The sequence below is a fragment of the Anaerosalibacter massiliensis genome, assembly GCF_024623155.1.
Classification (GTDB): domain Bacteria; phylum Bacillota; class Clostridia; order Tissierellales; family Sporanaerobacteraceae; genus Anaerosalibacter; species Anaerosalibacter massiliensis.
The window spans coordinates 57,672-115,342 of the sequence record NZ_JANJZL010000005.1 but is presented as its reverse complement, the minus strand read 5'-3'; the positions used below and the strand labels follow the sequence as shown (position 1 = coordinate 115,342).

Sequence of the window (57,671 nt, the reverse complement as noted above, 5' to 3'; positions counted from 1 at the left end):
CAAGACCAGTTAAGGAACGACTTCCAATAGATAGGCTTCTCATTACAGGACAGAGGGTATTAGATATATTTTTTCCTATTGCTAAAGGTGGAACAGCTGCTATTCCTGGAGGTTTTGGGACAGGGAAGACTATGACTCAACATCAATTAGCAAAATGGTCTGATGCAGATATTATAGTATATATAGGTTGTGGAGAAAGAGGAAATGAGATGACAGAAGTATTAGAGGATTTTCCCAAGTTAATAGATCCAAAAACTAATAAGCCTATTATGGAAAGAACAGTTCTAATAGCCAATACATCAAATATGCCTGTAGCCGCTAGGGAAGCTAGTATTTATACTGGAATAACTATAGCTGAGTATTTTAGGGATATGGGATATCATGTAGCTATAATGGCAGATTCTACTTCTAGATGGGCTGAAGCTTTAAGGGAGATTTCTGGAAGGTTGGAAGAGATGCCAGCAGAGGAAGGTTATCCTGCTTATTTGCCTACTAGACTTGCAGAATTTTATGAAAGGGCAGGATATGTGAAAAATTTTAATGATACAGAAGGATCGGTAACTATTATAGGGGCTGTATCTCCTGCAGGTGGAGACTTTTCAGAACCTGTTACAGAAAATACTAAGAGATTTGTAAATGTATTTTTAGCCCTTGACAGGGAGTTAGCATATTCTAGACATTATCCATCTGTTAACTGGCTTACAAGTTATAGTGGATATATAGAAGCACTCAAAGGTTTCTATAACAGGGAATTAAATGAGGATGTTAAAGAACTCCGTGCTAAAATGTTAAGGCTCTTATATGAAGAGGCTAGACTTAAGGATTTAGTTTTATTAGTAGGGGAGGATGTACTTCCAGATGAAGAAAGATTAGTACTTGAGATTTCAAGAATAATAAAGATAGGATTCTTACAACAAAATGCTTTTCACAGTGAAGATACATTTGTACCGTTAAGAAAACAAATAGAAATGTTAAAAGCAATAGATCATCTTTATGAAAGAGCATTGAGTTCAGTAAAAATGGGAATACCTATTTCTCAGATTAAAGATAGTAAATTATTTGAAGATATTACTAAAATGAAATATACTATTCCAAATAATAATCTAGAGGGAATAGATGAACTAAATAGACAAATAGATGATTTCTATAATAGTTTAGATGAAAAATACTCTAAATAGAGAGGTAGATAATATGAAAAGGGAGTATTTACAATTAGACAGAATTGAAGGAGCATTAATTGAACTTTCAGATACTCATGATGTAGGCTATGGAGAAGTGGTAGAAATAGAAAACAGTGAAGGAAACAAAAAGCTCGGTAGAGTTATAAAGGTCGAGGAAAATAGTGTGGTAGTTCAGGTATTTGGTTCCACAACAGATATATCTACTAAAAACACCAAAGTAAATTTTAAGGGTAAGCCTTTTGAAATATCCTTATCAAAGGATATTTTAGGAAGAACTTTTAATGGAATAGGAGGTCCTATTGATGGAATGGGTGAAATATATTCTAAAGAAAGTTACAATGTAAATGGAAGGCCTATAAATCCAGTGGCAAGAGAATACCCAAGAGATTATATTCAAACAGGTATTTCATCTATAGATGGACTTATGACATTGATAAGGGGACAAAAATTACCTATATTTTCTGGTAATGGTCTTCCACATAATGAATTAGCAGCTCAAATTGTAAGACAGGCAAAGATAAAGTCTAAAGATGGAGAAAAGGTGAAATTCGGAATAATATTTGCGGCTATGGGAGTTAGACATGATGAGGCCCATTTTTTTAGGGAAACTTTTAGGAAATCTCATGTATTAGATAGAGTAGTTATGTATATAAATTATGCAGATGATCCTATTATGGAAAGGATTATAGCTCCAAGGTCTGCTCTTACAGCAGCAGAATATTTAGCTTTTGAGGAAAATATGCATGTATTAGTTATAATGACTGATATTACAAGTTATGGAGAGGCGTTAAGGGAAATCTCTTCTTTAAGAGAAGAAGTACCAAGTAGAAGAGGATACCCAGGATATCTTTATTCAGATTTGGCAAGCTTATATGAAAGGGCTGGAATGCTTAAAGATAAAGTTGGTTCTATTACATTAATCCCTATACTTACTATGCCTAATGATGATATTACTCATCCTATTCCAGATTTAACAGGTTATATAACAGAAGGACAAATAGTTCTTTCTAGAGAATTGTATCAAAAGAATATTTACCCACCTATAAATGTTTTACCATCACTTTCAAGGCTAATGAAAGATGGTATAGGAGAAGGATTTACTAGAGAAGATCATCCAGATGTAGCAAACCAGCTATTTTCTTCCTATTCAAAAGTTCAAGAGGTAAGATCTCTTGCTCAAATAATAGGAGAAGATGATTTGCCAGATAGGGATAAAAAATACTTAGAATTTGGTAGACAGTTTGAAGATAAATTTGTAAAACAAGATTTCAATGAAAATAGGGATATGGAAGATACTTTAAATATAGGTTGGGAACTATTGTCAATTTTACCTGTAGAGGAATTAGATAGATTAGATTCTAAATTAATAGAAAAATATTTAAAAAACAGGTGATAATATGCCAATGTATAAGATAACTCCTACAAAGGCTAATTTGATTAAAGCTAAAAGTTCTCTAGAGTTTTCAAAAAAAGGTTATGAACTTTTAGATAAAAAAAGAACAGTTTTGATAAAGGAAATGATGGCTTTAATTGAAAAGGCTAATAGAATAGAAGAAGAAATAAATACAAGTTTTCAAGAAGCTTATAAAAAATTACAATTTGCTAATATAACTATGGGTTCAGAATCAGTTGAAAAGATAGCTATGTCTTTAGAGAAAGAAGAAGATTTTGAGATACTTTTTAAAAGTATTATGGGAGTAGAGATTCCTTATATAGAATATGAGAAAAGACCTTTTTCTACAGAATATGGTTTTTTCAGAACCAATCCTGCTTTTGACATGGCAGTACTATCATTTGTGAATATAAGATATCTTATTTACGAATTAGCAGAAATAGAAAATTCCGTTTATAAATTGGCTACGGAAATAGAAAAAACTCAAAAAAGAGCTAATGCCCTAGAAAAGATTCAAATTCCTAAATATGAAATGGAGATAAAATCTATTGAAGAAGTATTAGAGGAGAAGGAAAGAGAAGACTTTTTTAGGCTAAAGAGAGTAAAAGGCAAAAAATAAAAAAATCCTAGTTCACTAGGATTTTTTATCTTTCTATCTATGTTTTTCTAATAATTTATTTTTAATATCCCATAAAGGTTTTGATAAGTCCACAAAATATTTATGAGGTTTTTCAAAGCGAAGTACCTCTTCCCAAAGTGTTCCTACTTGCTCATTACAATAGTTCTTTATTTCCTCTATATTTGGACTTTCATATACAGACTCTCCACCATCAAATATTTTAACTAAAAGTTTTTTTGCATAGAAATTAGTTATAGTCTTACGTTTCCAAGTATATAAAGGATGGAATATTTCATATGGTTTAGAATCATCTATAGTTTCGTCATAAAGTGCAATAACATCTGCTATGGCTTTTCCACTACATTTGTCAAATAACCTATATACTTGTTTAAATCCAGGTATAGTAATCTTACCAACATTTTCACTAACTTTTATTTTAGGCACTACTTGTTCATTTTCCTCTACAGCCGATAATTTATAAACTCCTCCAAATACTGGTTCGGATTTAGCTGTAATAAGTCTTTCTCCAACTCCAAAGGAATCTATTTTGGCTCCTTGACTTAAAAGTTCTCTAATAACATATTCATCAAGGGAACTGCTAGCTACAATAGGACAATCTTCAAATCCAGCTTCATCAAGCATTTTTCTTGCTTCCTTTGAAAGGTAGGCAATATCTCCACTATCTATTCTAATTCCCTTTGGTCTATAGCCCTTAGGTACCACATCTTCTTTAAATGTTTTAATAGCATTTGGAACTCCAGACTCTAAAACATTGTAAGTATCTACTAAAAGAACGCAACTATCAGGATATAGTTTTGCATATGCTTTAAAAGCCTCTAATTCAGTAGGGAACATTTGTATCCAACTATGAGCCATTGTTCCTAAAGCAGGAACATCGAAATCTCTATCAACAATAGTACAAGCTGTACCTATACATCCACCAATATAAGCAGCTCTAGCTCCTAAAATAGCCCCTTCATATCCTTGGGCTCTACGAGAACCAAATTCCATGACAGCTCTACCTTTAGCTGCTCTAACTATTCTATTGGCTTTAGTAGCGATAAGACTTTGGTGATTAATAGTTAATAAAATCATAGTTTCAACTATCTGAGCTTGTATTATAGGCCCTCTAACTGTAACTATTGGTTCATGTGGAAATATAGGGGTACCCTCAGGAATAGCCCAAACATCACATTCAAATTTAAAGTTTTTTAAGTAATCTAAAAATCCTTCACTAAAGAGATTTTTACTTCTAAAATATTCAATATCTTCATCGTTAAATTTTAAATTTTTCAAGTACCCAATAAGCTGTTCTACTCCTGCCATTATAGCAAATCCACCATTGTCAGGGATGGATCTAAAAAACATATCAAAATAAGCTATTTTGTCCTCCATATCATATTCAAAATAACCATTAGCCATAGTAAATTCATAAAAGTCTGCAAGCATTGTCAAGTTCTTTTTATCTTTCCAATCAATATTGGTCATGTCCAATCTCCTTTTAAAATTATTTTATTACCTTAATTATATTTGGAAATATGAAAAAATTCAACATTATATCTGAAAATAAAACAGGTGGCTCCAACTTTACCAATTGGGGTCACCCGTTAAATAAATAGAACTTGTATTATTATACTAGCCCTTAAACAGCTTAAATCTATTTTTTCCAATTTACTAAATCACCTTTTCCTATCTTGTTTACAACTTAAAAGTTAATTTATTTTAGAGCATATGAAACAGTATAATAATTGGCTATTTAGTGGATCTTACATGACTACTAAAAGTTTCTATTTCATCGATTTCATAACCTACTATCTAGGTTATGAAACAAAGCTATTCACATAAAAGCATAGTTTTTGATTTTCTGCTTTTTAATAGGCATCTTAATTTCCGCAGGACCTACGGTACATTTATTCAAATGCAAGGGGGCAAATTAAAGTATTAACGAATAGCTAGTAGAGAATAATTAGTTCTATTTATTTAAATTATATAATATATAAATTTAATTGTAAAGTGTTTTCAGAAGATTGCCAAAAATCATCCGAAAGAAAAGTGCTGTCCCAAAATAAAATTTTGAGATAACCCTTTTTTGTATAAATAAAAAGGAAAAACAGTTTGAAAACTCTTTTTCCTAGTAAAATTTGATTATGGCAAATAACAAATTTCATAATAAGTATACCAAAAAATACGGGGCTTATGTATACCAATTAATGTTACCATTAGATTTTGTAGTAAATATCTCCGATGATGATCCAGTAAGATTGCTTAGCCGAATACTAAATCAGCTTAACTATGACGAGCTTAATCTGGCTACTCCGATAAAGGAAGAAAGTCAGCAGTCTCAAATGAAAGATGAAGATAGAAAACTTTAGAGAAAACAACAACAAAATCAATACACAAACAATTAAATATAGAAAAGGATTCAACAAAATCCCTATCTCTTGAAGATATATGTAAATTACAAGCTCAACAGATAGAAGAACTAACTGTAAAATTAAATTGGTATGAAGAACAATTTCGTTTAAGTCAGAAGAAACGTTTTGGAGCATCGGATTAACCCCTTAATATTGTACAGAAACTCACGAATACTTTTTTTTCTTAGATTATCTATGTTTTAATATTTTTCGCTTTTTTATTATGCATAAATATTTATCTTCATTAAGGGTAAAGGCTAAAGCTCCTGCTGCTGGGCCTTGACTAAATCTAAATATTTATGTGCATTTCTTCTTAAGGCAGAAAATATTAAAGCTTCAGTATAGCTTTCAAATTCATACTTTGATAAACATTCATCTTCCAGTAATCTATGGAAAGATTCTATATGAGCATTTTTATTTGGGGCTTTAAATGGTATTCTTTCATGTTCTAAATTTAGTTCTTTGCAGGCATCTTCAAATTTATGACTGATAAATTATGGTCCGTTGTCTGACCTTATCACTAAACCAGTCTCTTTATTACATAGATTTCGCTTCATTAATGCTCTCTTGAGGGTTATGACTATATCTTTTATCTTTGGCTCTCTGACCCATCTTGTAACTGTACCTGGGACTTTTGTCTGATTTCTTGCTACTAAATTTGCATTTCTAACTTCTTCTACTTCTTTAACAATTTGATTTTTAAATTCTTCTGAATATCTTGTATTTTTGCTTTTCATTTTGGCAACCTCCTGTTGATTATATTTTAATATAATCGTGTGTGATTGTCCAAAATGGTTAGGGGGCTAAATAGAACACATCTATATAATAGAAATGACTTTGCAATGATTAGAGAACAAAATCTAGCAAGTGTATTATTGGAAATAGGATTTATGAACAATCCTAAAGATGTTGAGCTGTTGAGAAGATAGCAAACTAGAGAATATATAGCTGAGGGAATTTATAAAGGAATAGCAGCATATTTTAAATAAAGCTGTGTAAAAAAGAAAAGAAATTGTTTTAAATAAAGAATTTCTTTTCTTTTTGTTTGTAAATAAATATATATTAATTTAGTTATTATTTTGGTTTGGGAGGAAACCATGAAATATTACATCAAATTGATAGTTGTAATTAGAATCTAATCTATAATTAGTGAAATAACAAGTTAATGTTTTATATCCACTCCAATTATAGTTTTCTAAAGTTTTTAAATTACTATCTACTATATTATTCATCTTAGTCATGTCATTAAGTTTTCCTTGATAATAATCTCCAGTATACGTTCCACGAAGAGTAAAGGTATTGAAGAATTGAGATTTTTCCTCTGTAAAAGTAACATTGCTTAATTTAGCTACAGAAGAAATTTCAGAGCATATTTCAGAAGAATTTTTATAAGGATGTTCAATTAAATAATCGTCAGATACTAGAGGAGTTGTCATATTATTATAATTATTGATTAAACGCTGCATGTGGTTTTGATATTGCTCATTTAATGAGTAATTATTACTTAAAGTTTTAATATAATTATCGAAAGATTTTATATCATTATCTTTAATATAATTAGCTAATCTATCATATATATATAAATCTTTTCTGTATAAATAGTCCATAAATATACAGGAGTAGATATAAAACTCAAACCCATCATTATAGGTTGAACTTAAAACTTTAGATAAAGTGTATCTTTCAGAAGACTTAGTATTAACAATATTACTTACAATAGATTTTCTAGGTAATACACCTGAAGTTCTTGTAGAACCAGCAAAAAATTCAGCTCCACCTTCTTCATACCAAGTTAACCTATTATTTTTATATATTTCAGATTCTCCCCACATTCCAGGTACTAGATATCTACCTTGTAAATAATGAGTAAATTCATGTCTAAAAAGTTCTTCTAAAGTATATATACTATCTTTAGGAGTTCTTTCATAAGTATAGAAAGTTCCTTGTCTTTCTATATAAATACCGCCGTTATTTGTATCTAGTTCGTTTATTATTCTATTTAGTTGATATTCTTCTGGGTTATTATATATTATCATGGTTAATATATCATCTGGATTACCTGATTCTAAAGGTTCATCCGTGTCTACTGATCGAAAGTATTGAGCACTTACTTCTTTAGAAGCCCAATAAAGTCTCTTTATTTTATCTTTACGTATTTTATCACCAGTTTTTATTATGATTTTCCCATCATCAAAAGTATAGGTCATAGGATAATATTTATCTCTGGCTTCTTTTCTAAGTTTATTCATGTCTATATTTTTTCCATCATAATTCTTCCCATTATAATTACGATTTATTTCATTAGCAGCTTCTAAATATTGTTCACTTAAATATGGGTGTATGTCCATAGCATTAGTCAAGATTTGTAAACCTTTATCTGGCTCGGTGTGAAACTTTCCTAAACTTGATATACAGAAGATCCCGTTATTTATAAGCCATCCACTATTTGAACTAGGCTTTTCAATGAGGGCTATATCCCCTGATTTATTTATAAAAGAATCTATTTTTTTATACCATTGAGTATCTTTAGGTGGTATCTTTGCTTCGTAGTTTGTGTACATAGAAATGTCATATTCTATACCACGCATAATATTATAAACTGCTTTTCCCTTAGAGTTTTCCTTTGCATATTTGGAAAAGTTCACTATAAATTGTTCTAAAATAGGTGTAGCGCTATTTACTACTTCAACATTACAAGAGCCATTCCAAATTAATAAACCAACGCATGTAACTATTTCATCTTGTATATTAGTTCCCAGTTTAAAGTTTGGATTTTTTTCAATTTCTATTAAAGCTGGTATACATTTATCGTGCATATTTCTCTCATTTAAATACGACAAATCATCATGGTAAAATCCCAAGTAAAATCCTGCTCTTATAACTTCAACTAAAGTAGGAATCCCTTTGTTATCTGTAGAGGTAAATTGGCTTCCTCTATCATATAAAGCGGTAATAAGAGCCTCAATACGATTTTTGTCATTATAGAATTCATAAGCATCAGTACTATATTTAAAAAGATCTAATATATCTGTACTTTTTATACTTGTTAGCAATTTTATTAAATCATTATAATTTAACTTATTTAAATCAGACATAGTATAATTTTGTTTCTGACTATTAGGAGTAATGTTTTTTTGTGTTTTCTTATTTTCTATTATTTTACCTATAGGTTCATTTGAAGGTTTATTGTATTTGTTAGTTTTTTCATTTACAATACACATGTTGTCATTATTAGGTTTTATATTTATAGCTAGTGCTACATTAAAAGAGCATAACAATATAAAAATTGAACAAATAAAAATAAGGAATCGATAAAGCATTCTTTTTTTTCTGAAAATTTTTCTCATCATAGTAAAACCCCCTTTCTTTTAATATAAAGTATTATTCTAGTATCTTTAAATTTATAAAACGACTCCTATACTTAAATTATGAATGTGTTTAATATTTTGTGTATTATTAGTATCTTATTTCTAGAAAAATTATAGAATTTAAGTAAGAAAGAGGTTAGAAAATAATAAGAGAAGCGATTTATGTTTTATCGCTTCTCTTATTATTTTCTATTGAGTTGCTAATAACTTTTTTCCCTTATCTGTAATAATTAAAGTATTTGCTATATTTAAAGAACAATTTATATTACAACCTGCACATTTTTTATTGCAGAAATCGTTAGGTACTTTTTCTTCAGAAACATATCCCATTCTTTGCAGTTGAATTAAAAGATGTTCTACCATGCTTTCACTAGTATTTAATTTAGATGCTAAAGCTTTCTTCGAAAAAGCTTTCATGTTATTTATTTCTCTTAATATATCTATTAGCATATAATCATCTCCTTAATTTACCGGATGAAGCTTTTTAAAGATTTACTAATAGAAGCCCATGATCTTTTAGAAAAGATGACTTTAGACTTAGAGTTCTTAACTTGCTTTTTAACATTTTTGCTAGTTTGATGATTTACATAGTCTGTAAGTATTAATACTACATCGGTATCCTTAGGAACCTTATAAGTTTGCTCTCTAGATCGTCTCCCAGTAATATGAGTGATTCTATTAAATCCTTTTTCTTTTAGATTGTTTTCTATATTACCTAAATTATCTCCCCCTATAACCAAAACACTCATACTCACGCCTCCTGATTTAAAATTAACTCAATCCAAATAATCCACCGATTTGGAATATAGCTACTGAAATTATCCAACCTACTGCAAAAGTATAAAGAGCTGTAAATACTGCCCATTTTGTTGAATTTGTCTCCCGTCTAATAGTACCTATTACTGCAGCACATGGTGTATAAAGTAAAGTCATAATCATGAATGATAGAGCACTTAATGGTGTAAATGCTCCTTGTATAGCTGTAACAAGTTGAGCCCCTTCCTCAACACCTGCATATACCATGCCCAATGTTGCAACAACAGCTTCTTTGGCTACAATCCCTGCAAACAATCCTACTGAAGCTTGCCATGTCCCAAAACCTGCAGGTTTAAATATTGGTGCAATAACAGTTCCTATTTTTCCTAAAATACTAGACTGACTATAAGGTTCAACTCCATAAGGGAGAACAGATAGTATCCAAAGTACAGTTACAACAGCAAATATCGTAGTACCAGCTCTTTTTAAGAAAGAGCTTACTTTATCCCACATATTGAGAAGAGTACCTTTTAAAGTTGGAAATCTATAAGGAGGTAGTTCCATAACAAAATAAGAGGACTCTCCTTCAAACAATGTTTTGCTAAATATCTTACCCATAATTATAGCTACTAAAAATCCAAATGCATATATGGAAAATAGTATGAGAGCTTTATGTTTAGGGAAGAATGCAGATATAAATACTAAATATATAGGTAATCTGGCTCCACAAGAAATAAATGGATTTATTAAAATTGCAATCATTCTATCTTTTTTGCTATCTAAAGTTCTTGTAGCCATTATACCGGGAACATTACATCCAACTCCCACTAACATAGAAATAAAAGTTTTTCCATGTAATCCTAAGGAACGCATTATTCTATCCATAACATAGGCAGCTCTTGCCATATATCCACTATCTTCTAAAATTCCAAGGAGTAGATACATAACTGCTATCAATGGCACAAATTCAATGACAGCTCCTACACCACCAAGAATCCCATCAGTTATAAATGCAGTTAAAAGCTCTGGTGCATTTACATTAACAAGGAAGGATTCAACAGAGGCTGTAAAAGTTTCCATTCCAGCATTTAAGCCTTCTTGGAGAATATCTTCTCCTATAGCAAAAGTCAATTGATAAACTATAAGCATTATCAGAGCAAATATAGGAAGACCTAACCATTTATGAGTTAAAACTTTATCAATTTTATCTGATTTAGTAATTATTTCTTCTTTAGGTTTTTTAACAGTTTTATTAACTATATTTCCGATAAATTCATACCTTTTATCAACTATTATAAGTTCCGGTTCCATAGCAGCAATGGCAATGGCATCACCACTTTCATGGGCTATTTTAAGAATATTTTTATCTGTTATTTCAGATATATACTCATCACCTTCAAGAAGTTTAATAGCAATCCATTCTGATGGATATTCTGTATTTAAATTAGAGTTTTCTATGATTTCTTTCAGTTTGTTTATCTCATTGTCTATATCTTTTCCATAATTTATTTTATTTTGAGGTACATTACCAGCACTCATCATATTAATAGACTCTTCAATTAATTTTTCTATACCATTTTTTTTAGAAGCTATCGTAGCTACTACAGGTACACCTAATTCTTTTGAAAGCTTTTTTATATCTATAGATATATTTTTTTCCTTAGCCTCATCCATCATATTTAAGGCAACAATAACTTTTGTTCCCATTTCTAAAAGTTGAGTAGTAAGATATAGATTTCTCTCAATATTTGTTGCATCTACTACATTTATAACTACATCTGGCTCATCTTTTAGAATAAAATCTCTTGCAACAATCTCATCTTCAGAATATGCTCCTAAACTATAAGTGCCAGGTAGATCTACAATGTTATATTTCTTGTTCTTAAAATTAAGAATTCCTTCTTTTTTCTCCACAGTAACTCCTGGCCAGTTTCCTACATGTTGATTAGTTCCAGTAAGAGCATTAAAAAGAGTAGTTTTTCCGCTATTAGGGTTTCCAACTAAAGCAATTGTATTCAAAATATTCGCCTCCTTATCAATCGATAATCGTTATCAATAACAATTTAAAAAAATAATAGACCAGTAATACTTTACTGGCTAACCATTATTTTTTGAGCAAGTCCTCTTCCTATAGCAATTTTATATCCAGAGAGAGAGACTATTATAGGACCTGCATCATTTTTAACAATCTTCACTTCCGTACCTTTATTAAAGCCCATTTCATAAAGTCTTTTAGATATTTTTTCGCCACCTACTATATTGTCAACTTTTCCTTTTTGGCCTTCACTGAAAAAATTTAGAGGCATATTAGCCATATTTTCACCTCCTAAAAGTTATTTTACAAATATATTAGAAGCTTCATTTTTTCTTAGTGTAAGTTTATACCCTCTTAATAATATTTCAATAGGATCTCCTAATGGTGCCCTACCTTTAATCTCTACTTCTACTCCAGGAACTACACCCATATCCATAAGCCTTCTTCTTACTGAGGCTTCTTTTGATATACTTACGACTGTTGTTTTTGAACCTAAAGGCATCTCATTTAAGCTTTTCATATGAATCCTCCTTTACACGAAAACGATAATCATTATCAATTACTATAATAATACATTTTTTAAATTTAATCAATAAATTTTAAAAAAATAAGATTAAAGCTTAAAAAAACGTAATATATTTAAAATTATTAAAAGTGTAACCGTTATGTAACCTATTCTAGTCCAATTAATACTATACTATATATAGACAATGTAATTATTAATTTAATAAAATAAAAACTTTTACTACTAAGCAGCCCCTTAGTAGCCCCTTTCGAACCTACTATAATTTTATAGTAGGTTTTTTATTTTTCCTCTTTACAATATGAAAATATAATGTTAATATATAAATACAGACCCACCCGGGGTGGGAGGGGAAAAGGAAAGGAGTGATAGAATGAATATTAAAAATATAACTTTAAATATATCAGGTATGTCCTGTGCTGCTTGTGCACAGAGAATAGAAAGAGTACTTTCAAAGAAAGATGGTATAGAATCTTCCATAGTGAATTTATTAGCTGAAAAAGCCAATATAGAATATGATGAAGACAAAATATCATTAGATGAGATAATTAATATTATTGAAAAGACAGGATATAATGTCAATTTAAATAAGGTGAATCTTTTAATAGAAGGAATGACTTGTTCTGCTTGCTCTGCAAGGGTTGAGAAAGCTTTAAATAAAGTAGATGGTGTAGTAGAGGCTAATGTAAACCTAACCTTAAATAAGGGAACTATAAGCTATGTATCTGATGAATTAGGAGTAGAAGACTTTGTAAAAGCTGTAGAAAAAGCTGGATATAAAGCAGAGTTAGAGAAAGAAAAAGATGTAGATAGAGAAAAGAAGATTAGAGAAAAAGAAATAAAATCATTAAAAACTTCCTTTATTATTTCGGCTATATTAAGTATACCTTTGTTTTCAGCAATGTTTTTCCATATGGCTGGAGTACACACTATACTTAGCAATGGATATTTTCAACTGGCATTGGCAACTCCAGTCCAATTTATAATTGGTTATAGATTTTATGAAGGAGCTTTTAAATCTTTAAGAGGTGGAGGAGCTAATATGGATGTACTAGTATCTATGGGAACTAGTGCAGCTTATTTCTTTAGCTTATATAATTTGTTATCTGGAGTGGGGGAATATTATTTTGAAGCTTCAGCAGTAATTATTACTTTAATACTCCTAGGAAAAACTTTTGAAGCAGTAGCCAAAGGAAAGACTTCAGAGGCTATTAAAAAGTTAATGGGACTTCAACCTAAGACTGCAAGAGTTATAGAAGATGGAGTAGAAAAGGATATCCCTATAGATAATGTAGAAGTGGGGCATATTATTGTAGTTAGACCAGGAGAAAGAATTCCTGTAGATGGTATAATAGTTGAAGGAAATTCATCAATAGATGAATCTATGATTACAGGGGAGAGTATTCCTGTAGATAAACAAATGGGAGATGAAGTAATAGGTGCTACTATAAATAAATTTGGAACATTTAAATTTGAAGCAAAAAAAGTAGGTAAAGATACAGCATTAGCCCAAATAATTAAATTAGTAGAAGATGCTCAAGGGTCTAAGGCACCAGTTCAAAGATTAGCAGATAAAATATCTGGAATATTTGTTCCTACTGTATTAGTAATTGCACTAGCTACTTTTCTAATATGGTATTTTGTAAAGGGTGATTTTACCCATGCACTTATTAGTTCAGTAGCAGTACTTGTAATAGCTTGTCCTTGCTCTCTAGGTTTAGCAACTCCTACAGCTATTATGGTGGGTACAGGAAAAGGTGCAGAGATGGGAATATTAATTAAAGGAGGGGAACATTTAGAAAGAACTCATGAATTAGATACTATAGTATTTGATAAAACAGGAACTATAACTAAAGGAGAGCCAGAAGTTACAGATATAGTTACATTTGGAGTGGAAGAAGATACTATTTTAAGATTGGCAGCAATTGCTGAAAAAACTTCAGAGCATCCTCTAGGTCAGGCAATAGTCAATAAAGCAGTAGAAAAAAATATGGAAATAATAGAGCCAGAAATGTTCTTAGCTATACCTGGAAAAGGGATTAGCTCAACAATAGAAGGGAAAGCTATCCGCATAGGAAACAAAAAAATAATGAAAGATGCAAATATTGAAGTGAAAACAGTAGAGGATGAATTAATTAAACTTGAAGATGAAGGCAAAACTGCTATGCTTTTATCCATAGATGGAGAAATAAAAGGTATAATTGCTGTAGCAGATAGTGTAAAGGAAAGTTCTAAAAAAGCTATAGATGAATTAAAAGCTATGGATATTGATATATATATGATAACTGGAGATAATGAAAGGACTGCAAAGGCTATAGCAAATGAAGTAGGTATTGAAAATGTATTGGCAGAAGTCCTACCTGAAGATAAGGCAAAAGTGGTAGAGGATATTAGAGCTAAAGGAAAGAAAGTAGGTATGGTAGGAGATGGAATAAATGATGCACCAGCATTAGTTGCAGCAGATATAGGATTTGCCATAGGTACTGGTACAGATGTAGCTATGGAAGCAGCTGACATAACCCTTATGGGAGGGGATTTAGAAGACATAGTTAAAGCTATAAGATTAAGTAAGAGAACTATGAAGACTATTAAACAAAATTTATTCTGGGCTTTTGCATACAATACAGCAGGAATTCCTATTGCAGCCATGGGATTTTTAAATCCTATGATAGCAGGTGCAGCAATGGCATTTAGTTCAGTATCAGTTGTAACTAACTCTTTAAGACTTAAAAATTTTAAAGGATAAAAATTAAAAGGAGAGATTATTATGAAAAAAACTATATTAATAGAAGGTATGTCTTGTGGTCATTGTGTAAAGGCAGTAGAAGAAGCATTGAAGGAATTAGATGAAATTAAATCTGTAAATGTAAATTTAGAAGAGAAAAAAGCAGATATAGAAGGAGATAGTTTAGATTATAATAAAATAAAAGAAGCTATAGATGAAGCAGGATATAGAGTTGTTGAAATAAAATAATAGATGGTGATAACTATGATGAATGATGAGAAAAGAAAAGCTATGAATCTTCTAAAAACTGCTAGAGGGCAGATTGATGGTATTATAAAAATGATAGAAGATGATAGATATTGTGTAGACATATCAACTCAAATACTATCAGCAATAGCTCTTTTAAAAAAAGCTAATATAAATATACTAGATCAACATTTAAAACACTGTGTTAGTGAAGCTATATTAGAAGGTGAGCATGAAGGAGAAGAAAAGATAAATGAGATAATTAATATAATAGATAAGTATATAAAATAAACTGATGCTACGTAGCATCAGTTTATTTTATATACTAAATAGATGAATAACATATTTATTTTAAATTATTGAAATATTAAATATTTGATGATAGTACTGGAGTTGAATGGTGTTTATAATCATATTCCTTGTTGTAAGTTAAATAATGGAACAAAATAAATTAAATTGTTAATAGCCAGCTATAAATATTAAAAGGGAAATATGATATAAAAGCCCTAAGAATTAATATATTTAATTTAATATTTCAAGATAGATATGAGTAATATTATAGTCTAAATTAGAGAAATCAGATTATATTTTTTATAGAGTTTTTTATTATAATAAGTCTATTAAAATCAAGTTATAAATTTGTTTGGTATCAATGAATATAGATTAAGAATTTAATAAAGAAATATTCCCATTAAAATTAATACTATTGATAATATTATAATAAAAGAGTTTAAAATAGACATTTTCTTTTTGTTATTAAGCATTATTACAGCAAATTTTCTAAATTTTTCATAATTAAATAACAATGCACTAACTTTTAGTATAGTAAAAGTAATTAATAAAGCAATAATCCAACTATATTTTATATTATTTACAATAACTTGGTACCAAGTATAAAAAACTAATAAATAACCAGATATTCCAACAATATTAACCCATTTAGGTTTATTAATTTTATAAGCAGAATTAAGTTCCCATTCTTTCCAACGTTGTTTCATAAATAGCATAATAATTCTTGAGCCAATACCTATAGCAGCCCATAAAAAACAAATAAATTGAAAATAGTTGAATGACTTCATAATGTTTACCTCCATATTATTAAGAAATTAATTTTAATGTCAAAATATCAAGAGTTTTGTAAGAAATAATAATATATTTTAGATTTTTAAATATGATATACATTTTAATAGTAGTGGATTTATCAGAATCATTTCAACCTACAAAACCGTAGAAATCTGTCTCTTCTACTACCAGATTTAAATCATCAATAGCCTTAAAGTTTCCATAAATCTTAGTTAGTTCTTTAATTTCAATGATTTCCATAATTTTCTTACTTGTACACGGCAGGTTTTAGTATTTGAACCCATTTTTCAAGTTCAACCATAATTTGATCTAGAACAATTTTATTTTTATCTCTCCTATTTTGATTTAAGTAACCTTCTGCCATCCAAAAAATCATATTATAAATATCTATAGGATGAATATGGTCTTTAAATTTAGAAAAATCTATATTAATAAAAAATTCATTAAAAGTAACTTTGAGTATATGAGATATATTTGGATTTATAATATCTTCCACGTCTTTATCTTCATAGTATATAGCTCTTAGAAAAAAATCTAAAATATAGGGATTATCCTCTAAAAGTTTTATTTTCTTCCTAGAAGAATATATTATCAAATCAAAGAAATCATCAATTTCATAGAATTCATCATCTATTAAAGCATCTATAATTTTTTGACTACTATAATTAAATATATATTTATATAGGCTTTTCTTATTTTTAAAGTAATGAAATAATAGACCTTTAGAAATTCCAGCCTTATGTGCAATATCATCTGTAATTGCATTTTTATACTCATACTTAGAAAAGACTTCTAGAGCAGCATTAATAATATTCATATTTTTATTTTCTGGTATATTCATATTAAATCTCCTTTGACCGAATTGGTTAATTAGAGTATATATTATTGACTCAAATAGACAAGGGTCTAATAAAATTTAAATTATGGTCTATATTTTGGAAATAATTAAAATTGACCTATTTTCCTTAATATAGAAGAGTACACAGATAAAATCTAGCATTATGAGTTACTGGTTTATAGGTATTTACAGGAATATTATAGTATATAAATACAATGTTAATTTACAAATAAATTTTAATAACTTTATTTGTAAATATATTCATTGACATTTCTCTTAGGTAATAGTTTAGACTTTAAAACAGAAAGGAGGAAAAGCTAATGAACCTAAAATTATGATTTTTATTGTAGGCGGAATTATTATACATTTGATTCCATTTTTTATATCTTGAAGTATGAGGTATGGATATTTTAAATTGGTATTCTGAAATATAGTTAAAAATGGAGAATAAAATATATTTATGGTAGGTGTCAAATAGTCCCCATCTTTTAAAGATAGGGGCTATTTGGTTTTCATTATGAATCCCATTTATTTTATATTATCTATTTTTTAAATATGGAACAATCAATTTAGTCATATCTTTTATTAAATTTATTTCTGTTTTAGAACAACGTTGTAATATGCTAAGTAGCTCTTTAATATCTTCATCTAACACTTTATTATAATTTTCTTCACTACTTTCTAGTACATGAAATTCTTTTTGTAAATCTAATTCTTCGTTAGATTTTTTACAACCCTTCAATATATAATCTACTGATATATGGAGAGAATCTGATATTTTAATCAGAGTATCTACACTCATTTTTCTATCTCCTCTTTCTATTTGACCTATGTAAAAAGGAGATAGTTCAATAATTTCAGCAAATTTTTCCCTTGTTAAATCTAAATTTTCTCTTTCTGTTCTAATTCTTGCACCTATTTCCCTAAAATTTAAGGATGTATTTTTCTTATTCATTATATTTCACTCCTTATGACTAACTCTAATGCTTTATCTTTTACAGCTAAATAAGCTTAGAGCATAAAAATATACTTGCCAATATGTATAAAAAACGGTATTCTATATATAAGGAAGAAAAACATTAACATATTAAAAATAAATTTATACTGGGGGGAGAAGTAGAGTGTTAAACAAGATTGAAAAGACAAAAAAGAAATTAGAAAAGAATATAGATTTAAGAAATATAAATTGTGAAGAGATTTTAGAAATAAGCGAAGAAATAGATGAACTTATAGTAGAGTATTACAAAAACAATAGAAAATATAACCTTTTAAAATAATAAGAAAATGGGAAAAGTAATTTAAAGCTTTTCCCATTTTCTTATTAAACATTGATTTTTATTGAAAAAAATCTTATAATGAAATAAAGGTCAAAGAAGGTCAAGATTTTTGCTGTAGGGAAGGAGAATGAGATATGGAGTATAAAGATTATTATAAAATACTTGGAATAGACAAAAATGCAGATCAAAAAGAGATAAAAAAGGCCTATAGAAAATTAGCTAAAAAATATCATCCAGATTTAAACTCAGGAGATAAAAATGCTCAAGAAAAATTTAAAGATATAAATGAAGCTTATGAAGTATTAGGAGATGAACAGAAAAGAAAAAAATATGATATGTTTGGTGGTAGAGGCAACTTTGCTAATGGCCAAGATTTTGATCCTTCGCAATTTGGATTTGACAATTTTGGAAATGGACGGAGCTATACTTATACTACTAATGGAGGAGATTTTAGCGATTTCTTCAATATGTTTTTTGGCGGAGAAGATTTTGGAATAAGTGATTTGTTTGGGGGAGGTAGGAGAAGACAAAGTTTCTATGATAAACCAAAACAAAATATAGAAAGTGAAATAAATGTATCTCTAAGAGAGGCTTATGATGGAACTAAAAAGAGAGTGTCCTTTAGGGTAGGGAATGATACTAAAACTATTTCAGTAAATATCCCAAAGGGTATACTTCCAGGAAAGAAAATTAAGATAAGAGGAGACAAAATAGGTACTAGTGGGGATTTATACTTAAAGGTTAATATTTTAGAGGATAGAAAGTTTAAATTAGATGGACTTGATATAACTACTAAAGTAAAAATACTACCATGGGAAGCAGCCTTTGGTAGTCAAGTTATAGTGGAGACATTATCAGGGAAAGTAAAAGTTAAAATACCTAGTGGAATTGAAAGCGGTAAAAAAATAAGGGTGCCAAGAAGTGGATATAAAGATATGAAGGGAAATTCAGGAGATTTATATATTGAAATAGCTATAGTAAATCCACCTCATTTAACAAAAGAGGAAAAAGAGCTTTACAAAAAGTTAAGAGATATTTCAAATTATAATCCAAGAGAATAGGAGTGATGTAAATGGATATGGAAAGATTTACCCAAAAGAGTCAAGAGGCTATAGGTAGAGCACAAGAATTAGCTATAAAATATGAAAATCCTCAAGTAGAAGATTTACATCTCCTTTTAGCTCTTATTGAAGATAGAGAGGGGCTTATTTCTCAAATTATAAAAAACATAGGAGAAAATATAGATTTAATTAGGGAAGATGTGAAAAGAGAAGTAAATAAACTTTCAAAACAATATGGCTCAAATTCCCTTTACAATAGTAGGGCTTTTGCCAAAATACTTTTAAAAGCGGAAGATGAGGCTAAGAGACTTGGAGATGAGTATATAAGTGTAGAACATATATTCATGGCAATTCTTCAAGAAAAAGAAATTTCTTCTGAAAAAATTCTAAAAAAATATAATATTAATTTAGAAAGGTTTATGGAAGGATTAGAGAAGGTAAGAGGAAATCAAACTATTACTTCAGATAATCCAGAAGGAACTTATAATCCACTAAAGCAATATGGAAGGGATTTAGTTAAAGAAGCTGAAAAGGGGAAATTAGACCCTGTTATAGGAAGAGATGATGAAATTAGAAATACAATTAGAATTCTCTCAAGAAGGACTAAAAACAATCCAGTCTTAATAGGAGAGCCAGGAGTAGGAAAAACTGCTATAGTAGAGGGTTTAGCTCAAAGAATAATTAATGGAGATGTACCTGAAGGGTTAAAAGATAAGACCATATTTGAATTAGATATGGGTTCTTTAATAGCGGGAGCAAAGTTTAGAGGAGAATTTGAAGAAAGACTTAAATCAGTTTTAAAAGAGGTAGAAAAATCAGAAGGAGAAATAATATTATTTATTGATGAAATTCACAATATAGTAGGTGCAGGGGCGGCAGAAGGAGCAATGGATGCTTCAAATATACTAAAACCTATGCTTGCAAGAGGAGAACTTCATTGTATAGGGGCAACTACCCTTGATGAATATAGACAATATATAGAAAAGGATGCAGCTCTTGAAAGAAGATTTCAAAAAGTATTAGTAGATGAACCAGATGTAGAAGACACTATAGCTATTTTAAGGGGACTTAAGGAGAAATATGAAATTCATCATGGTATTCGTATTTCAGATAGTGCTGTAATAGCTTGTGCCACTCTTTCAGATAGATATATATCAGATAGATTTTTGCCAGATAAGGCAATAGATTTAATGGATGAAGCTTCAGCTATGATAAGAACAGAAATAGATAGCATGCCTGTAGAACTAGATGAGATAAGAAGGAAAACTATGCAACTTGAAATTGAAAAAGAGGCTTTAAAGCGTGAAACAGATGAAAATTCTCTAGAAAGATTGAAAAAAATAGAAATGGAATTATCTGATTTGAAAATAGAATATGAATATAAGAAAAAACAATGGAAGGAAGAAAAAGAAGATATAAAAAGAGTAAAAGATATAAAAGAAGGAATAGATAAAACTAAAAGGGAAATAGAAGAAGCTGAAAGAGAATATGATTTAGAAAAACTATCAGTATTGAAATATGGAAAATTGCCGGATCTGAAGAAAAAGTTAGAAGAGGCTAAAAAATCAAATAAAAATGAAGATAGAATGTTGAAAGAAGAAGTAACTGAAGAAGAAATTGCAGATGTAGTATCTAAATGGACAGGAATTCCTGTAACTAAGTTAGTAGAAAGTGAAAAAGAAAAACTTCTCAACTTAGAAAAAATACTTCATAGAAGAGTAGTAGGACAAGATGAAGCAGTAAGAAGCGTATCTGATGCAGTTATTAGGGCAAGAGCTGGATTAAAATCTTTCAATAGACCTGTAGGAAGCTTTATATTTTTAGGACCAACGGGAGTAGGAAAAACTGAACTTGCTAAATCATTGACTGAAACTTTATTTGATGATGAAAGAAATATGATAAGAATTGATATGAGTGAGTATATGGAAAAATTTTCAGTATCAAGACTTATTGGAGCTCCTCCAGGATATGTAGGATATGATGAGGGAGGACAACTTACAGAGGCAGTTAGAAGAAAGCCTTATTCAGTGATATTATTTGATGAAATAGAAAAGGCTCATCCAGACGTATTTAATATATTACTTCAAGTGTTAGATGATGGAAGGCTTACAGACAATCAAGGTAGAGTTGTAGATTTTAAAAATACAGTTATAATAATGACATCTAATTTAGGATCATCTTATTTGTTAGAAGGTTTAAAAGAAGACGGAGAAATAACAGAAGAGGCTAAAAGAAGAGTTACAGAGGAAATGAGAAGAGCTTTCAAACCGGAATTCTTAAATAGAATAGATGAAATAGTTATGTTTAGGCCTTTGGGAAGAGAAGAGGTATTTAAAATAATAGATTTGCAAATGGAAGATATTCAATCTAAATTGGAAGATAGACAAATTTCTATAGACTTAACAGATGAAGCAAAGGATTTAATACTAGATAGGGCTTATTCAGTACAATATGGTGCAAGACCAGTAAAAAGATTTTTGCAAAGAGAGATTGAAACCGAATTAGGAAAGATGCTTATAGGTGGAAAAATAAAGGATAAAGCTGAAATAGTGGTACAAGTAGAAAATGGAAGGTTTTTTTTCAGTATAAAGTAAATCAAAACTGTTAGGCAAATTAGGCTTAACAGTTTTTTATTTTATTCCTTGACAATAGTCAAAGTTTTAAATATAATTGACTTTAGTCATAAGCAATCATAAACAATCATTAACATTCACCAAAAAGTGACATAACAATTATAAGCAATCAGAGAGGTGTGTATATGTTTGCAGAAGAACGTCGTATGAAGATAGTAGAAATGATAAAAAGAGGTGAAAGTGTCAAAGTTTCTGAACTTACTAAAAAATTTAAAGTTTCAGAATCAACAATTAGAAGAGACTTAGTAGAACTTGAAAAGTCTGGTAGGATACTGAGAACCCATGGTGGTGCTGTATCTAAAAAAATAAATAAATTAGAGGATAGTTTCATAGAGAAACAAGATAAATATGCAAAAGAAAAAGAAAAAATAGGTAAAATAGCTGCAAATCAGATTGAAGATGGTGATACCATAATTATAGATTCAGGTACTACTACTTATTATATATCTAAATATCTTAAGGCGAAAGACATAACTATAATTACTAATTCAATTGAATTGACTTATGAATTAGCAAATAGGGAGGATATAGAAGTAATAAATACAGGTGGAATTATAAGAATGAATACAAAAGCTCAAGTAGGGCCTATAGCAGAAAAAAGTATAAGACAGTTTAGAGTAAATAAAACTTTTCTAGGTGCCAATGGTGTATCTATAAAAGCAGGTATTACTACTCCTACATTAGATGAAGCATCAATTAAACAGGCTATGATAGATGTATCAGGTGAAATTTATCTTTTAGTGGATGAATCTAAATTTGGACAGGTATATTCTTCATTAATATCTGATTTAGATAGAATAGATTGTATTATAACAAATAATAATAGGCCAAAAGAGGAAATTGAATACTATAAAATGATAGGAATTAGACTTTTAAATTTGTCTTAGAGGAGGAAAAAATGATTCATACTGTAACATTAAATCCAGCTATAGATAAAACTCTAATAGTGGGAGATTTAAAGAAGGGAGAAGTAAATAGAATATTAGATTCTAGAGAAGATGTAGGTGGAAAGGGAATAAATGTTTCTAAAGTTTTAAAAGCCTTGGGAACTAGAAGTATAAGTACAGGTATATTGGGAAAAGATAATTCTAAATTTTTCTTGAACTATTTGACTAAATCAGGTATAGATACTAATTTTTATACAATATCTGGAGAAAATAGGACCAATATAAAGATAGTAGAAAAAAATAGCGGAATTTTTACAGATATAAATGATAAAGGATTTGAAATAGGCATGAAGGATTTAGATAAATTTTTAAGTTATTTCTTATTTTTTGTAAAAAAGGGAGATATAGTAGTAGTTTCAGGCAGTTTACCAAAAGGAGTAAAAGACTCAAGTTATGGGTATATAATAGAAAAGCTAAAGCAAAAAGGAGCAAAAGTAATTTTAGATGCAGATGGAAAACCTTTACTCAAAGGTATAAAATCTATTCCCTATGCTATAAAGCCTAATATAAATGAATTGAAAAGTATAGTAGAAATAGATGAAAATGATATAAATTCTATTTTAAAGGGAGGCAAATATCTAGTAGATAATGGAATTAAAAAAGTACTAATATCTTTAGGAGACAAAGGTGCAATATATATAACTGAAAATAATAGCTTATTTTCAAAAAGTTTTAATGTACCAGTTAAAAGCACAGTAGGGGCTGGAGATTCTATGGTAGCAGCATTGGTTTATGCTATAAATAATAAACTAAATGATTTTGATACTTTGAAATTGGCTATGGCTTGTGCAACAGCAAAAATTATGACAGAAGGCACTGAAAAACCAAATATAGATCTAATAAAGAAAATTGAAAAGGATGTTGAAATAAAGTCCTTATTATAGAGGGGGAGGAAATACATGGATATTAGAAAGCTTTTAACAAAAGATAGAGTGGTTTTTGATTTAAAAGGAGAAACAAAAGGAGAAATAATAGAAAATTTAATAGATATACTTATTGAAGATAATATAATAAAGGATAAAAATATGTTTAAAGAAGCAGTTTTCAAAAGGGAAAAAGAGTTTTCTACTGGAATTGGAAATGGAGTAGGAATACCCCATGGTAAGAGTGAAGCTGTATCTGAGGCAGCTATAGCCTTTGGAATAAGCAAAGATGGGGTGGATTTTGATTCTATGGATGGGAAGCTTACTCATTTAATATTTCTAATAGCAGTTCCAGAAAAGTCTGATGATATACATTTGAAAGCTTTAAGCTATATTTCAAGAAGACTTATGCATAATGAAGTAAGACAAGCTTTAATGGAGGCTAAAACCTATGATGATATAATTGAAGCTTTTTAAAAATAAAATAAAAGGGGGAAAAATCATGAAAATCGTAGCAGTTACATCTTGTCCAACGGGTATTGCCCACACTTATATGGCGGCAGAAGCGTTGCAAATGGCAGCAAAAGAAATGAATGTTGAAATTAAGGTGGAAACTCATGGTTCTATTGGAGTAGAGAATGAAATAACATCTGAAGAAATAAATAAAGCTCATGCAGTAATAATAGCAGCAGATACTAAAATAGATAAAACTAAATTTGAAGGTCTTCCTATTGTAGAGGGAACTGTACAAGATGCTATAAAAAATTCAAAAGGATTAATAGAAAGAGCAATGAAATTAAAGAAAGAGGAAAAAGAATATGTAGAAAAGATTTCAGAAATAAAAGAAGAAAAACAGAATAAGAAAAAAGGTCCCTATCATCATCTTATGACAGGAGTATCCTATATGATTCCTTTTGTTGTAGCAGGAGGAATATTGATAGCAATATCTTTTGCTTTTGGAATACATGCAGCTGAAAATGAGGGAACGCTTCCTTGGGCATTGAGTTTTATTGGAGGAGGAGCAGCTTTTGCTCTTATGATACCTATACTTTCAGGATTTATAGCATACTCAATAGCTGATAGACCAGGATTAGTTCCAGGAATGATAGGTGGAATGCTTTCAGCTCAAATAGGAGCAGGATTTTTAGGAGGACTTGTTGCAGGGTTCTTAGCAGGATATACTATAATTTTATTGAGAAAATGGATTAAGCTTCCAAAGACTATGGAAGGTCTTATGCCAGTATTAGTATTGCCCTTATTATCCTCATTAATTGTAGGACTTCTAATGTTATATATAATAGGTAAACCAGCTGCAGCAATAAACAATGGATTATCTAATTGGTTAGAAAATCTTCAAGAAGGAAGTGCAATAGTATTAGGACTTGTAATTGGACTTATGATGGCCTTTGATATGGGTGGTCCAGTAAATAAAGCAGCTTATGCTTTTGGAGTAAGTACTATAGCGGCGGGTCAATCTTCATCAGTTATGGCAGCGGTAATGGCAGCAGGTATGGTACCACCATTAGGAATAGGTATTGCAACTTTAATTGCTAAGAATAAATTTACCAAAGAAGAAAGGGAAGCAGGAAAAGCATCATTGGTATTAGGAATATCCTTTATAACTGAAGGGGCTATTCCATTTGCAGCAGCAGATCCGTTAAGAGTTATACCATCGCTAATGGCAGGTTCAGCCATAACAGGTGCATTGACAATGTTATTTAAAGTTAAATTAGCTGTACCTCATGGTGGAATATTTGTACTGCCAATCCCAAATGCAGTTGAAGGACTTTTGCCATATATTATATCCATAGCAATAGGGTCAGTAGTTACAGCTTTCTTAGTAGCTACTCTCAAAAAACCTAAAGTAGAATAAATTTAAAAATCTGTGAGCCAGATATTTTGACTCACAGATTTTTTAGAATTAAATTAATAATTCACAGTTTTCCTGATCGTATTATAGAGATGAGTAGCCAAAAACCAACTATGCCAGCTCCTAAATATCCTATTAGTCCAAGGGCAGATATTCCATATATTTTAAATCCTACATTAGCATTTATAACTATAGAGGAACTAACTACTAATCCTGCTATTATCATACCAAATATTAGCCTATTAACCATTTTATTTAATTCATTTGCCGCTTCTTCAGATTTCTTAAAGTCTATTTGAGCTTTTAAATTGCCATTTGTAATTTGATCGATAAGCTCAACAATTTTTGAAGAAATAATTAAATTAGATCTTACCATTTTATAAATACTATATAAAGATTCTGTAAAGTCTATATTTTTAAGTTTTTCATTAGCCATATGATTTTTAACATAAGGAAGAGCTGTGTCCATAATATTTATTTCTGAATCTAGTTTAGCTATTAGTCCTTGAATAGTCATAAGGCCTTTTACTAATAAAGTAATATCCTTGGGCATATATATATTATTGTCTTTGCAGACTTTAAATACTTCTTCAATTATTTGAGGAAGATCAAGATCTTCCATTGATTCTTCAATATACTGCTCATATATTATTTCAATATCTTCATATAAATCTTTAATATCCACAGGGCCTTTTTTTTCTCCAATTTTCAAAACAGATTTAGTCATTAAATTAATATCTCTATTGGCTACACCTTCAAGAAATCCATTAAATTTTTTTCTAAGACCATCATTTAAATTTCCCATAAGGCCAAAATCTATATATCCAATTTTTCTATCATATATAAATATATTCCCAGGGTGAGGATCTGCATGAAAGAAACCATCTTCAAATACCTGTTTAAAATAATTGTAGGTTAATTTAGTAGAAATATCTTTTAAATCATAACCTTCAGCTTTTAATTTTTCAATATTATCAATTTTTATGCCCTTAATATAATCCATTACAATAATTTTCTCTGTACAGTAATCTTTATATACTTTGGGACATAGAATAAATTTTACATCTTTATTTTTTTCTCCAAAGTCTTCAGTATTCTCTGCTTCATTTATAAAATCTAGTTCCTTTATAGTTGCATTTGCCAATTCTTCTATTACTTCCTTAGCATCCATAGCACTACCAGTAGGAGTAAGGTTTATAAAGGGGGCTAGCCTTCTTAAAATATCAATGTCAGCCATCATTTTTTCTTTTGTTTTCGGTCTTTGAACTTTTACTACTACTTTTTCTCCAGTATCTAGTTCAGCATAATGGACCTGAGATAGTGATGCAGAGGCAATAGGTTTTTCTTCAAATAGGGAAAAACTTTCTTCTAAAGGCTTATCTAATTCATTTTCTATTACTTCTCTAATTATTTCAAATGTTTCAGATTTTACATCATCTTGTAGGCCTTTTAACTCTGAAATATACTCAGAAGGTAGAATATCTGACCTTGTAGAAAGGATTTGTCCAAATTTTATAAAAGTAGGGCCTAATTCTTCTAAAGTCATTCTAAATTGTTTAGGATTATTTATTCCGCCCTTTAATCCATGTTTTACAGAAACAGAAACTATTTCTTTCAATCTTTTTCTAGTATAATTTGTGTCCATGTTGTTTAAAAATACCTTGATTTAAAAATCAAGGTATTTTTTCCTCCCCTACTGATTATTTTTTTCTAAATTATCAATTCTAGTTTTAAGTTCATTAATGTCTTCTTTAGTAGGTAGATTTAATTGTTGGATAATATTTTTTAATGTTTCAGTGTCTATGTTAGATTTATTTTGATTGTTATTATTAGAATCAATAACTTTTTTAAGCTCTTCGTTTAGCTCCTTACCTTGATTTACAGTTAGCTCACCTTTTTGAACTAGAGTATTTACCATAGTACTAGCTTTTTCATAGGTATATGCCATACTACCTATTCCAGCCAATACTATGTTTTTTAAAGTATTGTCCATTTACACCCCTCCCATTCATAAAAAAGTTTATTAATTTAATAGTAGCATATTAATTTTCCTCGTCAATATTCTATGTAAGAATATCTAGAAGTAAACCTTTTATATCATCTAGTCTGTTTAAAATTCTAATCCTATTGTCTTCTATATTCAAAAAATCTTTAGTTAATTCATCTAGTTCAGTATCAACTTTTTTCACTAAAGAGTATACCCTATGTCTTCCCCTTCTATCTAAAGAATTTTCCTTATAAAATATATGGGAATTGTTTACTGAGACGTCTAGAAAATCTTTTACTAATTTTTTATATTCCACCAAGTCTTCTATAAAAAGTCTATCCTGAAGCTTTGTAGATTGATTTTCAATTTTAGAAAATAAAATTTTTAATTCATTTTTTATTTCCTCCTGTTTCAAGCTTTCTAATTTTTCTTTAAAATTAGTATGCCCTATTTTTTTATTTTGATTTTTCATTGGTTCTATTTTGGATAAATTATTTTGTCTATTTATAGAATTAATTTCAACCAAAGAGATCACTCTCCTTCTATATCTTATTATTATATATTATCGGCAATGAATTATAAATAAAAAGGATTTTAAAGAAAACTATGTATTTGACGATAAAATTAATAGAAAAATATAAAGGTGGTAAATATGAATTCAATAAAAAATATAAATAAAGAAAACCTTGTAGAAGCTTATGGTTTAAAGCCAAATTTATTCTATGATATTGAGGGAACTGTAGTAGAAAAAAGTGGCAAGGATATAAAAGTAGAGTCTCAAATAGAGGGAAAAATTATAAAATATACTTTAAAATTAAAAGAAGAAATAGAGGAAGACATTGGAGAAGAGACTTTAATAAAGAAAGAAAATATATTATCCTGTAAACACTCTTTAGAAAAGGATGTAAATGAAAATGAGATAAGAAAACTAGAAGATCTACTCAAGAATATAGGAATTAAAGTAACAAAAGAAAATTTGGAAATAGGAAAAATATTATTAAAACATAATATACCTGTGACTAAGGAAAATATAGAGTCTTTTTCTATATGTGAAAAATATTTAAATGAAATAATAGAAAAATTTGACTATGACTCTGCTATAAAACTTTTAAAAAAAGATATAAATATAGAAGAAGAATCACTTCAAAAGATTGTTGAATATATGAAAGAAATAGAAGTGGAAGATGAGTTTTCGTTATCTAAGTTATTAGGATTTAAAAGAGATTTAAGCTATGAAGAGGCAGAAAAAATTTCTGTACAGGTTTATGGGAGAAAAATGGGAAAGGATATTTATGATAGTATTATAGCTTTACATAGGGAAGGGATAGAAATAAATAAAGAAAATATTGAGAAAGTCAGAGAAATAGTCTATAAACTTCATGATTTGAAAGATACAGAAGACAAAACTTTGGTCAAAGTAATGAAGAAAGATTTAACTCCAAATATAGAAAATATATATAAGACTAAATACTCTTATAGCATTAAAGAATCAGAAGAAAATTTAGCAGTAAATAAATATGATGATTTTATTGTACAAGCTAAAGCTACAGATAGTGATATATTAAAATATCTTGAAAAATTAGGTTTAGAGCCATCAAAGGAAAATTTAAATTTAGTAGAACAATTTATTGTGAACAATTTAGAAATAACTGTTGATAATATAGAGGAAATAAAATATATGAAGTATGCTTTAAAAGAGCTTCAACAATTACTTGATGAAGAAAGTATATCAAAATTTTTAAGTAAAGGTATAAATCCACTGGAAGAAGATATAAGAGAGCTTTCTAATATAATAAAAGAAGATGAAATAGATAGGAACCCTAAAAATACAGGTATAGACAGTGAAAAAGTAGAAAAGATATCTGAAGAAATTAAGTCTTTAGGAAAAGTAAAAGATGAAGATCTAATATATTTAATTAAAAAAGGTGAAGATTTTAAAATTAAAAATTTAAAGGAAGTGTCTTTTTCACAAAATATTTCTCGAGAAGAAAGCAATAAACTTGTGGATAAAGTACTGAAAATATCAAATATTATCCACAGTTTAGAAGGACTAACATCAGATACTATTTCCTTTACTGTAAAGAGATTTTCTACTGTTAATTTAAATAATTTGTATGAAAGTGAAATGATTTTAAAAGAAAATAGCAATATAAAGGTAGTACCCGTAGAGAGAACCACAGAGAATATAATTAGAGAAGAATATTTGAAAGCTAAAGAAAGTTTATCTCTAAATATAGTTAAAAATAGTATAAAAGAAGGATTAGAAATAGAATATATGCCTTTAGATGATTTAAATAATTATATAGAGAAGACAAACAAATATAGACAAGGAGAAAATATTTTAAAAAAGATAAACTCATTAAAGGGGAAAGAATATGATTTAATACCTATAGCTATGAAAAATGGTTTAGACATTTCTTTGAAAGAATTAGGAAGAATAAATTCATTTCAAAAAAATAAAGCTGGATTAGGAAAAGCAATAGATTATTTAATAAAAGAAGATAGATATATGAAAAATTCAGAGTTAAAACAAGTAATAGAGAGTATAGAAGAAAAGTCAAAACAATTATCTAATAGTGTAAAAAATGGGGAAGGAAAAATTAAAAAAGAATATAAAGAATTAATAAAAGATATTGAGGAGTTATCTAATTCCTTTGATTTCAAAGAGGATCAAAGGCAGAAAGAAAGATTTAAGTATATTAAAGAAGTACTAGATATACAAAAATCTCTTTCAAAGGATGATTTAATTTTAGAGTTTCCCATAGCTATGGAAGAAGGATTTGAAAATTTACAAATCATAATTCCTAATTTAAACAAGGGAATAAATAAAGATGATATGAGATTTCTTTTAAATGTAAATTCCAATAATATAGGAAATATAAAATTTAATTTAAAAGTGGAGAGAAAGGATATTTCAGTAGAATTTATAACAAGTGAGGAAAACATACCTATGTTGTTGGAAAATGCTTATATTTTTGAAGAAGGTCTTAAAAATATAGGATATAATCTAAAAAGTTTTTCTTATGAAAACGAAAAAATAAATAAAGAATATTCCCTTAAGGCTGTAGATAGGAGGATATGAAAGTGAAACTTAGATTAGTTCCTAGGAGTCAAATAAAAAGGGCTTATGAAAGAGATTATAATGAAAATAAATTAGATATAAAAGAAAGTACAGAAGCTAGTAGTATAGACAAAGTCCCAGAAGAACTTCTTTTAATATTATCAGAGACTTTGAATTTTATAGAGAAAGTAGATAAAGGAGAGGAATAAAATGAGAATAAATAATAATATACCAGCATTAAATACTCATAGAATATTTAATGGAAATACAAATGAGATGCAAAAATCATTAGAAAGATTATCATCAGGAAAAAGAATCAATAGAGCTGCTGACGATGCAGCAGGAATGGCTATATCTCAAAAAATGCAAGCTCAAGTAAGAGGACTTAGACAAGCAAGTAGAAATTCATTAGATGGTGTATCTCTTATACAAACAGCAGAAGGAGCATTGAATGAAGTTCATGCTATGCTTCAAAGAATGAGAGAGCTTTCTGTACAAGGTGCAAATGGAACTTATGCAGAAGATGATTTAAAAGCTATTGGAGATGAAATATTGCAATTAACAGATCAAATAGAACAAATAGCTAATGATACAGAATTCAATGGAAAAAAATTATTAAATGGAAAAGAGAAAATTAAATTGCAAGTAGGTGCAGATGAAGGACAAATTATAGAAATAGATATGAAAGATATAAATTCAACAATTTCTGGATTAGGAATTAATGATTTTAAAGAAGAAATAGAGGAAGCAATAAAAGCTACAGAAGAGGAGAAAAAATTAGATAGTGAAAAAATTGGAAAGGGCATAGAAGTATTTAATAAGGCTGTAGATAAAGTAGCAGAAATGCGTTCTAAACTTGGAGCTTATCAAAACCGACTAGAACATACTATGAAAAATATTGATAATACAGCTGAAAATTTAACAGCTTCCATGTCAAGAATAGAAGATGCAGATATGGCTCTTGAAATGTCTGAATTTACAAGATTAAATATACTTCAACAAGCTGGAATAGCTATGCTTGCTCAAGCAAATCAACTACCACAAGGAGTACTGCAATTACTTAGATAATAGGAGATGAAAGAATGTTAAATAAAGAAGAAATAGAGAAAAGAATATCATCTACTAATGAAGCAGGACTAGTATCTATACTTTATGAAGCAATGATAGATAATTTTAAAGATAGTATAGATGTTATAGATAAAAATGATTGGAATAAATTAAATTATATAAATAATAATTCAAGAGATATATTGGCAGAACTTCTTTTTACATTGAGGGGAGATTCAAATATATCAAATAATTTAAAAGAAATATACATCTATACAAATAAGATTATAACTATAGGAGAAAATAAAAAAGATAAATCCTATTTTGAAACAGCTATTAAAATAATTCAGCCATTGAAAGAAGGATTCGACCAAATAGAAAAAAATATAGACCCTAAGGTAGTTACTGGACTTACTTATGGAAGATCAAGTCTTGATGATTATCAATTGAAGAGAAATAAAGATTTTCAAGGATAAAAATAAAAACTGTCTTAAATTTAAGACAGTTTTTTCTTCTCATATGTAAGCCGTGCACCTAGTTTAGACTTATTATCCTAGACGTTACCTAAACAGTTAACTCGGATCAGGCACTCCCACGGCACATGAAAGTGTTCACTTACCGCTGCTTCCTCCCGGACCTGACGGAGTTCATGAATTTCCATTGCGTAGGACCCAATCGTCAACATCACTTATTTAGGGCAGACTCCAAAATAAATAAGCCGGAGCTAGGAATTCAATCCTGCTATAGCGGATTGCAGGTTACAGGGCACCGCTACCTCCCCATCTAGCACGGCAAAAATTTTGATGGCGGAGAGAGTGGGATTTGAACCCACGAGACGCGTTAACGTCTACTCGCTTTCCAGGCGGGCACCTTCAGCCACTCGGTCACCTCTCCAAATTATTTAAATTTTAAATTATACATTACAGATTTATATTATACAAGAAAATTCAATGTATGTCAAATACATATTTTAAAAGTTTGTGATTAAGGTATGTATTTGACAAGACTTATTTGGTATAATATATTTATTAATGACAATAAAGGTGGATAAAAATATGTATCAAGCACTCTATAGGCGATTTCGTCCTAAAAATTTTGATGAAGTACTAGGACAAAATCATATAACTACTACTTTAAAAAATCAAATATTAAGAGATAATATTGGTCATGCGTATCTTTTTTCAGGAACTAGAGGAACTGGAAAGACTTCTGTAGCTAAAATTTTTGCAAGAGCTGTGAATTGTATTGATTCACAAGATGGAAACCCTTGTAACAATTGTGAAGTATGTAAGGGTATTCTTCATGAAAGTATAATGGATGTTATAGAAATGGATGCAGCTAGCAATAATAAGGTAGATGATGTAAGGGAATTAAGAGAAAAGGTAAAATATCCTCCATCTAGAGCAAGATATAAGGTATATATAATAGATGAGGTTCATATGCTTTCAACATCAGCTTTTAATGCTCTTCTAAAAACATTAGAAGAACCCCCTAAACATTTAATATTTATACTTGCTACTACCGAATCCGAAAAACTTCCTCAAACTATCCTTTCAAGATGCCAAAGGTTTGATTTTAAAAGAATAACTACAGAGGATATAATTAAAAATTTGAATAATATATGTAATGAAATAGATTTTAAGGCAGAAGAAAGTGCATTGAAACTTATTGCAAGAAATTCTGATGGGGCCATGAGAGATGCTTTAAGTCTACTTGATCAATGTGTATCTTTTAGAGAAGGAGTTCTAAGCTATGAAGATGTTTTAGATATATTAGGTATAGCTAATAATGATTTAATATTTAGCCTAGTAGATAATATAGAGGACAAAAATTTAGAGGAATCATTAAATATATTAGATAATATTATACAAAATGGAAAAGATATTAACCAATTTATAAAAGACTTGGTATATCATTTTAGAAATTTGATGATAGCAAAGACTTCTAAAGACTCATCAGATATAATAGACTTAGAAATGGAAACAGTAAAAAGATATGAAAATCAGGCTAAATCCTTATGCTTGGATTTTATTTTAAAGTCTATTCAAATATTAAATGAAGGAGAAAACCAAGCTAAATGGTCTAGCCAACCTAGAATTATTCTTGAGATGATGATTGTAAAGCTCATATCTTTAACTGATGAGTACAGTTTAGAAGAGAGATTAGACAGATTAGAAGAAATGATACAAAATGGAAATGTGAATGTAGAAGAAAAAAATAGGGAAATTCAGAAAAAAACAGTAGAAAGGCCTTATGAATATAAGGAACAAAAAATAGAAAAGTCTAAAATAAAGAAAGAAGAAAAAAAAGAAGAAGTAGTAGAAATAGTAGATGATGGAAAAGATATAAGTTTTAATGAAATAAAGGATAAATGGCCAAATATTTTGAAGGAAATAAAAAGCAAAAGAGTTTCTACCCAAGCTTTATTAAAAGAAGGAGAACCATTATCCTATGAAAATAAAATGCTAACTATAGGATATGGAGATGGTTTTGGCTTTCATAAACAAGCTTTAGAGAAAGATCATAACAGAGAATTTATTGAGAAAACTATTTCAAGCTTTTTCAATAAAAATATAAGGGTTAAATTTGTTATGACAAATAGTATAGAAAAAAAAGAGGTAAAAAAAAACAATGAAATTGAAAAAATGACTCAAGAAGTGGTAGACTTTTTTGGAAAGGACTTAGTCCGAATAAAAAAATAATTATAATTAAGGAGGAAAATTTTATGGCTAGAGGTGGATTCCCAGGAATGGGTAATATGGGTGGCATGATGAAACAAGTTCAAAAAATGCAAAAAGAAATGGCGACACTTCAAGAAAAACTAGAGGAGAAAGAAATAGAAGCTAGTGCAGGTGGTGGTGCAGTAACTGCAATAGCTAATGGAAAGAAAGAAGTAGTTTCTATTACTATAGATAAAGATGTAGTAGATCCTGATGATGTAGAAATGTTACAAGATTTAGTATTAGCAGCTGTAAATGAAGCATTGAGAAATGCGGAAGAGTATGTTTCAAAAGAAATGCAAAAGATTACTGGAGGAATGAATATTCCAGGTCTTTTCTAGGAGGAAATAAGATATGGAATACTATGCATTACCTATAGCCAATTTAATAGATGAATTATCTAAACTTCCAGGAGTAGGTAAGAAAACAGCTCAAAGATTAGCCTTTTATATTCTTGAAATGGAAAATGTGGAAGCAGAAAAATTAGCTCATTCAATTGTTAGTGCAAAATCTAAAATAAAGTATTGTAGTGTGTGTTGCAATCTAACAGATGAAGACCCTTGTCATCTCTGTAGAAATACAAAAAGAGATAGTTCTACAATATGTGTAGTTCAAGGGCCTAAAGATGTGGTAGCTATGGAGAAAACTAGAGAATATAATGGGATGTATCATGTTCTCCATGGGGCTATATCTCCTATGGATGACATAGGACCAGATGATATAAGAATAAAAGAGCTTTTAAAAAGACTTCAAAATGAAGAAGTAGAAGAAGTGATTTTAGCAACAAATCCTACAGTAGAAGGAGAAGCAACAGCAATGTATATTTCAAAACTTCTAAAACCAATGGGAATAAAAACAACTAGAATTGCCCATGGAATACCTGTAGGAGGAGATTTAGAATACTATGATGAAGTAACTCTTTCAAAAGCTTTAGAAGGTAGAAGAGAGTTGTAAAGCTTTAGGTAAACTTGTATGACAGATAGAGAAATATTAGAATCTATATTGACTGAGATAGTGTCGATAAAAAAAGAGATGGCATCAATGAAAGATGAAGTAAAGTAGATTAAATAACAACAAAAAGAAGATTATTCTATATCGAAAGTATTGATGCATAACCCAGAAGTAAACAAAGCAGAACATGATAAGATGTTTAATGATACAGCCTATATGCAGGGATATTTTAAAAATATAGATGAAAATCTTGAGGCAGTAAAAGATATAGTAGGAAAACATGAAGTGGATATTAAAGTATTAAAAAATAGGCCAGTATAATGATATAATTTACTAGAAACCATAGTCCTAAGATAAGAGAAAATACCTTGGAACTATGGTTTTTATTCTATATAATGAAATTAAAATTATGTTATAATATATGCAATATTATACAATATATCTTGAAATTTTATAAATATATAGGGAAAGAAAGGGATGAGGGTAATGGCTATAAATAAAAAAACTTTATCGGAAGAAGATATAAAAATGAAATACATTACCCCTGCTATAGAAAAAGCAGGATGGGATATAAAAACTCAGGTAAGGGCTGAATATAGCTTTACAGATGGCAGGATTATAGTTAGAAAAAACCTTGTAGCCAGAGGCAAAAGGAAAAGAGCAGATTATATTTTAAGCTATAAACCTAATATCCCCCTTGCTATAATAGAAGCCAAAGACAATAAAAAGTCTATGGGAGCTGGAATGCAACAAGGACTTGAATATGGTGATATTTTAGATATACCATTTATATATAGTTCCAATGGAGATGGATTTATAGAGCATGACAATTTTACAGGAAAAGAAAAAGAATTAAGATTAGATGAATTTCCAAGTCCATCTGAACTTTGGGAAAGATACAAAAATGGAAAAGGGATACAATCTCATGAAGAAAAGATTGTTTCTGAAGACTATTTCTTTGATATGAGCGGTAAAACTCCAAGATATTATCAAAGAGTAGCTATCAATAGAACCATAGAAGCTATAGCAAAAGGACAGGATAGAATACTGCTTGTTATGGCTACAGGAACGGGGAAGACTTATACAGCCTTTCAAATCATATATAGACTATGGAAGTCAAAGACTAAAAAAAGAATACTGTTTCTTGCAGATAGAAATATATTAGTCGATCAAACTATGGCAAATGATTTCAAACATTTTGGCGACAAGATGATAAAGGTAAATAGACAAAATATAGACAAAGCCCATGAAATATACTTGGCACTATATCAAAGCATGACTGGAAGCGAAGATTGGCAAAATATATATAAAGAATTTAGTCAGGATTTTTTTGACTTAATAATAGTAGATGAGTGTCATAGGGGGTCTGCCAAAGATAATTCGGCATGGAGAGAAGTTCTTGAGTATTTCAGCAGTGCCACTCAAATAGGGCTCACTGCGACTCCCAAAGAAACAAAAGACATCTCCACATCTAACTACTTTGGAGAGCCAATATATACTTATTCTCTGAAACAAGGTATAGAAGATGGTTTTTTAGCCCCATATAAGGTAGTTAGAGTATCTTTAGATAAAGATTTAGAAGGCTATAGACCTATAAAAGGTAAGTTAGATAAGTATGGAAACTTAATAGAAGACAGAATATATAATATATCTGATTTTGATAGAAATTTAATCCTTGAAAAAAGAACTGAAATAATAGCAAAAAAAATCACAGAGTTTTTAAAGAAAACCAATCGATTTGATAAGACTATTGTATTTTGTGTAGACATAGACCATGCAGAAAGAATGCGACAAGCCCTTATCAATGAAAATTCTGATTTAATTAAAGAAAACAATAAATATATTATGAGAATTACAGGGGACAATGACGAAGGAAAAGCTCAACTTGATAACTTTATAGACCCTGCTAGTAAATATCCTACTATAGTAACTACATCTAAGCTAATGACAACAGGAGTAGATGCTCAAACTTGTAAGCTTATAGTTCTTGATAGTAATATTAATAGTATGACAGAGTTTAAGCAAATTATAGGTAGGGGAACAAGGATTAAAGAAGAATATGGTAAACAGTTCTTTACTATAATGGACTTTAGGGGAGTAACCAGACTCTTTGCAGACCCAGAATTTGATGGTGACCCTGTAGTCATATATGAACCAGAAGAAGGAGAGACAATAGTTCCACCAGACATAGATGAAGAGACTGAGGATTTTGGAAATGGCTTTAGTGGAACTTCAGGAGACTTTGATTTTGAAGATGAGGAAGAAGGTCAAAGGGTTAAATATGTAATAGATGATGTAGATGTTATGGTTGTAAATGAGAGAGTTGAATATTATGATAAAGATGGTAAACTTGTTACCGAATCCTTAAAAGACTATACAAGAAAAAATATTAGAAAAGAGTATGCCAATTTAAATGAATTTATAAATAGATGGAATAGTGAAGAGAAAAAAACTGCTATTCTTGAAGAGTTAAAGGAAAGAGGAATATTTTTAGACGCTATAAAAGAAGAAGTGGGAAGGGACTTAGATGATTTTGATTTAATCCTTCATTTAGCCTTTGATCAAAAACCACTTACAAGAAAAGAAAGAGCAGAAAATGTGAAAAAGAGAAATTATTTTGGCAAGTATTCAGATATAGCAAAAGAAGTATTAGAAGCCCTTTTAGATAAATATATGAATGAAGGAATATCAGAGCTGGAAAGTATAGAAATCCTAAAATTGGACCCATTTACTAAAATAGGGACACCGACAAAAATTATTAAATCCTTTGGAGGTAGAGATAAATATATTAAAACAGTAAAAGAATTGGAAAAAGAAATATACGCATAGATGCTCCTATATAAGGAGCATTTTACTTGAACAGAAAGGGGACAAAAAATATGACAATTACATCACTAATTAAATCAATTCAAGACATAATGAGACAAGATGCAGGAGTAGATGGAGATGCTCAAAGAATATCCCAACTTGTATGGATGTTGTTTTTAAAAGTTTATGATGTTAAAGAAGCTGAGTGGGAATTATTTGAAGAAAGTTATAAGTCTATCATCCCAGAAGATTTAAGATGGAGAAACTGGGCAGAAGATGAAGAAGGGATTACAGGAGATGAATTATTAGAATTTGTAAACCAAAGATTATTTAAAGAATTGAAAGATTTAACGGTAGATGAAACAATGGATAAAAGGGGACTTATTGTTAAATCCGTATTTGAAGACAGCTACAACTATATGAAATCAGGTACTCTTCTTCGTCAGCTTATAAACAAATTAAATGAGATAGATTTTGATGAATACGAAGATAGACATGCCTTTAATGATATTTATGAAAATATTTTAAAAGACTTACAAAGTGCTGGTAACGCGGGGGAATACTACACCCCAAGAGTTTTAACTGATTTTATAATAGAAATTTTAAATCCACAAATAGGAGAACAAATAGCAGATTTTGCCTGTGGTACAGGAGGTTTTTTAGTTTCATCACTAAATCATTTAGAAAAACAAATAAAAACAGTAGAAGATAGAAAGATGATTCAATCATCTTTATTTGGTATAGAAAAAAAGCCACTTCCTCATTTATTATGTATGACAAACTTATTATTACATGATTTAGATACTCCAAATATTTTAAGGGACAATTCCCTTGGGACCAATGTAAGGGATTATACAGAGAAGGACAAATATGATGTAATAGCTATGAATCCACCTTTTGGAGGAGTAGAAGAAGTAGGTATTCAAATTAATTTTCCAACAGAATTTAGAACATCAGAAACAGCAGATCTATTTATGGCACTTATTATGTATAGATTAAAAGAAAATGGAAGAGTAGGTGTTGTACTTCCTGATGGATTTCTATTTGGAGATGACAATTCAAAAATAGCTATAAAGGAAAAGTTACTTAGTGAATTTAATCTACATACTATCGTGAGAGTACCAAATGGAGTATTTGCACCATATACCTCTATTGCTACAAATGTATTATTCTTTGACAAAACAAAGCCTACAGAAAAAATAGATTATTACCAAGTACCATTACCAGAAGGTATTAAAAATGGATTTACTAAAACAAGACCCTTTAGACCAGAACATTTAAAAGGAGTAAAAGACTGGTGGAACAATAGGGATAAAGAAGATAAAAATGCTTATTCAGTAACTATAGAAGAAATAGAGAAAGCAAAATATAACTTAGATTTCAAAAATCCTAACAATGGAAAAGAAGAAAAAGAATATAGCTTAAATGAGCTATTAACTATAATGGATACAAAATCAAAGAATATCAATAAATTAATAGGAGAACTTTCAAAAGTATTGGAAGGAGTTGAAGAATAAAATGAATATACAAGGACTAAAAGATAAAATTCTTCAACTGGCAATACAGGGGAAGTTGGTAAACCAAGACCCAAATGACGAACCAGCGTCTGTACTATTGGAAAAGATTAAGGAAGAAAGAGATAGGTTAGTAAAGGAAAAGAAAATAAAGAAACAAAGACTATTACCAGAGATTACAGAGGAAGAAAAGCCTTTTGAGATACCGGAAGAATGGAAATGGGTTAGGTTAGGGGAGGTTGCTTTAATAAATATGGGGCAATCTCCAAAAGGAGACACTGTTAATGATAAAGAAGGAATGGAGTTTCATCAAGGGAAGGTCTATTTTGGAGACATATATCTAAATAAAAGTGATAAATATACAACTAGTCCCAAGAAAATTGCTCAACCAGATGATATTATATTGTCGGTTAGAGCACCTGTAGGAACTATAAATATAACAGATAGGGAAGTTTGTATTGGCAGGGGATTATGTGCTATTTCGAGTTTAGGAGACATAACTAAAGGTTATTATTTTTATGCTATTTCAGCTTTTGAAGAATATTTAATTAAAAAGGCAACAGGTACAACATTTTTAGCTATAACAGCATCAACAGTCAATGAAATGATAATTCCCCTCCCTCCTCTTGCAGAGCAAAAACGCATAGTAGAAAAAGTAGACCAATTATTTGCTTTAATAGATGGGCTTGATTCTAATAAAGAAGATTTACTTGAAGTTATTAATCTAACACGAAACCAAGTATTGCAGGAAGCTATACAAGGAAAATTAGTAGAACAAAATCCAGAAGACGAACCAGCATCTGTGCTTTTAGAAAAGATTAAGAAGGAAAAGGAAAGGTTAGTAAGGTCAAAGAAAATAAGAAAAGAAAAATCATTGCTAGAGGTTACAGAAGAAGAAAAGCCTTATGAGATACCTAAAGGATGGGAATGGGTAAGGTTGGGTGAGGTGTCAAATAATTATGATAGCAAAAGAAAACCTATTTCTGTAAAAAATAGAGATAATTTAAGAAAAATATATGACTACTATGGAGCAACAGGAGCTATAGATAAGGTAGACGATTTTATTTTTGACGGACTTTATTTGTTAATAGGTGAAGATGGTGGAAACTTTTTTAATAATAAAGATGTTGCTTTCATAGTTGAAGGAAAGTTTTGGGCTAATAATCATGTTCACGTATTAGATTTTTTCAATGAAACATTAACTAGGCATATTAAAAACACCTTAAATAGTATAGATTTTGAAGATAGAGAATTGATTACAGGAATAGCTGTTCCAAAATTAAATCAGACAAACTTAAATAATATCTTAATTCCCCTCCCTCCTCTTGCAGAACAAAAACGCATAGTAGAAAAAGTAGACACTATAATGAATATGTTAGATGAACTTGAAAATGAGCTAACTACTAAGATATAGAAGATAAAAAGTATTTTTAAAAAATAAGCTAATATAATAGTCTAATCCACTAGAAACCATAGGGATAGGGGTAGGAATGATTACCTTAGAACTATGGTTTTTATTCTATATATTGAAATAAAAGTATGGTAAAGATTGCCTTAAATAATGATAAATAGTAAAATAAGAAAGAGAGGCTTATAGGTAAAAAATAATAAATCTATTAATTGGGTAGGTGAAAATTATGAGAAGAAAAGATAGAGAAATGACTAGAGAATTTGGTATAGAAGTCATAGATAAGTCAAGATATGGCATTATATCTATGATAGGTGAAGATAATGAACCCTATGGCATACCTCTTTCCATTGTAAGAGATGGAGATAATTTATATTTCCATTCAGCAATGGGTGGAAGAAAGGTTAAAATATTTGAGAAAAATCCTAAAGTTAGTGTAGCATTTGTAGGGGAGACAAAAATTCCAGAAAACTATACTAAAGAGGAATTAGATGAAATTATAAAGGATGAATCGAAGGCAGTATTACTTATTAGCAAGGTATTTACAACTGAATATGAATCGGCTGTTGTTATAGGTAAGGTAAAATTAGTAGAAGATGAAGAAGAAAAAATTAAAGCTATGAAACTTATATGTGAGAAATACACTCCGACAAAGATGGACTACTTTGACATGGCAATTAAGGCAGGATTAAAAAGGACCAATGTATATAGAATAGAGATAGAAGAAATCAAAGCTAAGAGAAAAAGGTATGATATAAATGGTGAAGAAATGAAATGGGGTAGAATGGAGTAAAAGGAGATATATTAGATGAAAGGAGCTATAAGTTTGGAATTTCGAAAAGCTTTTGAATCAGATGCTAATAGTATAATGAGTATTATCAATCAGGCACAAGGCTATTTTAAGAAACAAGGAATTGATCAGTGGCAAGACAATTATCCTAATTATGAAACAGTCTATAATGATATTGCTAACAATTATGGATATGTATTGTTAAAGGATAACACTATAATCGGGACTGTAGCAGTTTCTTTTGATGGAGAAAAAACTTATGAATATATTTATGACGGTAAATGGCTTAGCGATGGTGAGTATGCAGTTATTCACAGAATGGCTATCGATTCAAAATATAAAAGAGCAGGATTAGCAAGTTTAATTATAGAAAATGTAGAAAAAATTTGTTTGGAAAAGGATGTGTATAGTATTAGAATAGATACACATAAAGAAAACTTAGCTATGCAGAAACTGCTTAAGAAAAATGGGTTTAAATATTGTGGAATAATTTATTTAGAAGATGGAAGTGAAAGAATAGCTTTTGAAAAAAACTTATAGATGTATGGCATAAAGATATTTTATTATAAAAAAGAGTAAAGGAGAAATTGTTATGAGAAGTGAAAAGGAAAAGATGCTAGCAGGGGATTTTTACAATGCTGATGATGAAGAATTAGTGAAAGAAAGAGAGTATGCAAGAAATCTAACTTTTGAGTTTAATAATACAAGACCGAGTGAAAAGAGAAAAAAAGAAGAAATATTAAGAAAGTTAATTATTGCAAAAGGCTCTTTTTATATTGAAGCACCTTTTTATTGCGACTATGGATATAATATTGAAATTGGAGAAAACTTTTATGCTAATTTTGGGTGTGTCATATTGGATGTTAATAAAGTCCAGATTGGAAACAATGTACTTTTAGCACCTAATGTTCAAATATATACAGCTACTCATCCAATTGATCCTGAAGAAAGAATAGCTGGTAAAGAATTTGCCGAACCAATAGTCATAGGAAATAATGTTTGGATCGGCGGTGGGACAATAATATGCCCAGGAGTAAAAATAGGGGATAATGTAACTATTGGTGCAGGAAGTGTTGTAACTAAAGATATACCTAACAATGTAGTTGCCGTAGGTAATCCTTGTAGAGTAATTAGAAAGATTTAAAGGAAGTGAATAGTAAAAATATGGAATGGATACTTAACTTATTTAAAAATTCCATTGAAAATGAAAGTGAAATTGTGCAATATTCTATCAATTAAGATGTAAAGTAGAAGGGATATGAAGTAATGAATTTGCAGAATATGAATTTATCAGGAGAATTGTTTTCCAAAGCTCAAAATGCTATAAGTATTGATTTAGAACAAGATATATATCCCTATAACGATATGGAAAGATATTTAAGAAATATTTTTATAAGGAGTAAATTTATATTTTCCGATGTTATAAAAGAAAATGAAAATATGCTTTTGGTAGTAAATATAAGGAAAGGTGTGGATGAAGATTGTTCAATATGGCAAAGAGTGAACTATTTCAATAAATTTATAAGAAATAAGAACATTATAAAAAATGCTATATTAATTAAATTAGAAGATCCATTATATGATTATGATATTGAAGATGGCATAGAAACTTATAGATTGATAATAAAATGTAAAATCAATGATTTAAAAATAAACAAAATATTAAAAGCAATAGGAAATCAAGATTTTTGCATAGAACCTTCAATCAATGAAGAGTGTTTTTTCATAAATACCGAGAGAAATCTTACTTTCTATATGTATGATGATAGGGGAGTAGATATAGTAGGTAGTAATTTTAGAGATATTAAGGAATTATACGATAAATATTATAATTGGGTTATAGAGTATATTTTTAATGGAGAGTTTAAAGGGTTAGGACAGGATAAAAAGGATGGTTGAAGCTGCAATAAGACATGGTGCAAATGAATATACTATTCTCAAATGGAATGCAACCATTGAAGCAAAAGACTATTTTGAGCAGAAAATGAAGGAAACCTTGAAAATGAGCTTGTTGAGGGTAATGGAAATATTGTTCAAAAGTATTGGATTGAAATTTAGATAGATGAAAGTATTGAAGAATTTGAAAGTGAGTTGATTATTTTGGACTATAGATTACTTGAAAGATCAGAACTTATATTATTAGGTGAGATTGATAGGAAAGAAACTGTAAATGAAGTTTATTATTTTAAAGATAATAAGCTTAAAATAGTAGACGAATTCTATGATATTAAAGGCTGGAATTTAAAAGAACTTCATGATTATGTTAATAGATTGCAAGATATATATGATAGAAATGGAACTATATATGGAGCATTTCACAATAGAACAATTGTAGGTTTAGGAGCTTTGGAAAGTAAATTTATTGGTAGAAATAATGACCAAATTAAATTGGATATGCTTTATATAAGTAATAATTATCGTAAAAAGGGTATAGGCAAAAATTTAGTGAATTTATTATCTAAAAAAGCAAAAGAATTAGGAGCTAAAAGTTTATATATATCAGCCACACCATTTAAAAACACAGTAGATTTTTATTTTGCTATAGGTGCAAAAGTAACAAGTGAAATAAATAAAGATTTGTATGAATTAGAGCCTTATGATATACATATGGTTTTGAAATTATAGTAAATATCTTATAAAAATAAAAATACATACTGGATTATAATAGAATATACACCTAATTATCTTCCTAAAGAAAGATAGAGTGGTGACCCACAAGTATTAGAAGCGTTGTTTCACTCTCATATTAAAATGTGGAATAAAAAACTACCAATTAGCAATCATTATATGCCAAAATGAGATAATGAATTAACGGAGGTAGTAAAGGTTATGGTAAAGAAGCCGTAGAATTTATGCTTGATTACTATTTTTATGAATTTGGTGGAGAAGTAATGCTAGAGAAGTAATAAATAATAACAGAGAAAGGACATTACTTAAATTTAGATTTGAAATAGTAGGTAAATCTGAAGGTATTACTCAATTCAAGACGACAAAAGAAAGTTATATAAAGTTGATGAAAAGGTAAAAAAGGCAGGGAGTTGAGACCAATGGTGAAATATATTCTAACAATATTAACTGAAGATTATGCTAAGGAAATTTGTAATTGGAGATATAATGGATATTACTCGGTTTATAATTTTTCTGATTGGGATACTGTAGTTAAAAAAGGTTGGGGTTTAGCCATAAAAGATAAAAGAGAAAGAGAATTTTTGGCAATATTATTAAATAATGAACTGATTGCTTATGGAAGAATAACAAAACCTGAAGATAGGGTATTTATTGGTATTGGATTAAAACCATCTTATTGTGGAAAAGGTCATGGAAAAAGTATTATGAAATTATTAATTAAAGAGTGCAAAAGAAGATTTCCTGATATTCCAATAGCTCTTGAGGTAAGAAGTTTTAATAAAAGAGCTATTAATTGTTATAAAACTGTTGGTTTTAAAATTAAAAATAAATATATAAAGAAAACTTTTAATGGTGAGAATGAATTTTATTACATGGAGTATTTGTAAGATATTATATCAGACTATTATTCAATGAACTAGATATATAACATGTTGTATAGAGTAGCTTAATTGTTGTTATATAGTGATATCAAACTTTTTACTTATCTTGATGTTTTGGTGTTAAAAATATATTCATATTATATTCATATAAGGTTGTTGAATATTTTATCTAAAATGAACATATTTTTTCATACTTTCTATTTTTATTTATAGTATAACTTTAATTAGTATAAAAGAGTGGTTATTCCACTCTTTTTTATTAAATCCAGCCATATTTTTCTAACATTTCCTCTATTGTAGTGTCACCAATAAATTTCTCTACCTTTTTCTTAGCTATAAATGAAAGAGGAATTTTTGGTTTACGACCATCTAGAAGTTTGATAGTGCTATCTAGTAAAACTCTTATATCATATTGAGAAGCAAATACTTCTGGTACCCCCCTGTCTATATTAAGAAGAGTATAAACTGCTATCATTGCAGTTCTAACGGAGTATTCTGTTGTAAATACAGTTCCTCTTTCTGTTTCTGCAAATTGCCCTATAAAAGCTGCATTTATACAGCCTTTAGGTACAACTTCAGGACGGTCACCCATAGCTCTTGGCATAAACTGTGATGTTATATATGGCATCATTACAGGAATAGCATTTGTAGTTTTTGATAATTCTTCTATTTGTTCTTCAGGTACACCTAGATGATATAGCCATTCTTGTACTATCTCTCTACCTGTACAGTCTCTCATAGCCTTTTTAATGTAATTACCAGGTCTATCTGTAAATAAAGAATAAATCCAGACAACTATTTGGTCTTTAGGTTGTTCTTTAAAATGTGGTTGCCTATTTACAGTATAGCTCATAAGCCAGTTTGAGTCTTTAATTGTAACTATACCCCCTGTGACGACACGTCCACTATAAGGATCTCTTTTAGAAATCTTTCTTATATACTCAGGAATTTGATTGTCAAGACAGGTTACTGTTGCAGATTCCCAATTGGAAAGTTCTGTATTTGAACAAAATACATCTGGATTGCCAAATGCAGGATCTTGTTGAGCAATATTTTTCCACAACTTCCAGCATCCTCTTATGGACGAGTCCATTTCTGCAGGTTTATCATTATCACCATAATTAGAATTCTCAGTCATGGAGCCGTTAGTAATAAATACAAGGTCATCTTCAGTCAGATGAATTGTCTCTTCTTTGCCATCTCTCTTTAGTAGAAGTTCCCTAGCAACTTTTTTATCTCCCGTAATATCAAACTTTACATTCTCCACTATTACATTATATTGGAAGTCTACACCATAATCTTCTAAATACCTAGTTAAAGGCAAAATCAATGATTCATATTGATTATATTTTGTGAATTTTAAGGCTTTAAAGTCAGGTAGACCTTGGATATGATGAATGAATCTTTGTAAATAAAGCTTCATTTCCAGAGCACTATGCCACTCTTCAAAGGCAAACATTGTTCTCCAATATAGCCAGAAGTTGCTGCTAAAAAAATCATCTGAAAACACGTCATTTATTTTTATGTCATTTAAATCTTCGTTTTTAGTAAGGAATAGCTGAGCTATTTCCATTGCAGCATCATCACTTAAAGCAAACTTTCCATCAGTATGTGCATCTTGTCCTCTATTTTCGATTGCACGCATTAATGAATAGTTTGGGTCTTCTTTGTTTAGCCAATAGAATTCATCCAATACAGAAGCTCCTTCAATTTCTAGTGAAGGAATAGAGCGGAATAAATCCCACAGACATTCGAAGTGATTTTCCATCTCACGTCCACCACGTATTATAAAGCCCTTTGAAGTTTCATAAATAGCATCACAACTTCCACCTGGTAGGGGTAGTTCTTCTAGAATATGAATCTTATTTCCATCCATCTGTCCATCTCTTACTAAAAATGCCGCCCCTGCCAGAGAAGCAATTCCTGCTCCTACAAAATATGCTGTCTTTTTTTCTACACCTTCAGGCTTTTTTGGTCTTGCAAAAGCTTCATAATTACCATTACTAAAATACATATAATCCTCTCCTATACTGTAGTTATTTTTTTGGTAGATGTTATATTATCCTAAATTTTTTATATAATTTAGTCAGTATTATTTACCTAGGTGTACCTTGTATTATAAAACTTTATTCTATGATAAGTGCAAGCAATTTGGCTTACAATTATCTTTCCCAAAATTAAAGAGTAAATCCATAAAATTAGAAGATTTAAATTATCTTTATTAAATTATAGTAGAGCACTTGAGAGGAGATGATAAAAGCAATTTTTTCACTACAACTTATGATAATTTATTTAGGATTTTTATGATATAATTATTGAAATAATTATTTATGGAAAATAGATAGTTTTAATATCTTGTAGTTATATTCAAATATAATATTGAGGCTTATTGTGATGATAAGGATTTCTTTATAAAATAATATTAACAATAAGGCTGCAGAATGGGCAAAGACAAAATGAAAAGACAAAAAATTAGGAAGATTATGGAGGGAGAATATAAGATTGGATGAGGGTAGTAAAAGAGAGAAGAGTATCAATATACAGGTAATTAAGGTATTAGTGTGTTTTTTAATATTTTATGGAGTTTTAGTATTGATTTCATTAAGCGTTCAAGGATTATCAATAAGAAGTTGGGTGAATTGGTTAGGTATCTTCAGTATTGTATTCTTGGGAATTCTTATAATGTTTAGATTGATTTCTTATTTTTGTAAGAGAGAAGGATTTATAAAAAGTGTATTGGTGGGGGTAGCTACAATTGTAAGCATTCTGGCTATTTTAGCAGCTCTCGCTATAGGAGCAATGGATATTCCAGAAGAACATACAGTAATGCATAATGGACATAAGATGATTAGAGTATATGCAGGATTTTTACGGCCTAATGATGAAGATCATGCTATTTATTGTGAACCTGTAGGAATATTTTTCAAGAAGTATACTGGAGAAAAAGGTGAAAAAGTATATCCATTTTGGGAGTAAGCTGTTTGATAGTCTATCTATATCTGAATATTTGCAAAATCTAATCCGAATATTATAATTAGATATAATATATGGGCAAAGACAAAACGCAAGGAGGGATTCTAATGGATGAAAACATTTCATGGTATTTAGATAAAAAAGTTGAAAGAACTATAGATGGTTTAAGAAAACGCAATATGGCAGGATATTTTATCAATGATGAATTAAAATTGATAGAATTATTGAAAGAACTTATTCCAGAAAATTCTTTAGTAGGTATAGGGGACTCTATGACACTTTTTCAAACAGGAGCAATAGATTTTCTTCGTAAAGGTAATTTTACTTTCCTTGATAAATATAGGGAAGGTATTACAAGTAAAGAAAAGAAAGAAATTTATATAAAGAACTTTTCTGCTGATACTTTTATATGTAGTACAAATGCTATAACTGAAAGTGGAGAGCTTTATAATATCGATGGAAATGGGAGTAGAGTTGCACCTATGATATATGGGCCTAAACAGGTGATTTTAGTTGCAGGTGTAAACAAGATAGTTCGTGATACTGAGGAAGCAGAAAGAAGAGTTAGGCAATATGCAGCTCCATTAGATGCAAAGAGACTTAATAAAGATACTCCTTGTACTAAACTAGGATATTGTATAGACTGTAAAAGTCCGAATCGTATATGTAATGATTTTATAATTATTAGAGGACAATTTATTAAAGATAGGATAAAGGTAATAATTATTGGTAAAGAATTTGGATATTAATGTATTAAATAGAGCATTTTAGTGGTTCATGATGTACAAGCACTTAAAAATGCAATAAAAGATTATTTAAGCAAGCAAAAACAACTTATGTTTATGTAAAAATCTAGGCTAACATTAGCCTAGATTTTTACATTCCTATTATTGTTGCAATAAATATTATTATCATTTGCATGATATACATTATTCCAAATAGAGGAACAAAGAATTTCCACCATTTATCAATAGGTATACCTGCTATTCCACAAGCTGTTACTATACCACATGTTGGCCACAGTAGATTTGATAATCCATCTCCCATTTGATAAGCTAGAACGGTGACTTCTCTACTTACTCCTACTAAATCACCTATAGGAGCCATCATAGGTATTACAGTTGCAGCTTGACCTGATCCTGAGGGTATAAAGAAATTAATTATAGTTTGTATAAATAGCATACCTTGAGCTGCTATTGCAGGATGGAAACGGCTTAGACTAGAACCCATGAAATTAACTATAGTATCTATTATTTGAGCTTCCTTAAGAACTACTAAAATAGCCCCAGCAAAACCTACTATTAGTGCTCCATATACGATATTTCTACAACCTTCTATAAATTCTTCAGCTATTTTATTAGGACCCCATCCATTAATTATAGCAGCTATGATTCCCATTAATAAAAATATACCTGATAATTCAATAGAACCCCATTCAAGTTTGATAAACCCATACATTATAAGTAATAACGCCAATAACATTTCAATGAATATTAAAATATGTTTATTAGTTACTTTATATTCAATTAATTCTTCCCTATCAAAAGAAAACATTGTTTCCTCATCTTTCATTAAACTATTTGCAGGATCATCATCTAGCTTTCTAGCATATCTAAAAATCCAATATATACCTATAATATTAAAAGCAATAAATATAGCTATTCTAAAAGGAGTATTAGAATATATAGGAACTCCAGCTATACTTTGAGCTACAACTATTGTAAATGGATTCATAATAGCTGCTGCAAATCCTAAACTTCTACCAAGTTCTATAATAGCAAAGCCTAGCATTGCATCATAACCTAATGCAGTTCCAAGGCCAACAAATATTGGAATCAAACCATTGTATTCATTGTTCATTCCAAATAAGGATGCTCCTAATCCAAATAATACAAAGAATACGGGAATGATAATTTTTGATTTATCTCCGAGTTTTCTAAGTAGTGAACCAAGCATTGCATGAAAAGCACCAGTTTTTACAATCAATGCAAAAGCACCATTTACTATAAATATTAGCATCATAACTTCTGCATTATTTATCATTCCTTTATGAAAAGAGCTCATAAATTCTATTAATCCAGCTCTTGTAGTTTCTTCCTTTGGTATAACCTTGTACGAACCAGGTATAGCAACATTTCTGACAACTCCATTAACATTTATTTCCTCATATTCAAATTCTCCTGAAGGTATAAACCATGTGGAAACTGCAGCAATAAAAACTAAGAAAAAAACTATAACATATACATGAGGGACTTTCAGTTTTTTTGTTTTTTTAGCTTCCATATATGCCCTCCTTTCAATTATAATATTTTTAAGTCTTAAAATGCTTATATAAGATAATATATTAATAGAATAGGTTTTTCAATTAATATGTAATTGTAAAACAAGGTCAAAACACTTTACTAATAAAATATATATTATATAATGATTACAATAATAACTCAAATTATTAGCAAGGAATTTTGAATATTAATGTGTCAATTAAAACATCCTGGTGGCACAGAAAGGAGATAAAAATATGCCTACAAAATGGTTATCTGAAGATAAAAGTTTAAACTTACTTTCTAAATCAGTCTATGGTAGACTTGCAACTTGTGGAGAAGATGAACAACCTTATATTACACCTATTAATTTTGTCTTATACAATGAAAAAATATATTTTCACACAGGATTTAAAGGAAGAAAATTAGAAAATATAAAGGATAATTCAAAAGTATGCTTAGAAGTTAGCAGTCCAGGAAAAATATATTCTGCACCTGAGGCTAGAAATTTTACTATGAGATTTTGGAGTGTTTTAGTTTTTGGAAAAGCTAATATAGTTCACGATGATAAGTTTAAACTTACAGTAATGAATAAACTTATGGAAAAGCATGCTAGTGAATACAAATACCCAGACCTTTCTATTGAAGATATGAATATTGTAAATGTAGTTGAGATATCAATAGATGAAGTGACTGGGAAAGCAAGTGTAGATCCAAATTAAAAGGCAGGGTAGATGAACCCCGCCTTTTAATTTACTGTTTTCTATCTATTTTAATATTATCTATTGCTTTTTCTAATACAATATCTGCTTTCGATATTGCCTTGTTTCTGCTTACATTTGGATCATCAGTTATTCCACCCATATTTTCCATTATTTCTTTGGCTTTTGTAGAATTTGTTTCATCTGTTTTTACAATAACACTACAATTAATATCTGTTATTTCTTCAAAACTACTCATACCACTTACCATAGGATTAGCCGCAGCTAGAGGAGCTTTATCTTTATCTACATCATTAGAACCAGAGTTTAACACTAAATCTGAAAGGCTATCAGCACCATTAGCCCCAGGAAGATTAGTTTGAATATTTCTGTTCCCTATATAATGATCATTAGCGTCTAAATATGCATTCTCAAATCCTTCTTTTTTAAGACTTTCAATTGCATCATTAGCTGATTTTATGTCATTAAAAAAGCCTTTAATCTCCAAAGAAAATCCCTCCAATTTTATATTTAAAATATATGATTAGTATTTACTTTTTATAAAAATATATTTTTATTTTAATAAAATGAGACAAGACCAATTGTCCTCAATGTCTAAAGTTTATATTTTTTGATTTAGGGTAAAATTTACATGGAATATAAATTTATTGGGAAGGGGATTTAAAATATGGAAAAAGTTAAATTAGCGATTATATATTATAGTTCTACAGGGACTAATTATCAATTGGCAAAATGGGCTGGAGAAGGAGCAAAAGAAGAAGGCGCAGAGATAAGAATACTAAAGGTTCCGGAATTGGCTCCTGAAGAAGCTATAAATTCAAAGCCAGAGTGGAAGGCTCATGTAGAAGCAACTAAAGACATACCTTTTGCTTCTAAAGATGATATAGAATGGGCTGATGGTTTCATATTTAGTTCACCAGCTCGTTTCGGAAATATTGCTTCTCAAATGAAACAATTTTTAGATACTATGGGAGGAATGTGGGCATCAGGAAAGTTAAATGATAAAGTTGTAAGTGCTATGTCTAGTGCTGGAAACACCCATGGAGGTCAAGAGGCAACTATCCATGCTCTTTATACATCAATGATGCACTGGGGAGCAATTATTGTGCCACCAGGATACACAGATAAATCCATTTTTAAAGCTGGAGGAAACCCTTATGGAACCAGTGTAACAATAGATCAAGAAGGAAAAATGATTGAAGATGTAGAAGATGCAGTTAAACATCAAGGAAAAAGAACAGCAATGGTAGCTAAATGGGTTAAAAAAGGCAGAAGTTAAATAAATTATTAAAAAGATGAGTAAAGTCAAAGGACTTTGCTCATCTTTTTATTTCAATAGAATGGGATAAAAAACTATCCTTAGTTCCTCACCTGGCAAACTTGTACGTATAGGATATACTATAATTAATTAAGCTGTGCGTGTAAGTTTGGAAAGGGTTTTTATAAAAATAATTAAATTAAGAGGTGAGGTTGTGTCTAAGTTTGTAAATTTTGCTAGAAGAAGATATTTTTAATTTTAACTGAGCTAATGATTGCTCAGTTTTATTTTTTTGTATTTTATTATTTAAGGTCTATATTCTCTAGATATTAAATAGATATAGAAAAGAGGATATATCTATTTTAAATATATGAGGATGTTTTATATGAAAATCAAAAAAAGAGCAAGAATTTATGTAATAAAATTGAATAAAAAGATAATTAGTTTAATATTAATTATAATATTAGCTATTATAATTATAGCTTTTTTTAATGGATTTAACTCAACTGAAATTTTCAAGCATAGTTCTGGAGAAAAAATTATAATAGATCCAGGTCATGGGGGAATTGATGGAGGAACAGGGGATAAGGGAGGACTTCTTGAAAAAGATGTTAATTTAGATGTAGCTTTATACTTAAAAGAAGAGTTGATGAAAGATGGATTTAATGTAATTATGACAAGGGAGGAAGATGAATCCTTAGAGGATTTTAGTAGTATCAATGCTTCTAGATATAGAAGGGATTTAAATGCAAGAAAATCTATTATAAATAAAAACAAACCAAAGGCTTTTGTGAGTATTCATGTTAATTCAAGTAAAAAAACTACTGCTAGAGGTGTTCAAGTATATTATTATCCTGGTTCAAATGAGAGTCAGGAGTTAGCAAGGAATATTTGTAAATCAATAGATATAAATGTATATGAAAAATTTTTGAAAAGTGGGGAGTTAAAAGTTAAGGTTCTTCCAGAAGATTATTTTATATTAAGAGAAACAGAATGTACTGGGGTGTTAGTAGAAATAGGATTTATAACTAACCCTGAAGACAATGCACTACTTAAAAACGACAAATATAAGAGAAAAATTGCTTATTCTATAAAAGAAGGAGTCAAGATGTGGTTAGAATAACTTATTAAGTATAATCCCTATATTTTTTGTCAAAGATATATATTAATAGAAGAAAGTGGGGGATTATCATGGATGAGAAGAAAGAAAATTATAGGGAAAAGGCAAATAAAATAATGGAGTCGGTTAAAGTAATGTCTGATAGACTTAAAGAATCTACTGGAAAAAAGGCATTAACAGAGGAACAAGAGATAGTAAACAATATAAAAGAAGCTTTTAAGGAGTGGAAAAGTAAGGAAAGATATTTTGAATCTGTTACAGATCCAGATTTAATAGATCATGCTATATATGAAATAGAAGCCTGTAAAATAAAATATATCTATTTTTTAAAACAAGCTAAAAAAAAGGGTATTAAATCAAAAAAATATTTGTAAATTTCCCTCCTTATTATATAATAGTATAAACATATAGTAGGGGGGATATATATATGGGATTTAGCGTGATACTTGCTTATGCTTTTGGACTTGTACTTTTATATTTAATTGGAATGCTATTGGTTATTCCTATAAAAATAATAGGCAAGTTAATAATAAATGGTATATTAGGCGGAATAATATTATTTGTAGTAAATCTTGTTGGAGGAATTTTTGGACTATCTATAGTGATAAATCCTTTAAATGCATTAATTGTAGGATTTTTAGGGATTCCAGGAATAATTCTATTACTTATACTTCAAGTAATATTGTGAAAAATTAATGAAATTTGCAAATATCTTGCTTTTCTGATATAACTAATGATATATTATAAAATTCAAAATATATTTTGAATAATATATTAAGGAGGCTATAAAAATGGCAGAAGTTAAAATGGCTGCGGAGTTAAGAAGCGAGATAGGAAAAAATCGTTCTAGACAATTAAGAAAGAATGGATTTATTCCAGGAATAGTATATGGAAGAGGAATGGAAACACAAGCTGTAAAAGTACGTGAATCAGAATTTAGAAAAGTATTGAGAAGATATGGATCATCATCTTTGATTGATTTAGGAGTAGATGGCAAAGTACTTCCAGTAATAATAAAAGAAATACAAGAACACCCAATAAAAAACGAGTATCTTCATGTGGATTTTCAAAAACTTCGTATGGATGAAAAGGTTAAACTTGTTGTACCTATTACAATAGTAGGTAGAGAAAAAGTTGAATCAGTAGATACTATATTGGTTCAACAAATTGATGAAGTTGAAATTGAATGTTTACCAGCATATATTCCTCAATTAGTTGAAGCAGATGTTTCTGGAATTGATTTAAATACTCCATTACTTATTGAGGATCTAGATATAGCTAAAGATGAAAATGTAACTATCTTAGATGACTTAAAAGATCCAATAGCTATACTAACAGAACCAACTCAACAAGAGGAAGAAGATGGGGAATTAGACGAAGAAATGCCAGAAGTAGAAGTGATTGGCGAAGAGGATGAAAAAGAAGCTGACGAAGAATAAAATATTATGTAAATTAAATGTTTTTTATGGAAATAAATATTGATATCTGATATAATAAATAGAAATAATGTGTTGAACTGGTGGTGACTATCCTATGAAATACATTATTTCTATTTTTATGTTAATATTTATACTCGCTTTTCTAGCATATGCATACAAAGATATTAAGGAAGATTTTAAACTTTCGAAAAATAAGGGAAAAAGTAAAAATTCTTCACTTGGATCAACAAAGATTAAGGTAAACCCGATGTATTATAAGACTAAATAATATAAAAAAACATCCTTGATTATAAAGGGTGTTTTTTATATGCTCTTAACAAGAGAAACATATTGAATTAGAAAAATAGTAATTTTAATTATTTTAGAAATAAAAGACTTTTTTATATTAACTCTTGTTTTGTCTTAAGGTTTTATGCAGATTATGAAAGGATGATAATGTGACTAGAAAAGAAAAAATATTCATGGCATTAAAGTCTTTATCAGAAGATATGACTTTAAATGATTTGAAAGAAGAAAATACAGGATTTACTACTACAACTATTTCAAATATCACAGGAATAGGTAGAAGTAATGTAAGTAGAGAGTTAAACATTTTAGTTAAGGAAGGAAAAGCTATTAAAATTATTGGCAGACCTGTTCGTTTTATAGATAGAAAAAAATTAGAAGAAATGACAGAGCTTGATTTACATAGACAAAATATATTTCACTCATTAGCTGAGTTATTTGAAAAGTCTAAAGAAAAGAAAAACATATCAAAAGACATATTTCAAGATCCATTTGAAAAGATAATAGGATCTAAAGGGAGTTTAGAATTACCTATTAAACAAGCTAAAGCTGCTATATTATATCCTCCAAAAGGCCTTCATACTCTTATAACAGGAGATACTGGTGTAGGTAAAAGTACTTTTGCTCAAATGATGTATAGATACGCTATTTTTTCTAAAATCATCGATGAGAAATCGGAATTTATTGTATTTAACTGTTCTGAATATGCTGAGAATCCACAGTTGATTTTATCTCAACTTTTTGGGCATGCTAAAGGAGCTTTTACTGGAGCAGATAGGGATAAACAGGGTTTAATTGAAAAGGCAGATGGTGGAATAATATTACTAGATGAGATACATAGATTACCTCCTGAAGGACAGGAAATGTTGTTCTTACTTATGGATAAAAAAATATATAGGAAATTAGGTGAAACTGAAACATATAGAGAGGCAGATATACTTATAATAGGTGCAACAACAGAGGATATAAACTCTACACTGTTGAAAACATTTTTAAGAAGAATTCCTATGATTATTAGACTTCCATCCTTATCTGAAAGAGGTCTTTCTGAAAGATTAGAACTTATTGAAAATTTTTTTAAAGAGGAAGTTAATAATGTAGATGTTCCTATAAATGTTTATAGGGATGTTTTACGGGCTCTTTTACTTTATGATTGTCAAGGAAACATAGGCCAATTGAAGGGTGATATACAGCTTTTATGTGCCAGAGGGTTTTTAGATTATAAGACTTATAATAAAAAGCAAATTGATGTAGAAACTCCATTTTTATCTGAACATATATATTCAGGATTATTAAATTATAACAAAAATAGGGAAGATATTTTAAATCTTTTAAAGTATGAAAAAGATTATTATACTTTTAATAAAACAAATGGTGAAAAGTTTATAATAATTGATAATTATAGCTTGTCCACCGATTTATATGAAGAAATAATTGAAAAACATAACAATTATAGAAAGGAAGGATATTCTGAAGGGAAAATTAATGAAATTATAAATGATGATATAGAAAAATATTTTAAGGAATTATTGATAAAATGTAATGCAGAAAAAGAAATACCAGAAAAAGAGGAATTATTTAAAATTATAAGTCCAAGAGTTTATAATGCTGTTGAAATTTCTTTACTATTAGCAGAACAAAAACTTAAGCGCAAGTTTAGTAATAAGGCAAAGATTGGATTAGCTATGCATATAAGTGCATTAATGGAGAGAATAGCTACAGGAGAAGTAATATATAATGACGAAATAAACAAGATTGCAATTAACAATCCTGAGGAATTTAAAGCAGCAAAACTAATGAGGGAAGTATTAGAAGAAGAACTGGAGATAAATATACCAAAAGAGGAAATAGGTTTTATAACAATGTTCTTAAGTGCAGTTGATTTAGACGAGAAGAGTAAAAAAATTGGAGTAATAGTTTTAGCTCATGGAGACCATACGGCTTCAAGTATTGCTGATGTTGCAAATAGTTTATTAGATACTGATC

Annotated in this window: 60 protein-coding genes, 1 tRNA gene and 1 other RNA gene (2 of these 62 cut by a window edge); 42 read left to right on the top strand and 20 right to left on the bottom strand. The window is 29.4% G+C overall.

Going from position 1 to position 57,671, the window contains the following annotated elements; all coding sequences use genetic code 11:
• The 3 genes in view from NSA23_RS09310 to NSA23_RS09300 are tightly spaced (at most 13 nt apart) and all read left to right on the top strand, a layout consistent with a single transcriptional unit that may run on beyond the window.
• On the top strand, window positions 1-1,178 hold the 3' portion of the coding sequence (locus tag NSA23_RS09310; RefSeq protein WP_257490459.1) for a V-type ATP synthase subunit A. Its footprint begins 595 nt before the window's first position; only the last 1,178 of its 1,773 coding nucleotides appear in the window; the start codon falls outside the window, past its left edge; its stop codon occupies window positions 1,176-1,178.
• A gap of 13 nt (window positions 1,179-1,191) precedes the next feature.
• Window positions 1,192-2,574, top strand: coding sequence for a V-type ATP synthase subunit B (locus NSA23_RS09305; RefSeq protein ID WP_042679323.1), 1,383 nt, complete (start codon window positions 1,192-1,194; stop codon window positions 2,572-2,574).
• 4 nt (window positions 2,575-2,578) lie between these two features.
• Complete coding sequence (locus tag NSA23_RS09300) at window positions 2,579-3,193, top strand: V-type ATP synthase subunit D (RefSeq protein WP_042679282.1); 615 nt, start codon at window positions 2,579-2,581, stop codon at window positions 3,191-3,193.
• Window positions 3,194-3,226: 33 nt separating this feature from the next.
• Here the strand turns inward: NSA23_RS09300 and NSA23_RS09295 are convergent, their stop codons facing one another.
• Complete coding sequence (locus NSA23_RS09295) at window positions 3,227-4,681, bottom strand: nicotinate phosphoribosyltransferase (RefSeq protein ID WP_042679280.1); 1,455 nt, start codon at window positions 4,679-4,681, stop codon at window positions 3,227-3,229.
• A gap of 722 nt (window positions 4,682-5,403) precedes the next feature.
• Here NSA23_RS09295 and NSA23_RS09290 point away from each other — a divergent pair.
• Window positions 5,404-5,565, top strand: a complete 162-nt coding sequence (locus NSA23_RS09290) for a hypothetical protein (protein ID WP_257490458.1) — start codon at window positions 5,404-5,406, stop codon at window positions 5,563-5,565.
• Window positions 5,566-5,864: 299 nt separating this feature from the next.
• On the opposite strand, the gene NSA23_RS16750 is transcribed toward NSA23_RS09290, so the two are convergent.
• Window positions 5,865-6,098, bottom strand: a complete 234-nt coding sequence (locus NSA23_RS16750) for an integrase core domain-containing protein (protein ID WP_420841083.1) — start codon at window positions 6,096-6,098, stop codon at window positions 5,865-5,867.
• A gap of 3 nt (window positions 6,099-6,101) precedes the next feature.
• The gene (locus NSA23_RS09285) at window positions 6,102-6,344 is read right to left on the bottom strand and encodes a transposase (RefSeq protein WP_257490457.1); all 243 of its coding nucleotides are present in this window, start codon (window positions 6,342-6,344) and stop codon (window positions 6,102-6,104) included.
• Between the two features lie 45 nt (window positions 6,345-6,389).
• On the opposite strand from NSA23_RS09285, the gene NSA23_RS09280 reads away from it, so the two are divergent.
• Complete coding sequence (locus NSA23_RS09280; RefSeq protein WP_420841081.1) at window positions 6,390-6,536, top strand: hypothetical protein; 147 nt, start codon at window positions 6,390-6,392, stop codon at window positions 6,534-6,536.
• A 138-nt stretch (window positions 6,537-6,674) separates the two neighbouring features.
• On the opposite strand, the gene NSA23_RS09275 is transcribed toward NSA23_RS09280, so the two are convergent.
• The 6 genes from NSA23_RS09275 to NSA23_RS09250 form a co-directional block, all read right to left on the bottom strand.
• Window positions 6,675-8,957, bottom strand: coding sequence for a collagenase (locus NSA23_RS09275; RefSeq protein WP_257490456.1), 2,283 nt, complete (start codon window positions 8,955-8,957; stop codon window positions 6,675-6,677).
• Between the two features lie 207 nt (window positions 8,958-9,164).
• Window positions 9,165-9,425: a FeoC-like transcriptional regulator gene (locus NSA23_RS09270; RefSeq protein ID WP_042679278.1), complete on the bottom strand. Its 261-nt coding sequence runs from the start codon at window positions 9,423-9,425 to the stop codon at window positions 9,165-9,167.
• A gap of 17 nt (window positions 9,426-9,442) precedes the next feature.
• On the bottom strand, window positions 9,443-9,724 hold the full coding sequence (locus NSA23_RS09265; RefSeq protein WP_042679277.1) for a DUF2325 domain-containing protein: 282 nt from the start codon (window positions 9,722-9,724) through the stop codon (window positions 9,443-9,445).
• 22 nt (window positions 9,725-9,746) lie between these two features.
• Window positions 9,747-11,750 carry a ferrous iron transport protein B gene (feoB, locus tag NSA23_RS09260; RefSeq protein ID WP_042679275.1) on the bottom strand — a complete coding sequence of 668 codons (2,004 nt, stop codon included), beginning with the start codon at window positions 11,748-11,750 and terminating at the stop codon, window positions 9,747-9,749.
• A gap of 71 nt (window positions 11,751-11,821) precedes the next feature.
• Window positions 11,822-12,046 carry a FeoA family protein gene (locus NSA23_RS09255; protein ID WP_042679273.1) on the bottom strand — a complete coding sequence of 75 codons (225 nt, stop codon included), beginning with the start codon at window positions 12,044-12,046 and terminating at the stop codon, window positions 11,822-11,824.
• 18 nt (window positions 12,047-12,064) lie between these two features.
• The gene (locus NSA23_RS09250; RefSeq protein ID WP_257490455.1) at window positions 12,065-12,286 is read right to left on the bottom strand and encodes a FeoA family protein; all 222 of its coding nucleotides are present in this window, start codon (window positions 12,284-12,286) and stop codon (window positions 12,065-12,067) included.
• A 376-nt stretch (window positions 12,287-12,662) separates the two neighbouring features.
• Between NSA23_RS09250 and NSA23_RS09245 the strand changes: the two genes are divergently transcribed.
• The 3 genes from NSA23_RS09245 to NSA23_RS09235 are packed head-to-tail and all read left to right on the top strand — an operon-like array spanning window position 12,663 to window position 15,551.
• Window positions 12,663-15,035, top strand: coding sequence for a heavy metal translocating P-type ATPase (locus NSA23_RS09245; protein WP_257490454.1), 2,373 nt, complete (start codon window positions 12,663-12,665; stop codon window positions 15,033-15,035).
• Window positions 15,036-15,056: 21 nt separating this feature from the next.
• Window positions 15,057-15,263, top strand: a complete 207-nt coding sequence (locus NSA23_RS09240) for a heavy-metal-associated domain-containing protein (RefSeq protein WP_042679267.1) — start codon at window positions 15,057-15,059, stop codon at window positions 15,261-15,263.
• Window positions 15,264-15,281: 18 nt separating this feature from the next.
• Complete coding sequence (locus NSA23_RS09235; RefSeq protein WP_042679265.1) at window positions 15,282-15,551, top strand: metal-sensing transcriptional repressor; 270 nt, start codon at window positions 15,282-15,284, stop codon at window positions 15,549-15,551.
• Between the two features lie 380 nt (window positions 15,552-15,931).
• Here the strand turns inward: NSA23_RS09235 and NSA23_RS09230 are convergent, their stop codons facing one another.
• From NSA23_RS09230 to NSA23_RS09220, 3 genes are all read right to left on the bottom strand, one after another.
• A complete protein-coding gene (locus NSA23_RS09230; RefSeq protein WP_257490453.1) occupies window positions 15,932-16,339 on the bottom strand; it encodes a hypothetical protein in 408 nt (135 codons plus the stop codon).
• Window positions 16,340-16,590: 251 nt separating this feature from the next.
• Entirely contained in the window at window positions 16,591-17,184 is a 594-nt protein-coding gene (locus NSA23_RS09225; protein WP_257490452.1) for a TetR/AcrR family transcriptional regulator, read from the bottom strand.
• Between the two features lie 535 nt (window positions 17,185-17,719).
• Window positions 17,720-18,136 carry a helix-turn-helix domain-containing protein gene (locus NSA23_RS09220; RefSeq protein ID WP_042679259.1) on the bottom strand — a complete coding sequence of 139 codons (417 nt, stop codon included), beginning with the start codon at window positions 18,134-18,136 and terminating at the stop codon, window positions 17,720-17,722.
• Window positions 18,137-18,302: 166 nt separating this feature from the next.
• On the opposite strand from NSA23_RS09220, the gene NSA23_RS09215 reads away from it, so the two are divergent.
• The 7 genes from NSA23_RS09215 (at window position 18,303) to NSA23_RS09185 (ending at window position 25,835) form a co-directional block, all read left to right on the top strand.
• Window positions 18,303-18,458, top strand: a complete 156-nt coding sequence (locus tag NSA23_RS09215; protein ID WP_222704713.1) for a Spo0E family sporulation regulatory protein-aspartic acid phosphatase — start codon at window positions 18,303-18,305, stop codon at window positions 18,456-18,458.
• Window positions 18,459-18,592: 134 nt separating this feature from the next.
• Window positions 18,593-19,519, top strand: a complete 927-nt coding sequence (locus NSA23_RS09210; protein WP_042679257.1) for a DnaJ C-terminal domain-containing protein — start codon at window positions 18,593-18,595, stop codon at window positions 19,517-19,519.
• A gap of 11 nt (window positions 19,520-19,530) precedes the next feature.
• Window positions 19,531-22,113 carry an ATP-dependent chaperone ClpB gene (gene clpB, locus NSA23_RS09205; RefSeq protein WP_042679255.1) on the top strand — a complete coding sequence of 861 codons (2,583 nt, stop codon included), beginning with the start codon at window positions 19,531-19,533 and terminating at the stop codon, window positions 22,111-22,113.
• 164 nt (window positions 22,114-22,277) lie between these two features.
• Window positions 22,278-23,039 carry a DeoR/GlpR family DNA-binding transcription regulator gene (locus NSA23_RS09200; RefSeq protein ID WP_042679253.1) on the top strand — a complete coding sequence of 254 codons (762 nt, stop codon included), beginning with the start codon at window positions 22,278-22,280 and terminating at the stop codon, window positions 23,037-23,039.
• A gap of 11 nt (window positions 23,040-23,050) precedes the next feature.
• Window positions 23,051-23,983 (top strand): 1-phosphofructokinase, encoded by a 933-nt coding sequence (gene pfkB, locus NSA23_RS09195; RefSeq protein WP_042679251.1) that lies wholly within the window; start codon window positions 23,051-23,053, stop codon window positions 23,981-23,983.
• A 15-nt stretch (window positions 23,984-23,998) separates the two neighbouring features.
• Window positions 23,999-24,439, top strand: coding sequence for a PTS sugar transporter subunit IIA (locus tag NSA23_RS09190; RefSeq protein ID WP_042679248.1), 441 nt, complete (start codon window positions 23,999-24,001; stop codon window positions 24,437-24,439).
• A gap of 25 nt (window positions 24,440-24,464) precedes the next feature.
• The gene (locus NSA23_RS09185) at window positions 24,465-25,835 is read left to right on the top strand and encodes a PTS fructose transporter subunit IIC (protein ID WP_222704712.1); all 1,371 of its coding nucleotides are present in this window, start codon (window positions 24,465-24,467) and stop codon (window positions 25,833-25,835) included.
• A gap of 61 nt (window positions 25,836-25,896) precedes the next feature.
• Here the strand turns inward: NSA23_RS09185 and NSA23_RS09180 are convergent, their stop codons facing one another.
• The 3 genes from NSA23_RS09180 to NSA23_RS09170 all read right to left on the bottom strand — a co-directional run bounded on the left by NSA23_RS09180 (window position 25,897) and on the right by NSA23_RS09170 (window position 28,345).
• A complete protein-coding gene (locus tag NSA23_RS09180) occupies window positions 25,897-27,477 on the bottom strand; it encodes an ABC1 kinase family protein (protein ID WP_042679246.1) in 1,581 nt (526 codons plus the stop codon).
• Between the two features lie 48 nt (window positions 27,478-27,525).
• The gene (locus NSA23_RS09175; protein WP_042679244.1) at window positions 27,526-27,825 is read right to left on the bottom strand and encodes a phasin family protein; all 300 of its coding nucleotides are present in this window, start codon (window positions 27,823-27,825) and stop codon (window positions 27,526-27,528) included.
• A gap of 70 nt (window positions 27,826-27,895) precedes the next feature.
• Complete coding sequence (locus NSA23_RS09170) at window positions 27,896-28,345, bottom strand: YaaR family protein (RefSeq protein WP_246119172.1); 450 nt, start codon at window positions 28,343-28,345, stop codon at window positions 27,896-27,898.
• A gap of 126 nt (window positions 28,346-28,471) precedes the next feature.
• On the opposite strand from NSA23_RS09170, the gene NSA23_RS09165 reads away from it, so the two are divergent.
• From NSA23_RS09165 to NSA23_RS09150, 4 genes are read left to right on the top strand one after another with little or no spacing between them, the layout of a single operon-like run.
• Entirely contained in the window at window positions 28,472-30,901 is a 2,430-nt protein-coding gene (locus NSA23_RS09165) for a DUF6240 domain-containing protein (RefSeq protein WP_257490451.1), read from the top strand.
• A 2-nt stretch (window positions 30,902-30,903) separates the two neighbouring features.
• Entirely contained in the window at window positions 30,904-31,089 is a 186-nt protein-coding gene (locus NSA23_RS09160; protein ID WP_042679238.1) for a hypothetical protein, read from the top strand.
• Between the two features lies 1 nt (window position 31,090).
• The gene (locus NSA23_RS09155; RefSeq protein WP_042679236.1) at window positions 31,091-31,948 is read left to right on the top strand and encodes a flagellin N-terminal helical domain-containing protein; all 858 of its coding nucleotides are present in this window, start codon (window positions 31,091-31,093) and stop codon (window positions 31,946-31,948) included.
• Between the two features lie 14 nt (window positions 31,949-31,962).
• Window positions 31,963-32,403, top strand: a complete 441-nt coding sequence (locus tag NSA23_RS09150; RefSeq protein WP_042679234.1) for a flagellar protein FliS — start codon at window positions 31,963-31,965, stop codon at window positions 32,401-32,403.
• Window positions 32,404-32,453: 50 nt separating this feature from the next.
• Here the strand turns inward: NSA23_RS09150 and ffs are convergent.
• An RNA gene (gene ffs / locus NSA23_RS09145) (signal recognition particle sRNA large type) lies at window positions 32,454-32,719 on the bottom strand.
• A gap of 12 nt (window positions 32,720-32,731) precedes the next feature.
• A tRNA-Ser gene (locus NSA23_RS09140) sits at window positions 32,732-32,821 on the bottom strand.
• Window positions 32,822-32,982: 161 nt separating this feature from the next.
• Between NSA23_RS09140 and dnaX the strand changes: the two genes are divergently transcribed.
• The 14 genes from dnaX to NSA23_RS09070 all read left to right on the top strand — a co-directional run bounded on the left by dnaX (window position 32,983) and on the right by NSA23_RS09070 (window position 45,633).
• Window positions 32,983-34,629 (top strand): DNA polymerase III subunit gamma/tau, encoded by a 1,647-nt coding sequence (gene dnaX, locus NSA23_RS09135; RefSeq protein ID WP_042679232.1) that lies wholly within the window; start codon window positions 32,983-32,985, stop codon window positions 34,627-34,629.
• Window positions 34,630-34,652: 23 nt separating this feature from the next.
• The gene (locus NSA23_RS09130) at window positions 34,653-34,988 is read left to right on the top strand and encodes a YbaB/EbfC family nucleoid-associated protein (RefSeq protein WP_042679230.1); all 336 of its coding nucleotides are present in this window, start codon (window positions 34,653-34,655) and stop codon (window positions 34,986-34,988) included.
• A gap of 13 nt (window positions 34,989-35,001) precedes the next feature.
• Window positions 35,002-35,601, top strand: a complete 600-nt coding sequence (recR, locus tag NSA23_RS09125; RefSeq protein WP_042679228.1) for a recombination mediator RecR — start codon at window positions 35,002-35,004, stop codon at window positions 35,599-35,601.
• A gap of 153 nt (window positions 35,602-35,754) precedes the next feature.
• A complete protein-coding gene (locus NSA23_RS09120) occupies window positions 35,755-35,919 on the top strand; it encodes a hypothetical protein (protein WP_187116628.1) in 165 nt (54 codons plus the stop codon).
• A gap of 165 nt (window positions 35,920-36,084) precedes the next feature.
• The gene (hsdR, locus tag NSA23_RS09115; RefSeq protein ID WP_222704711.1) at window positions 36,085-38,427 is read left to right on the top strand and encodes an EcoAI/FtnUII family type I restriction enzme subunit R; all 2,343 of its coding nucleotides are present in this window, start codon (window positions 36,085-36,087) and stop codon (window positions 38,425-38,427) included.
• 50 nt (window positions 38,428-38,477) lie between these two features.
• Window positions 38,478-39,923 (top strand): type I restriction-modification system subunit M, encoded by a 1,446-nt coding sequence (locus NSA23_RS09110; RefSeq protein ID WP_257490450.1) that lies wholly within the window; start codon window positions 38,478-38,480, stop codon window positions 39,921-39,923.
• Window positions 39,913-41,334 (top strand): restriction endonuclease subunit S, encoded by a 1,422-nt coding sequence (locus tag NSA23_RS09105; protein ID WP_257490449.1) that lies wholly within the window; start codon window positions 39,913-39,915, stop codon window positions 41,332-41,334. Before NSA23_RS09110 ends, NSA23_RS09105 begins: the two co-directional genes overlap by 11 nt.
• A 223-nt stretch (window positions 41,335-41,557) precedes the next feature.
• Entirely contained in the window at window positions 41,558-42,121 is a 564-nt protein-coding gene (locus NSA23_RS09100) for a pyridoxamine 5'-phosphate oxidase family protein (RefSeq protein WP_257490448.1), read from the top strand.
• A 15-nt stretch (window positions 42,122-42,136) separates the two neighbouring features.
• Window positions 42,137-42,658 carry a GNAT family N-acetyltransferase gene (locus NSA23_RS09095; RefSeq protein ID WP_222704710.1) on the top strand — a complete coding sequence of 174 codons (522 nt, stop codon included), beginning with the start codon at window positions 42,137-42,139 and terminating at the stop codon, window positions 42,656-42,658.
• Between the two features lie 52 nt (window positions 42,659-42,710).
• Window positions 42,711-43,262 carry a sugar O-acetyltransferase gene (locus NSA23_RS09090; RefSeq protein WP_257490447.1) on the top strand — a complete coding sequence of 184 codons (552 nt, stop codon included), beginning with the start codon at window positions 42,711-42,713 and terminating at the stop codon, window positions 43,260-43,262.
• 122 nt (window positions 43,263-43,384) lie between these two features.
• Complete coding sequence (locus NSA23_RS09085; RefSeq protein ID WP_257490446.1) at window positions 43,385-44,017, top strand: DUF3885 domain-containing protein; 633 nt, start codon at window positions 43,385-43,387, stop codon at window positions 44,015-44,017.
• Window positions 44,010-44,180 carry a hypothetical protein gene (locus NSA23_RS09080; RefSeq protein WP_257490445.1) on the top strand — a complete coding sequence of 57 codons (171 nt, stop codon included), beginning with the start codon at window positions 44,010-44,012 and terminating at the stop codon, window positions 44,178-44,180. Before NSA23_RS09085 ends, NSA23_RS09080 begins: the two co-directional genes overlap by 8 nt.
• Window positions 44,181-44,218: 38 nt before the next feature.
• On the top strand, window positions 44,219-44,743 hold the full coding sequence (locus NSA23_RS09075; RefSeq protein WP_042679212.1) for a GNAT family N-acetyltransferase: 525 nt from the start codon (window positions 44,219-44,221) through the stop codon (window positions 44,741-44,743).
• 422 nt (window positions 44,744-45,165) lie between these two features.
• Window positions 45,166-45,633, top strand: coding sequence for a GNAT family N-acetyltransferase (locus tag NSA23_RS09070; protein ID WP_050069714.1), 468 nt, complete (start codon window positions 45,166-45,168; stop codon window positions 45,631-45,633).
• Between the two features lie 253 nt (window positions 45,634-45,886).
• On the opposite strand, the gene NSA23_RS09065 is transcribed toward NSA23_RS09070, so the two are convergent.
• Window positions 45,887-47,641: an oleate hydratase gene (locus NSA23_RS09065; protein ID WP_257490444.1), complete on the bottom strand. Its 1,755-nt coding sequence runs from the start codon at window positions 47,639-47,641 to the stop codon at window positions 45,887-45,889.
• Between the two features lie 488 nt (window positions 47,642-48,129).
• Here NSA23_RS09065 and NSA23_RS09060 point away from each other — a divergent pair, with 488 nt between their 5' ends.
• On the top strand, window positions 48,130-48,603 hold the full coding sequence (locus NSA23_RS09060; RefSeq protein WP_042679207.1) for a hypothetical protein: 474 nt from the start codon (window positions 48,130-48,132) through the stop codon (window positions 48,601-48,603).
• 104 nt (window positions 48,604-48,707) lie between these two features.
• Window positions 48,708-49,349: a lactate utilization protein gene (locus NSA23_RS09055; protein WP_042679205.1), complete on the top strand. Its 642-nt coding sequence runs from the start codon at window positions 48,708-48,710 to the stop codon at window positions 49,347-49,349.
• Between the two features lie 127 nt (window positions 49,350-49,476).
• Here NSA23_RS09055 and NSA23_RS09050 read toward each other — a convergent pair whose 3' ends face one another.
• Complete coding sequence (locus tag NSA23_RS09050; protein WP_042679203.1) at window positions 49,477-50,883, bottom strand: YfcC family protein; 1,407 nt, start codon at window positions 50,881-50,883, stop codon at window positions 49,477-49,479.
• Window positions 50,884-51,118: 235 nt separating this feature from the next.
• Here NSA23_RS09050 and NSA23_RS09045 point away from each other — a divergent pair, with 235 nt between their 5' ends.
• Window positions 51,119-51,583 carry a pyridoxamine 5'-phosphate oxidase family protein gene (locus NSA23_RS09045; RefSeq protein WP_042679201.1) on the top strand — a complete coding sequence of 155 codons (465 nt, stop codon included), beginning with the start codon at window positions 51,119-51,121 and terminating at the stop codon, window positions 51,581-51,583.
• Between the two features lie 31 nt (window positions 51,584-51,614).
• Here NSA23_RS09045 and NSA23_RS09040 read toward each other — a convergent pair whose 3' ends face one another.
• Window positions 51,615-52,070: a hypothetical protein gene (locus NSA23_RS09040; RefSeq protein ID WP_042679199.1), complete on the bottom strand. Its 456-nt coding sequence runs from the start codon at window positions 52,068-52,070 to the stop codon at window positions 51,615-51,617.
• Between the two features lie 180 nt (window positions 52,071-52,250).
• Between NSA23_RS09040 and wrbA the strand changes: the two genes are divergently transcribed.
• The 6 genes from wrbA to NSA23_RS09010 all read left to right on the top strand — a co-directional run.
• On the top strand, window positions 52,251-52,862 hold the full coding sequence (wrbA, locus tag NSA23_RS09035) for an NAD(P)H:quinone oxidoreductase (RefSeq protein WP_042679197.1): 612 nt from the start codon (window positions 52,251-52,253) through the stop codon (window positions 52,860-52,862).
• A 364-nt stretch (window positions 52,863-53,226) separates the two neighbouring features.
• Window positions 53,227-53,964, top strand: coding sequence for an N-acetylmuramoyl-L-alanine amidase (locus NSA23_RS09030; RefSeq protein WP_257490443.1), 738 nt, complete (start codon window positions 53,227-53,229; stop codon window positions 53,962-53,964).
• 68 nt (window positions 53,965-54,032) lie between these two features.
• Window positions 54,033-54,335: a DUF2508 family protein gene (locus tag NSA23_RS09025; protein ID WP_050069703.1), complete on the top strand. Its 303-nt coding sequence runs from the start codon at window positions 54,033-54,035 to the stop codon at window positions 54,333-54,335.
• 53 nt (window positions 54,336-54,388) lie between these two features.
• Window positions 54,389-54,649, top strand: coding sequence for a pro-sigmaK processing inhibitor BofA family protein (locus tag NSA23_RS09020; protein WP_042679018.1), 261 nt, complete (start codon window positions 54,389-54,391; stop codon window positions 54,647-54,649).
• Window positions 54,650-54,752: 103 nt separating this feature from the next.
• Window positions 54,753-55,400, top strand: coding sequence for a 50S ribosomal protein L25 (locus NSA23_RS09015; protein ID WP_042679017.1), 648 nt, complete (start codon window positions 54,753-54,755; stop codon window positions 55,398-55,400).
• Between the two features lie 437 nt (window positions 55,401-55,837).
• Window positions 55,838-57,671, top strand: partial view of a sigma-54-dependent transcriptional regulator gene (locus NSA23_RS09010; protein ID WP_257490442.1) — the 5' portion only. The gene runs 1,001 nt beyond the window's last position; only the first 1,834 of its 2,835 coding nucleotides appear in the window; it begins with the start codon at window positions 55,838-55,840; its stop codon lies beyond the right edge, outside the window.

Coding starts and splice junctions, on each gene's coding strand:
- NSA23_RS09100 (WP_257490448.1), top strand. CDS start 41,558: ATGAGAAGAAAAGATAGAGAAATGACTAGAGAATTTGGTATAGAAGTC.
- NSA23_RS09025 (WP_050069703.1), top strand. CDS start 54,033: ATGGATGAGAAGAAAGAAAATTATAGGGAAAAGGCAAATAAAATAATG.
- recR (WP_042679228.1), top strand. CDS start 35,002: ATGGAATACTATGCATTACCTATAGCCAATTTAATAGATGAATTATCT.
- pfkB (WP_042679251.1), top strand. CDS start 23,051: ATGATTCATACTGTAACATTAAATCCAGCTATAGATAAAACTCTAATA.
- NSA23_RS09295 (WP_042679280.1), bottom strand. CDS start 4,681: ATGACCAATATTGATTGGAAAGATAAAAAGAACTTGACAATGCTTGCA.
- hsdR (WP_222704711.1), top strand. CDS start 36,085: ATGGCTATAAATAAAAAAACTTTATCGGAAGAAGATATAAAAATGAAA.
- NSA23_RS09055 (WP_042679205.1), top strand. CDS start 48,708: ATGGATGAAAACATTTCATGGTATTTAGATAAAAAAGTTGAAAGAACT.
- NSA23_RS09095 (WP_222704710.1), top strand. CDS start 42,137: ATGAAAGGAGCTATAAGTTTGGAATTTCGAAAAGCTTTTGAATCAGAT.
- NSA23_RS09070 (WP_050069714.1), top strand. CDS start 45,166: ATGGTGAAATATATTCTAACAATATTAACTGAAGATTATGCTAAGGAA.
- NSA23_RS09240 (WP_042679267.1), top strand. CDS start 15,057: ATGAAAAAAACTATATTAATAGAAGGTATGTCTTGTGGTCATTGTGTA.
- NSA23_RS09185 (WP_222704712.1), top strand. CDS start 24,465: ATGAAAATCGTAGCAGTTACATCTTGTCCAACGGGTATTGCCCACACT.
- NSA23_RS09050 (WP_042679203.1), bottom strand. CDS start 50,883: ATGGAAGCTAAAAAAACAAAAAAACTGAAAGTCCCTCATGTATATGTT.
- NSA23_RS09220 (WP_042679259.1), bottom strand. CDS start 18,136: ATGAATAAGAAAAATACATCCTTAAATTTTAGGGAAATAGGTGCAAGA.
- NSA23_RS09265 (WP_042679277.1), bottom strand. CDS start 9,724: ATGAGTGTTTTGGTTATAGGGGGAGATAATTTAGGTAATATAGAAAAC.
- NSA23_RS09155 (WP_042679236.1), top strand. CDS start 31,091: ATGAGAATAAATAATAATATACCAGCATTAAATACTCATAGAATATTT.
- NSA23_RS09305 (WP_042679323.1), top strand. CDS start 1,192: ATGAAAAGGGAGTATTTACAATTAGACAGAATTGAAGGAGCATTAATT.
- NSA23_RS09015 (WP_042679017.1), top strand. CDS start 54,753: ATGGCAGAAGTTAAAATGGCTGCGGAGTTAAGAAGCGAGATAGGAAAA.
- NSA23_RS09175 (WP_042679244.1), bottom strand. CDS start 27,825: ATGGACAATACTTTAAAAAACATAGTATTGGCTGGAATAGGTAGTATG.
- NSA23_RS09200 (WP_042679253.1), top strand. CDS start 22,278: ATGTTTGCAGAAGAACGTCGTATGAAGATAGTAGAAATGATAAAAAGA.
- NSA23_RS09250 (WP_257490455.1), bottom strand. CDS start 12,286: ATGAAAAGCTTAAATGAGATGCCTTTAGGTTCAAAAACAACAGTCGTA.
- NSA23_RS09030 (WP_257490443.1), top strand. CDS start 53,227: ATGAAAATCAAAAAAAGAGCAAGAATTTATGTAATAAAATTGAATAAA.
- NSA23_RS09270 (WP_042679278.1), bottom strand. CDS start 9,425: ATGCTAATAGATATATTAAGAGAAATAAATAACATGAAAGCTTTTTCG.
- NSA23_RS09300 (WP_042679282.1), top strand. CDS start 2,579: ATGCCAATGTATAAGATAACTCCTACAAAGGCTAATTTGATTAAAGCT.
- NSA23_RS09290 (WP_257490458.1), top strand. CDS start 5,404: ATGTTACCATTAGATTTTGTAGTAAATATCTCCGATGATGATCCAGTA.
- NSA23_RS09235 (WP_042679265.1), top strand. CDS start 15,282: ATGAATGATGAGAAAAGAAAAGCTATGAATCTTCTAAAAACTGCTAGA.
- wrbA (WP_042679197.1), top strand. CDS start 52,251: ATGGAAAAAGTTAAATTAGCGATTATATATTATAGTTCTACAGGGACT.
- NSA23_RS09245 (WP_257490454.1), top strand. CDS start 12,663: ATGAATATTAAAAATATAACTTTAAATATATCAGGTATGTCCTGTGCT.
- NSA23_RS09255 (WP_042679273.1), bottom strand. CDS start 12,046: ATGGCTAATATGCCTCTAAATTTTTTCAGTGAAGGCCAAAAAGGAAAA.
- NSA23_RS09165 (WP_257490451.1), top strand. CDS start 28,472: ATGAATTCAATAAAAAATATAAATAAAGAAAACCTTGTAGAAGCTTAT.
- NSA23_RS09190 (WP_042679248.1), top strand. CDS start 23,999: ATGGATATTAGAAAGCTTTTAACAAAAGATAGAGTGGTTTTTGATTTA.
- NSA23_RS09180 (WP_042679246.1), bottom strand. CDS start 27,477: ATGGACACAAATTATACTAGAAAAAGATTGAAAGAAATAGTTTCTGTT.
- NSA23_RS09080 (WP_257490445.1), top strand. CDS start 44,010: ATGGTTGAAGCTGCAATAAGACATGGTGCAAATGAATATACTATTCTC.
- NSA23_RS09150 (WP_042679234.1), top strand. CDS start 31,963: ATGTTAAATAAAGAAGAAATAGAGAAAAGAATATCATCTACTAATGAA.
- NSA23_RS09090 (WP_257490447.1), top strand. CDS start 42,711: ATGAGAAGTGAAAAGGAAAAGATGCTAGCAGGGGATTTTTACAATGCT.
- NSA23_RS09210 (WP_042679257.1), top strand. CDS start 18,593: ATGGAGTATAAAGATTATTATAAAATACTTGGAATAGACAAAAATGCA.
- clpB (WP_042679255.1), top strand. CDS start 19,531: ATGGATATGGAAAGATTTACCCAAAAGAGTCAAGAGGCTATAGGTAGA.
- NSA23_RS09120 (WP_187116628.1), top strand. CDS start 35,755: ATGCATAACCCAGAAGTAAACAAAGCAGAACATGATAAGATGTTTAAT.
- NSA23_RS09130 (WP_042679230.1), top strand. CDS start 34,653: ATGGCTAGAGGTGGATTCCCAGGAATGGGTAATATGGGTGGCATGATG.
- NSA23_RS09020 (WP_042679018.1), top strand. CDS start 54,389: ATGGGATTTAGCGTGATACTTGCTTATGCTTTTGGACTTGTACTTTTA.
- NSA23_RS09285 (WP_257490457.1), bottom strand. CDS start 6,344: ATGAAAAGCAAAAATACAAGATATTCAGAAGAATTTAAAAATCAAATT.
- NSA23_RS09225 (WP_257490452.1), bottom strand. CDS start 17,184: ATGAATATACCAGAAAATAAAAATATGAATATTATTAATGCTGCTCTA.
- NSA23_RS09275 (WP_257490456.1), bottom strand. CDS start 8,957: ATGATGAGAAAAATTTTCAGAAAAAAAAGAATGCTTTATCGATTCCTT.
- NSA23_RS09045 (WP_042679201.1), top strand. CDS start 51,119: ATGCCTACAAAATGGTTATCTGAAGATAAAAGTTTAAACTTACTTTCT.
- NSA23_RS09110 (WP_257490450.1), top strand. CDS start 38,478: ATGACAATTACATCACTAATTAAATCAATTCAAGACATAATGAGACAA.
- NSA23_RS09065 (WP_257490444.1), bottom strand. CDS start 47,641: ATGTATTTTAGTAATGGTAATTATGAAGCTTTTGCAAGACCAAAAAAG.
- dnaX (WP_042679232.1), top strand. CDS start 32,983: ATGTATCAAGCACTCTATAGGCGATTTCGTCCTAAAAATTTTGATGAA.
- NSA23_RS09230 (WP_257490453.1), bottom strand. CDS start 16,339: ATGAAGTCATTCAACTATTTTCAATTTATTTGTTTTTTATGGGCTGCT.
- NSA23_RS09085 (WP_257490446.1), top strand. CDS start 43,385: ATGAATTTGCAGAATATGAATTTATCAGGAGAATTGTTTTCCAAAGCT.